49 protein-coding genes, 1 tRNA gene and 1 pseudogene (1 of these 51 only partly in view) are annotated in these 55,914 nt (G+C 67.7%); 16 read left to right on the top strand and 35 right to left on the bottom strand.

Annotated elements, in window-relative coordinates; genetic code table 11:
- Positions 1-497, top strand: the end of a protein-coding gene (ychF, locus tag POR01S_RS14015; RefSeq protein WP_007161550.1) for a redox-regulated ATPase YchF. Its footprint begins 604 nt before the window's first position; the window shows 497 of its 1,101 coding nt (coding positions 605-1,101); its start codon lies beyond the left edge, outside the window; it ends in the stop codon at positions 495-497.
- A 159-nt stretch (positions 498-656) separates the two neighbouring features.
- On the top strand, positions 657-1,568 hold the full coding sequence (locus POR01S_RS14010; protein ID WP_027602865.1) for a LysR family transcriptional regulator: 912 nt from the start codon (positions 657-659) through the stop codon (positions 1,566-1,568).
- Here POR01S_RS14010 and POR01S_RS14005 read toward each other — a convergent pair.
- Together POR01S_RS14005 and POR01S_RS14000 are read right to left on the bottom strand one after the other, a co-directional pair.
- On the bottom strand, positions 1,541-1,978 hold the full coding sequence (locus POR01S_RS14005; RefSeq protein WP_042136566.1) for a hypothetical protein: 438 nt from the start codon (positions 1,976-1,978) through the stop codon (positions 1,541-1,543). The genes POR01S_RS14010 and POR01S_RS14005 overlap by 28 nt on opposite strands.
- Before the next feature lie 106 nt (positions 1,979-2,084).
- Positions 2,085-3,272 (bottom strand): MFS transporter, encoded by a 1,188-nt coding sequence (locus tag POR01S_RS14000; protein WP_027602863.1) that lies wholly within the window; start codon positions 3,270-3,272, stop codon positions 2,085-2,087.
- Between the two features lie 102 nt (positions 3,273-3,374).
- Between POR01S_RS14000 and POR01S_RS13995 the strand changes: the two genes are divergently transcribed.
- Positions 3,375-4,250 (top strand): LysR family transcriptional regulator, encoded by an 876-nt coding sequence (locus POR01S_RS13995; protein ID WP_042136563.1) that lies wholly within the window; start codon positions 3,375-3,377, stop codon positions 4,248-4,250.
- Positions 4,251-4,345: 95 nt separating this feature from the next.
- Positions 4,346-4,696: a VOC family protein gene (locus tag POR01S_RS13990; protein WP_027602861.1), complete on the top strand. Its 351-nt coding sequence runs from the start codon at positions 4,346-4,348 to the stop codon at positions 4,694-4,696.
- Positions 4,697-5,149: 453 nt separating this feature from the next.
- Here the strand turns inward: POR01S_RS13990 and POR01S_RS13985 are convergent, their stop codons facing one another.
- From POR01S_RS13985 to POR01S_RS13950, 8 genes are all read right to left on the bottom strand, one after another.
- Complete coding sequence (locus POR01S_RS13985; protein ID WP_042136561.1) at positions 5,150-5,518, bottom strand: hypothetical protein; 369 nt, start codon at positions 5,516-5,518, stop codon at positions 5,150-5,152.
- 104 nt (positions 5,519-5,622) lie between these two features.
- The gene (locus tag POR01S_RS13980) at positions 5,623-6,531 is read right to left on the bottom strand and encodes a LysR family transcriptional regulator (RefSeq protein ID WP_027602859.1); all 909 of its coding nucleotides are present in this window, start codon (positions 6,529-6,531) and stop codon (positions 5,623-5,625) included.
- 53 nt (positions 6,532-6,584) lie between these two features.
- Entirely contained in the window at positions 6,585-7,208 is a 624-nt protein-coding gene (ycaC, locus tag POR01S_RS13975) for an isochorismate family cysteine hydrolase YcaC (protein ID WP_042136560.1), read from the bottom strand.
- A 42-nt stretch (positions 7,209-7,250) separates the two neighbouring features.
- A complete protein-coding gene (locus tag POR01S_RS13970; RefSeq protein WP_042136558.1) occupies positions 7,251-8,846 on the bottom strand; it encodes an MFS transporter in 1,596 nt (531 codons plus the stop codon).
- A gap of 11 nt (positions 8,847-8,857) precedes the next feature.
- Positions 8,858-10,699 (bottom strand): amidohydrolase, encoded by a 1,842-nt coding sequence (locus POR01S_RS13965; RefSeq protein ID WP_042136556.1) that lies wholly within the window; start codon positions 10,697-10,699, stop codon positions 8,858-8,860.
- A 52-nt stretch (positions 10,700-10,751) separates the two neighbouring features.
- Positions 10,752-11,570, bottom strand: coding sequence for an alpha/beta fold hydrolase (locus POR01S_RS13960; protein ID WP_042136554.1), 819 nt, complete (start codon positions 11,568-11,570; stop codon positions 10,752-10,754).
- The gene (locus POR01S_RS13955; RefSeq protein WP_042136552.1) at positions 11,567-12,196 is read right to left on the bottom strand and encodes an antibiotic biosynthesis monooxygenase; all 630 of its coding nucleotides are present in this window, start codon (positions 12,194-12,196) and stop codon (positions 11,567-11,569) included. The genes POR01S_RS13960 and POR01S_RS13955 overlap by 4 nt, the downstream gene beginning before the upstream one ends.
- Positions 12,193-12,618 carry a DoxX family protein gene (locus tag POR01S_RS13950; RefSeq protein WP_027599156.1) on the bottom strand — a complete coding sequence of 142 codons (426 nt, stop codon included), beginning with the start codon at positions 12,616-12,618 and terminating at the stop codon, positions 12,193-12,195. The genes POR01S_RS13955 and POR01S_RS13950 overlap by 4 nt, the downstream gene beginning before the upstream one ends.
- Before the next feature lie 295 nt (positions 12,619-12,913).
- Between POR01S_RS13950 and POR01S_RS13945 the strand changes: the two genes are divergently transcribed.
- Positions 12,914-13,324, top strand: a complete 411-nt coding sequence (locus tag POR01S_RS13945) for a DoxX family protein (protein WP_042136548.1) — start codon at positions 12,914-12,916, stop codon at positions 13,322-13,324.
- 37 nt (positions 13,325-13,361) lie between these two features.
- Here the strand turns inward: POR01S_RS13945 and POR01S_RS13940 are convergent, their stop codons facing one another.
- Positions 13,362-14,282, bottom strand: coding sequence for a LysR family transcriptional regulator (locus POR01S_RS13940; RefSeq protein WP_042136547.1), 921 nt, complete (start codon positions 14,280-14,282; stop codon positions 13,362-13,364).
- Between the two features lie 97 nt (positions 14,283-14,379).
- Here POR01S_RS13940 and POR01S_RS13935 point away from each other — a divergent pair, with 97 nt between their 5' ends.
- The 4 genes from POR01S_RS13935 to POR01S_RS23430 all read left to right on the top strand — a co-directional run bounded on the left by POR01S_RS13935 (position 14,380) and on the right by POR01S_RS23430 (position 17,709).
- A complete protein-coding gene (locus POR01S_RS13935; protein WP_042136545.1) occupies positions 14,380-15,606 on the top strand; it encodes an MFS transporter in 1,227 nt (408 codons plus the stop codon).
- Between the two features lie 159 nt (positions 15,607-15,765).
- A complete protein-coding gene (locus POR01S_RS13930; protein WP_027602851.1) occupies positions 15,766-16,488 on the top strand; it encodes a pirin family protein in 723 nt (240 codons plus the stop codon).
- Between the two features lie 77 nt (positions 16,489-16,565).
- Positions 16,566-17,153, top strand: a complete 588-nt coding sequence (locus POR01S_RS13925; RefSeq protein ID WP_007161531.1) for a DedA family protein — start codon at positions 16,566-16,568, stop codon at positions 17,151-17,153.
- A 115-nt stretch (positions 17,154-17,268) separates the two neighbouring features.
- Positions 17,269-17,709: a helix-turn-helix domain-containing protein gene (locus POR01S_RS23430; protein ID WP_044342902.1), complete on the top strand. Its 441-nt coding sequence runs from the start codon at positions 17,269-17,271 to the stop codon at positions 17,707-17,709.
- 621 nt (positions 17,710-18,330) lie between these two features.
- Here POR01S_RS23430 and POR01S_RS24140 read toward each other — a convergent pair.
- The 3 genes and pseudogenes from POR01S_RS24140 to POR01S_RS13905 all read right to left on the bottom strand — a co-directional run.
- Positions 18,331-19,020 (bottom strand): annotated as a pseudogene (locus POR01S_RS24140) (winged helix-turn-helix domain-containing protein); the annotation flags it as partial.
- A gap of 181 nt (positions 19,021-19,201) precedes the next feature.
- Complete coding sequence (locus POR01S_RS13910) at positions 19,202-20,155, bottom strand: GlxA family transcriptional regulator (RefSeq protein ID WP_169853366.1); 954 nt, start codon at positions 20,153-20,155, stop codon at positions 19,202-19,204.
- Positions 20,156-20,386: 231 nt separating this feature from the next.
- Positions 20,387-21,889 (bottom strand): MFS transporter, encoded by a 1,503-nt coding sequence (locus tag POR01S_RS13905; RefSeq protein WP_042136542.1) that lies wholly within the window; start codon positions 21,887-21,889, stop codon positions 20,387-20,389.
- 141 nt (positions 21,890-22,030) lie between these two features.
- Here POR01S_RS13905 and POR01S_RS13900 point away from each other — a divergent pair, with 141 nt between their 5' ends.
- Positions 22,031-22,954: a LysR family transcriptional regulator gene (locus POR01S_RS13900; protein WP_042136540.1), complete on the top strand. Its 924-nt coding sequence runs from the start codon at positions 22,031-22,033 to the stop codon at positions 22,952-22,954.
- Here the strand turns inward: POR01S_RS13900 and POR01S_RS13895 are convergent.
- The 17 genes from POR01S_RS13895 to POR01S_RS13820 all read right to left on the bottom strand — a co-directional run bounded on the left by POR01S_RS13895 (position 22,935) and on the right by POR01S_RS13820 (position 44,608).
- Positions 22,935-24,053: a metallophosphoesterase gene (locus POR01S_RS13895; RefSeq protein WP_042136538.1), complete on the bottom strand. Its 1,119-nt coding sequence runs from the start codon at positions 24,051-24,053 to the stop codon at positions 22,935-22,937. The two genes, POR01S_RS13900 and POR01S_RS13895, sit on opposite strands and share 20 nt — an antisense overlap.
- A 98-nt stretch (positions 24,054-24,151) precedes the next feature.
- Positions 24,152-25,444 carry an NTP/NDP exchange transporter gene (locus POR01S_RS13890; RefSeq protein WP_042136536.1) on the bottom strand — a complete coding sequence of 431 codons (1,293 nt, stop codon included), beginning with the start codon at positions 25,442-25,444 and terminating at the stop codon, positions 24,152-24,154.
- On the bottom strand, positions 25,445-26,362 hold the full coding sequence (locus POR01S_RS13885; protein ID WP_042136534.1) for an aldo/keto reductase: 918 nt from the start codon (positions 26,360-26,362) through the stop codon (positions 25,445-25,447).
- A 288-nt stretch (positions 26,363-26,650) separates the two neighbouring features.
- Positions 26,651-27,727 (bottom strand): UV DNA damage repair endonuclease UvsE, encoded by a 1,077-nt coding sequence (gene uvsE / locus POR01S_RS13880; RefSeq protein WP_042136532.1) that lies wholly within the window; start codon positions 27,725-27,727, stop codon positions 26,651-26,653.
- 421 nt (positions 27,728-28,148) lie between these two features.
- Positions 28,149-29,417 carry a DUF445 domain-containing protein gene (locus tag POR01S_RS13875; RefSeq protein ID WP_027599144.1) on the bottom strand — a complete coding sequence of 423 codons (1,269 nt, stop codon included), beginning with the start codon at positions 29,415-29,417 and terminating at the stop codon, positions 28,149-28,151.
- A gap of 49 nt (positions 29,418-29,466) precedes the next feature.
- On the bottom strand, positions 29,467-30,576 hold the full coding sequence (locus tag POR01S_RS13870) for a Gfo/Idh/MocA family protein (protein ID WP_042136530.1): 1,110 nt from the start codon (positions 30,574-30,576) through the stop codon (positions 29,467-29,469).
- 220 nt (positions 30,577-30,796) lie between these two features.
- Positions 30,797-31,822: an ABC transporter permease gene (locus POR01S_RS13865; RefSeq protein WP_007161522.1), complete on the bottom strand. Its 1,026-nt coding sequence runs from the start codon at positions 31,820-31,822 to the stop codon at positions 30,797-30,799.
- A gap of 61 nt (positions 31,823-31,883) precedes the next feature.
- Positions 31,884-33,437, bottom strand: a complete 1,554-nt coding sequence (locus POR01S_RS13860) for a sugar ABC transporter ATP-binding protein (protein WP_042136528.1) — start codon at positions 33,435-33,437, stop codon at positions 31,884-31,886.
- 442 nt (positions 33,438-33,879) lie between these two features.
- Positions 33,880-34,806, bottom strand: a complete 927-nt coding sequence (locus tag POR01S_RS13855; RefSeq protein WP_042136526.1) for a sugar ABC transporter substrate-binding protein — start codon at positions 34,804-34,806, stop codon at positions 33,880-33,882.
- A 128-nt stretch (positions 34,807-34,934) separates the two neighbouring features.
- Positions 34,935-35,105 (bottom strand): hypothetical protein, encoded by a 171-nt coding sequence (locus POR01S_RS23705; RefSeq protein ID WP_156045028.1) that lies wholly within the window; start codon positions 35,103-35,105, stop codon positions 34,935-34,937.
- 111 nt (positions 35,106-35,216) lie between these two features.
- A complete protein-coding gene (locus tag POR01S_RS13850; RefSeq protein ID WP_042136524.1) occupies positions 35,217-36,311 on the bottom strand; it encodes a Gfo/Idh/MocA family protein in 1,095 nt (364 codons plus the stop codon).
- Between the two features lie 42 nt (positions 36,312-36,353).
- Positions 36,354-37,364, bottom strand: coding sequence for a bifunctional inositol 2-dehydrogenase/D-chiro-inositol 1-dehydrogenase (iolG, locus tag POR01S_RS13845; protein WP_042136522.1), 1,011 nt, complete (start codon positions 37,362-37,364; stop codon positions 36,354-36,356).
- Positions 37,365-37,415: 51 nt separating this feature from the next.
- Entirely contained in the window at positions 37,416-39,353 is a 1,938-nt protein-coding gene (gene iolD, locus POR01S_RS13840) for a 3D-(3,5/4)-trihydroxycyclohexane-1,2-dione acylhydrolase (decyclizing) (RefSeq protein ID WP_042136520.1), read from the bottom strand.
- Between the two features lie 13 nt (positions 39,354-39,366).
- Positions 39,367-40,866: a CoA-acylating methylmalonate-semialdehyde dehydrogenase gene (locus POR01S_RS13835; protein WP_042136518.1), complete on the bottom strand. Its 1,500-nt coding sequence runs from the start codon at positions 40,864-40,866 to the stop codon at positions 39,367-39,369.
- Positions 40,867-40,918: 52 nt separating this feature from the next.
- On the bottom strand, positions 40,919-41,734 hold the full coding sequence (gene iolB, locus POR01S_RS13830) for a 5-deoxy-glucuronate isomerase (RefSeq protein WP_027599137.1): 816 nt from the start codon (positions 41,732-41,734) through the stop codon (positions 40,919-40,921).
- Between the two features lie 11 nt (positions 41,735-41,745).
- Positions 41,746-42,645 carry a myo-inosose-2 dehydratase gene (iolE, locus tag POR01S_RS13825; protein ID WP_042136516.1) on the bottom strand — a complete coding sequence of 300 codons (900 nt, stop codon included), beginning with the start codon at positions 42,643-42,645 and terminating at the stop codon, positions 41,746-41,748.
- 25 nt (positions 42,646-42,670) lie between these two features.
- Entirely contained in the window at positions 42,671-44,608 is a 1,938-nt protein-coding gene (locus POR01S_RS13820) for a bifunctional 5-dehydro-2-deoxygluconokinase/5-dehydro-2-deoxyphosphogluconate aldolase (RefSeq protein ID WP_042136514.1), read from the bottom strand.
- Positions 44,609-44,838: 230 nt separating this feature from the next.
- Between POR01S_RS13820 and POR01S_RS13815 the strand changes: the two genes are divergently transcribed.
- Together POR01S_RS13815 and POR01S_RS13810 are read left to right on the top strand one after the other, a co-directional pair.
- Positions 44,839-45,753 carry a MurR/RpiR family transcriptional regulator gene (locus POR01S_RS13815; RefSeq protein WP_027599134.1) on the top strand — a complete coding sequence of 305 codons (915 nt, stop codon included), beginning with the start codon at positions 44,839-44,841 and terminating at the stop codon, positions 45,751-45,753.
- 132 nt (positions 45,754-45,885) lie between these two features.
- Positions 45,886-45,962: transfer RNA gene (locus POR01S_RS13810), tRNA-Met, on the top strand.
- A 435-nt stretch (positions 45,963-46,397) separates the two neighbouring features.
- Here POR01S_RS13810 and otsA read toward each other — a convergent pair.
- Both otsA and otsB read right to left on the bottom strand, forming a co-directional pair.
- Positions 46,398-47,849: an alpha,alpha-trehalose-phosphate synthase (UDP-forming) gene (gene otsA / locus POR01S_RS13805; protein WP_042136511.1), complete on the bottom strand. Its 1,452-nt coding sequence runs from the start codon at positions 47,847-47,849 to the stop codon at positions 46,398-46,400.
- A gap of 1 nt (position 47,850) precedes the next feature.
- Positions 47,851-48,609: a trehalose-phosphatase gene (otsB, locus tag POR01S_RS13800; protein WP_027599132.1), complete on the bottom strand. Its 759-nt coding sequence runs from the start codon at positions 48,607-48,609 to the stop codon at positions 47,851-47,853.
- 127 nt (positions 48,610-48,736) lie between these two features.
- Between otsB and POR01S_RS13795 the strand changes: the two genes are divergently transcribed.
- Positions 48,737-49,270, top strand: a complete 534-nt coding sequence (locus POR01S_RS13795) for a hypothetical protein (RefSeq protein WP_027602836.1) — start codon at positions 48,737-48,739, stop codon at positions 49,268-49,270.
- Between the two features lie 13 nt (positions 49,271-49,283).
- On the opposite strand, the gene rimI is transcribed toward POR01S_RS13795, so the two are convergent.
- Complete coding sequence (rimI, locus tag POR01S_RS13790) at positions 49,284-49,736, bottom strand: ribosomal protein S18-alanine N-acetyltransferase (protein WP_007161501.1); 453 nt, start codon at positions 49,734-49,736, stop codon at positions 49,284-49,286.
- Positions 49,733-50,563, bottom strand: a complete 831-nt coding sequence (locus POR01S_RS13785) for a hypothetical protein (RefSeq protein WP_042136509.1) — start codon at positions 50,561-50,563, stop codon at positions 49,733-49,735. The genes rimI and POR01S_RS13785 overlap by 4 nt, the downstream gene beginning before the upstream one ends.
- Positions 50,564-50,724: 161 nt before the next feature.
- On the opposite strand from POR01S_RS13785, the gene mksB reads away from it, so the two are divergent.
- From mksB to mksF, 3 genes are read left to right on the top strand one after another with little or no spacing between them, the layout of a single operon-like run.
- Positions 50,725-51,987 carry an Mks condensin complex protein MksB gene (gene mksB / locus POR01S_RS13780; protein ID WP_042136507.1) on the top strand — a complete coding sequence of 421 codons (1,263 nt, stop codon included), beginning with the start codon at positions 50,725-50,727 and terminating at the stop codon, positions 51,985-51,987.
- Complete coding sequence (gene mksE, locus POR01S_RS13775; RefSeq protein WP_007161498.1) at positions 51,977-52,654, top strand: Mks condensin complex protein MksE; 678 nt, start codon at positions 51,977-51,979, stop codon at positions 52,652-52,654. The genes mksB and mksE overlap by 11 nt, the downstream gene beginning before the upstream one ends.
- Complete coding sequence (gene mksF / locus POR01S_RS13770; RefSeq protein ID WP_042136505.1) at positions 52,651-55,452, top strand: Mks condensin complex protein MksF; 2,802 nt, start codon at positions 52,651-52,653, stop codon at positions 55,450-55,452. Before mksE ends, mksF begins: the two co-directional genes overlap by 4 nt.
- The last annotated feature ends 462 nt before the right edge of the window (positions 55,453-55,914 follow it).

Below are 55,914 nucleotides of genomic sequence, written 5' to 3'. Positions count from 1 at the left end.
AGCCGGTGATGTACATCGCCAACGTCGCCGAAGACGGCTTCGAGAACAACCCGCACCTGGACGTGGTCCGTGCCATCGCCGAAGAAGAAGGCGCCGTGGTGGTGCCGGTGTGCAACAAGATCGAGGCGGAAATCGCCGAACTGGACGACGACGAGGAAAAGCAGATGTTCCTCGAATCCATGGGCATGGAAGAGCCGGGCCTGAACCGGGTGATCCGCGCCGGCTACGAACTGCTCAACCTGCAGACCTACTTCACCGCCGGGGTGAAGGAAGTCCGCGCCTGGACCGTCCGCGTCGGCGCCACCGCGCCCCAGTCGGCCGCCGCCATCCACACCGACTTCGAAAAGGGCTTCATCCGCGCCGAAGTGGTGGCCTATGACGACTTCATCGCCTTCAAGGGCGAGAACGGCGCCAAGGAAGCCGGCAAGTGGCGCCTGGAAGGCAAGGACTACATCGTCAAGGACGGTGATGTCATGCACTTCCGCTTCAACGTCTAAGCGACGGCCAAGGCCAGAGCCCCCTCCCCACCGCAAGGTGGCGAGGGGGTTTTCTTTGCGCGCTCGCCAGCGGCCTGGCTGACACTGGACGCCAGGCGATTTGGCACAATGACGGCGATTCAACCGTCGTCAAACGTCTCCCGCTGCCTGGATGCCGCCATGAATTTCGAAGACCTGCGCCTGTTCGTCACCACCCTGAACGAGGGCAGCTTCACCGCCGCCGCCGACAAGCTGGGGCTGTCCAAGCAATTCGTCAGCCGGCGGACCATGGCACTGGAGGAAAGCCTGGGGGTGCGGCTGCTCAATCGCACCACGCGACGCCTGCAGGCGACCGAACTGGGAATGCTGCTCTATGAGCGGGCGGTCAAGATCCTCGAAGACGTCAACGACACCGAGGAATTGCTCTCCAGCCGGCGGACGGTGCCCCAGGGGGTGCTGCGGGTCAGTGCGCCGATGACCTTTGGCACCCTGCACCTGAGTCCCCTGCTGCCGGATTTTCTTTCAGCCTATCCGCAGATCCGCCTGGAGCTGGATCTCAATGACCGGGCGGTGGATCTGCTGGCGGAGGGCTATGACATGTCGATCCGTATCGGCACTCTGGCCGACTCCAGTCTGATCGCCAAGCGGCTGACCGAGATGCAACTGGTGACCTGTGCCAGTCCGGATTATCTACAAAAGGCGCCGCCGCTGCTGCAGCCGGAGGATCTGGCCGAGCACAGCTGTCTGCTCTATGGCCATGGTCGCCAGGTGGAATGGCGCTTCCAGCGTGGGGGCAAACCGCTGGTGCTGCCCATGCAGGGTCAGCTCCGGGCCAACAACGGAGAGGTGGTGCGGGATGCGGCCATCGCCGGTCAGGGCATCGCGGTGCTGCCGACCTTCATCATCGGCGCGGCGCTGGCCTCAGGGGCGCTGGTACAGGTGCTGGAAGACTTCGCCCTGCCCAGCGCGGCGGTCTATGCGGTCTATCCCCAACATCGTCAGTCGGCGCGCATCGTCCAGCTGTTCTCGGACTATCTGCGCGACCGGCTGACGGTTCAGCCGACTCACGCCGCGGCGCCGCGGGTCGGTTGACGCTGGGGCCACTGCTGCAGGGTCCGCTCGGCGCCGTCGGCGGCCAGGCGTTGGCCGTCCAGGCGCTGCTGCTGGCGCTGGATCGAGGGCTGCAGACTGCGCTCGGCGCCGTTTTCAGCCAGGGCACGGCGCGGGTCGAGACGCTGTTGCTGGCGCTGGATCGAGGGTTGCAGGCTGCGATCGGCACCGTTTTCGGCCAGGGCACGGCGCGGGTCGAGACGCTGTTGCTGGCGCTGGATCGACGGCTGCAGACTGCGATCGGCGCCGTTTTCAGCCAGAGTACGATCCTGCTGCTGGTGCTTTTCAATCAGCGAACCCAGGGGGCGCAGGGCGCTTTCCTCGGCCTGGGCGGATTGGGCGATGGCGGTGGTGAGCAGGGTGGCGGCGAAGAGGGCGGTGAGGGCTTTCATGGCGAGTACCTGTGTCGGGTGGGTGTGGACTCATTGTCGCCAGCCCACCCCGCGCCTAGAAATCGTCCCTCGGGATAGCGATCATCGACCGCGCTGATGATGGCGTTCAGGCCCGCGCCTGACGCTGCCGCATGAGGAACAGGCCCCAGACCGCCAGCGCCGTGGCCGCCAGCAGGCACCCGGCCAGGCTCACGCCGGTCCAGCCGAAGTGTTCGTAGAGTCGCGCCGACAGCAACGAACCCAGGGAGCCGCCGAGGAAGTAGCCGGTCATGTAACCGGCGTTGAGGCGGCTGCGCGCTTCCGGGCGCAGCCGATAGACCACGTTCTGGTTGCTCACGTGGCTGAGCTGCACGGCGAGATCCAGCACCAGGATGCCGACCAGCAGCGCCGCCAGCGACTGCTGGGCGAAGGCCAGGGGTAGCCAGGCCAGGGTCAGGGAGGCCAGGCCGATGCTGGTGGCGAGACTGCCCTTGCCCTGGTCGGCCATGCGTCCGGCCAGGTTGGCGGCCAGGGCGCCCACGGCGCCGGCGAGACCGAACAGGCCGATGGTGCCGTCGCTGAAGCCATAGGGTTCGGCGGCGAGCAGAAAGGCCAGCGGCGTCCAGAACACCGCGAAGACGGCGAAGCCCAGGCACCCCAGCAGGGTGCGCAGCCGGTGCAGGGGCTCGTCGCGCAAGAGCTCGAACACCGACCCCAGCAGCCGCGGATAGCTCAGGCCCGCCGACTGCTGATAGCGCGGCAGCGCCAGGCGCAGGGCCAGGGCGGTGGCCAGCATCAGACCGGCCGCCACGGCATAGACAGTGCGCCAGTCGCCCAGGGACGAGAGCGCTCCGGCCACGGTGCGGGCCAGCAGGATGCCGAGGATGAGGCCGCTCATCACCGTGCCCACCGCCCTGCCCCGCTGCTCCGGCGCGGCCAGGGTCGCGGCGAAGGGCACCAGCACCTGGGCCACCACCGAGAAGAGCCCGGTCATGGCGGTGCCCAGCAGCAGCCAGGTCAGACTGGTGGCGGTGGCGCTCAGGGCCAGGCCGGCGGCGGCGATCACGCTCATGGTGACGATCAGTCGCCGGCGTTCCAGCAGGTCGCCCAGGGGCACCAGCAGCAGGAGTCCGGCGGCGTAGCTGAGCTGGGCGGTGGTGACGATGCTGCCGGCCTGGGTGTAGCTGAGGTCGAAGCGCTGGGCGATGGTGTGCAGCAGCGGTTGGTTGTAGTAATTGCTGGCCACGGCGATGCCGGTGGCGACGGCCATGAGCAGGGTCAGCCAGCGGCTGAGAGGAGGCGTGGGGTTCGACATCCGCGGGGTCCGGCAAGAGAGGGGCTGGCCAGTATCGGACAACGGCAGCTATCGGTTAAATGAATCGTTAAGATGGCTTTGATCTCATTTCAAGATAGCACCATGAATCTCAAGCAGCTGGAATTCGCCGTCGCCCTGGCCGAGGAGCGCCACTTCACCCGCGCCGCCGAGCGTTGCCATGTAGTGCAGTCGGCGCTCAGTCACCAAATCGCCCGCCTGGAAGCCGAGCTGGGCGCCACCCTGTTCGAGCGCCTGCCGCGCCAGGTGCGCATTACCCCCTCCGGCGAAGCCTTGCTGGTCCATGCGCGCCAGGCGCTGGCGGCGGTGGAGCGCTTGCAGCAGGACGTGGCCGCCGCGGTCGGCGCCATTCGCGGCACCCTGACGCTGGGCCTGATCTCCTCGGTGCCGCGCCTGGATATCGTCGACTTGCTGGCCACCTTCCATGCCCGTCATCCCCAGGTGGACATCCGCCTGCGCCAGGACAAGAGCGAGACGCTGCTGGCGGCGGTGCGCGAGCGGCAACTGGATTTCGCGCTGATCGGGCTGTCGCGCCAGGTGGCCCTGGAAGCGGTGGACAGCCGCCTGCTGCTCAGCGAGGAACTGGTGGCGGTGCTGCCCGCCGCGCACGGCCTGGCGGGGCGAGAAAGGCTGTCGCTGCACGAGCTGGTGGATCTGCCGCTGGTGGACCTGCCCGCGGGCAGCGGCGCGCGGCGGCAAACCGACGAGGCCTTCGCCGCTCTGGGCCTGCCCCATCGGGTGCGTTTCGAGACGGGCAACATGCAGTTGCTGGAGCGCTTCGTCCGCCGCGGCCTGGCGATCGGCCTGGTGCCCCAGAGTATCGCCAGCACCTTTGCCGGCCTGGCCCGGGTGCCGGTCAGCGATGCGCCCCAGCGTAACGTCCACGCCATCTGGTCGCCCCTGCCGACGCCGGCGACCCGGGAATTTCTCAAGGTACTGGAAGAGGCGCTGGCGGATTAGCTGTCGCGCATCGGTCGGCCGCCGCGAGACGCGAGTGACAGCCTGGCAGCGGCCCTTGCTAAGCTGTCAGGCCCGTACCGCCGGAGATTTCAGCCATGCAGATCACGCGCATCGTACCGAACATCGCCACCGCGCAATTGGCCGCCGCCAAGGTCTTCTACGGTGAGCTGCTGGGGCTGACGCTGGCTATGGACCATGGCTGGATCCTGACCTTCGTCGGCGCCGGCCAGACCACTCCCCAGGTCAGCTTCGCGATGGAAGGTGGCTCGGGCACGCCGGTGCCGGAGTTGTCGCTGGAGGTCGATGACCTGGACGAGGTCTTGCGTCGATTGGAGGGCGCGGGCTACGTGCCGGAGTACGGTCCGGTGATGGAGCCCTGGGGCGTGAGACGCTTCTTTGTCCGCGATCCTGGTGGGAGGCTGTTGAATTTCCTGGAGCATGTTTGAGGAATGACCGCCGGGTGGTCCGCCGGTACGGCCGCGCCTAAAAGCCCGCGCAGAAACGTAGCCTGGAAAACGGCGCGGCCTTTTCAAAGGGGTGACGTTGTTGCGCGGGGAGCGCCCTCACCCCAACCCTCTCCCAGAGGGAGAGGGGGCTAGCCGTGCAGGCGTTCAGCTCTATTTGAACCGTAGCCTGGAAAACGGCGCAGCCTTTTCCGGGGGTGGCGCCGTTGCGCGGGGAGCGCCCTCACCCCAACCCTCTCCCGGAGGGAGAGGGGGCTAGCCGTGCAGGCGCTCAGCTCTATTTGAACCGTAGCTTGGAAAACGGCGCAGCCTTTTCCAGGGGTGAGGTCGTTGTGCGGGGCGTACCCTCACCCCAGCCCTCTCCCGGAGGGAGAGGGAGTTATTCGAGCCGGTGTTCAGCCGTGGCAGGACGCTCGACGGCCTGCGGAGCTACCCTCAGCCCTCGCTGACCGGCTGCTGGCGCACGAAGTTGCCCACCCGCCAGGCCAGCTGTTCGCCCTGGCACTGCACCAGCAGGTTGCGCACCGGGTAGGACTGGCCGGCGACGCTGGCTTCGGCCTGGGCTTCGCTGGCGCCGTCCAGGTGGTTGCGGGCGAGAACCTGATAGCTGCCGGTGGGGCAGCGCGCCGCGGCTTCGCCCGCGCAGCCGGACCAGCTGCCGAAGACCCCGTTGCACTGCACCAGGTAGGCCGTGCTGCCATCCCTGAGGTAGGCGTTGTGGGAGCTGGCGCAGCCGGCCAGCAGGGCGAGGAAGCCGGCGCAGGCCAGCAGGCGGAGGGTATTACGAAGGGCGGCGAGATTCATGGGAGTGGCTCCAAACAATATGGAGCCATCCTAAGAAGCCAACCCCCTCCCCCATAAATCGTACCGGCGGATAGCGCTTATCGACGACGCTGATGGCCGCGGCGCTAGGGGTTCTCGCCCATGAATCTGATGATCTCGCCGCGCAGCCAGCGCTCGCCCGGGTCCTGGTCCTGGGCCGCGCGCCAGACCAACGACAGCTTGGCCGGGACGATGGGAAACGGCGGTTCCTCGAGGCGCAGACTGCCACCGGCGGCCAGCGCCCGGGCGGCGTAGTCGGGCACCGTGGCGAGCAATTCGCTACCGGCCAGCAGGGCGCCGAGGCCGTTGAAGTGGGGGACGCCCAGGGCCACCTTGCGACTGCGGCCGAGGCGCGCCAGGTCGTCGTCGATGTTGCCGCAGAGATCGCCGGACATGGACACCAGCACATGGGGCCGGGCGCAGTAGTCGTCCAGCGTCAGGGGCGCGGGATCGCGGTCGGCGCGGACCACCAGGGCGCGGATGTGCCTCAGGGTGCGGCACTTGGCGTTGGCCGGCAGCTGGGTGGTGTAGCTGATGCCCAGGGACACCTCGCCACTGGCCAGCAGCCCGGGCAGGAGCAGGAAGTTGGCGTTGCGCACCACCAGCACGCAGTGCGGCGCCACCTCGCGCAGATGGGCCAGCAGCGGCGGCAGCAGGCCGCACTCGACGTCGTCGGACATGCCCAGGCGAAACACCGCGCGACTTGCGCCGGGGTCGAAGTCGTCGACCTCGCTCAAGGCATTGGACAGGCCGTCCAGGGCCGGACGCAACCGTTCGAGAATGGCCAGGGCGCGCGGCGTGGGCTCCATGGCGCGACCGCTGCGCACCAGCAGGGGATCGTCGAAGAACTGTCGCAGGCGCACCAGGGCGGCGCTGATGGCCGGCTGGCCAAGAAAGAGCTTTTCCGCGGTGCGGGTGAGGTTGCGCTCGTGCATCAGGCTTTCGAACACCACCAGCAGGTGCAGGTCGATGCGGCGCAGGTCGTTGCGGTTCACGGCATCCCTCCGCGAAGGTCAGGCGCCGGGAGAGGCGCCTGACTTCGTTTACCTTACTTGGCGGCCAGCTTGGCGTAGCTGGTCATCAGGTTGCGGTAGTTGGGGATGTGGTTGGACAGCAGCGCGCCCAGGCCCTCGATGTCGTTGCGCCAGTCGCGGTGCAGTTCGCAGGCCACGCTGAACCAGTTCATCAGCTGCACGCCGGCGGCGCTCATGCGTGCCCAGGCGGCCTGCTGCACGGTCTTGTCGAAGGTGCCGGAGGCATCGGTCACCACGAAGACGTCGAAGCCTTCGGCGATGGCGGCCAGCGCCGGGAAGGCCACGCAGACGTCGGTCACCACGCCGGCGATGATCAGCTGCTTGCGGCCGGTGGCCTTGATGGCGGCGACGAAGTCTTCGTTGTCCCAGGCGTTGATCTGGCCGGGACGGGCGATGTACGGCGCCTCGGGGAACAGCTCGATCAGCTCGGGCACCAGCGGTCCGTTGGGGCCCTGCTCGAAGCTGGTGGTGAGGATGGTGGGCAGACCAAAGAACTTGGCGCTGTTGGCCAGAGCCAGGACGTTGTTCTTGAAGTCGCTGGGGGTGAAATCCTGCACCAGGGAGATCAGACCGGCCTGGTGGTCGATCAGCAGGACGACGGCATCGTTCTTGTCGAGACGGTTGTAGGGCTTGCTCATGGTGGAGTCCTCGGGGGGTGGTTGATGAGGTAACGGGCTGCGCTAGGCGCCGCCCAGGAGATGGCGGATGGCGATGGGTACGCCGGGGGTCTGGTACTGCCGCGCCGCCGCTTCCAGGCGCTGTTCGCCCTGGGTGACGCGGTGGTGGTGGCGCAGGTGTTCCAGCCAGGATTCGTCGCAGAAGAATTCCTGCCAGCGGCGCGGCTCGGCGCTGTCCTGCAGCAGCGCCCAGGAGAAGGCGCCGTTGCGCCGGCGCATGGCGCCCACCGCCTGCATGGCCTGGCGAAAGGCCGGGCCGTGCTCGGGGGCGATGTCGTATTCCAGGGTGACCATCACCGGGCCGCGCTCGCGGTCCAGGGAGTCGTCGAGGATGGGCGCCGGCCAGTGCAGCGAAGGCGCGATGTCCGCCGCCGGGGTGACCGGCAGGCGCAGGCGCCAGGTCAGCCCGATGCCGGCCAGCAGCACCCCGGCCGCCGCGCTCAGCGCCACGCTCAGGGAGAAATGACTGGCCAGGGCGCCCCAGAGGAAGCCGCCCAGGGCGCTGGTGCCGAAGAACACCAGGATATAGACGGCCAGGGCGCGGGCGCGCACCCAGGCGGGTACGGCGGTCTGGGCGGCCACCTGCAGGCTGGAGAGCACGGCGATCCAGGCCAGGCCGCTGGCCAGCATCACCGGCAACAGCCAGGCGAAGTCGCGGATCCAGGCCAGGCCGAGCAGGACCAGCGCATAGAGGGCACTGGCGCCGGCCACCAGCAGGTCGCTGGAGAGTCTTTCACGCAGGCGCGGCAGGAGCATGGCGCCGCCGATGGCGCCCAGGCCGACACAGCCGAGCAGGATGCCGAAATCCAGGGCGGTGCCCTGCAGGGCCTGGCGTACCAGCAGGGGCAGCAGGGCCATGCCGGCACTGGCGCCGAGGAAAAACGCGGCGGTCCGGGCCAGCACCACCTGCAGCTGGAGCGAGCTGCGGGCATAGCGGAAGCCGACCCGGACGGCGCCCAGCAGGCGCTCCGCGGGCAGCACGGCGGCTGCAGGTTGGCGTCGCCAGGTCAGGAGCGCGACGATCACGGCAAAAAAGGAGACGGCATTGAGGGCGAAGGTCAGCCAGGGACCGGCCAGGCTGACCAGCACCCCGGCCAGGGCCGGGCCGAGGGCGCGGGCCACGTTCATGCCCAGGCTGGACAGGGCGATGGCAGCGGGCAACTCGCTCTTGTCGACCAGCTCGGGGGTCAGCGCCGACCAGGCCGGCAGCATCAGCGCGGTGCCCACGCCCATGGCCAGGGTCAGGCCCAGCAGCAGCGGTACGGTCATCCAGCCGGCCAGGGTCAGGCCGGCCAGGGCCAGGGCCACCGCGGCCATCCACAGCTGCACGCCGAGCAGATAGCGGCGCCGGTCGACGATGTCGGCCAGGGCGCCGGCCGGCAGCGCCAGTAGGAACATCGGCAACGCCCCCGCCACCTGCACCAGGGCCACCGCCAGGGGGCTGGCGGACAGCGAGGTCATCAGCCAGCCGGCGCCCACCTCGTGCATCCAGGTACCGATGTTGGAGGCGATGCTGGCCAGCCACAACCAGCGAAAGGTGCGCTGGCGCAGCGGCTGCCAGGGCGAGGCGGCGTTGGGAGTCACGGCGGCGGCGGTCATGGCGGCGCTCCTCAGAAGCTGAAGCAGGAGCAGCCGAAGGCGCCCCAGAAGCCACTGAAGTCGCTCACCGGCACCCGGCTCTGGCGCGCCCGCTCATGGCCGTGGCCATGCACGGCACAGGCACCGGCGCACTGATGCACGGCGGCCTGCAGGGGCGCACCGGGTTTCCAGTGACCGGGCACCTTGACCACCGGCGACCAGTCCGGGGTGACCGGCAAGGGCGGCGGACCCAGACGATCGAATTCCTCGGCGCCATGGACGATGCGGCCACCAACCACGGTGAGCACCGACTCCAGGTGCTTGATGGCCTCTTCCTCGACCGTGAAGAAGTCCGCCGAGAGCACCGCCACGTCGGCCAGCTGGCCCACCCGCAGCTGGCCCTTCTTGCCCTGCTCCGAGGAGAACCAGGCGCTGCCTTGGGTGAACAGCTGCAGCGCGGTGGCCCGTGGCAGACCTTCCTGATAGAGCGCGAGACCGCCGACGGTACGACCACTGACCAGCCAGTACAGCGAGGTCCAGGGGTTGTAGCTGGAGACGCGGGTGGCGTCGGTCCCCGCACCCACCGGCACGCCTTCGGCCAGCATCCGCTGGATCGGCGGGGTCTGCTCGGCCGCCTGGGCGCCATAGCGGTCGACGAAGTATTCGCCCTGGAAGGCCATGCGGTCCTGGATGGCGATGCCGCCGCCGAGCGCCTTGACCCGCTCGATGTTGCGCGGGCTGATGGTCTCGGCGTGGTCGAAGAACCAGGGCAGGCCGTTGAAGGGCACGTCGCGGTTGACCCTCTCGAAGACGTCGAGCATCCGCGAGATGGATTCGTCGTAGGTGGCGTGCAGGCGGAACGGCCAGCGCTGCTCCACCAGGTGGCGCACCACGGGTTCCAGATCGGCTTCCATGGTGGGCGGCAGGTCCGGGCGCGGTTCGAGGAAGTCCTCGAAGTCGGCCGCCGAGAAGGCCAGCATCTCGCCGGCGCCGTTGTGGCGGAGGAAGTCGGTGCCCTGGTGCAGGGTGACGCTGCTGGTCCAGTTCTTGAAGTCGGTCAGCTCTTCCTTGGGCCGCTGGGTGAAGAGGTTGTAGGCGATGCGCACGGTGAGCTGGTCGGCGTCGGCCAGTTCCTGGATCACCTGATAGTCGTCCGGGTAGTTCTGGAAGCCGCCGCCGGCGTCGATGGCGCTGGTCAGCCCCAGGCGATTGAGTTCGCGCATGAACTGGCGGGTGGAATTGACCTGGTATTCCAGCGGCAGCTTGGGCCCCTTGGCCAGGGTGGCGTAGAGGATCATGGCGTTGGGCCGGGCGATGAGCATGCCGGTGGGCTCGCCGCGGGCATCGCGCTGGATCTCGCCGCCTGGCGGATTGGGCGTGTCCCTGGTGTAGCCCACGACCCGCAGGGCGGCGCGATTGAGCAGCGCCCGGTCGTAGAGGTGGAGAATGAACACCGGGGTGTCCGGCGCCGCCTGGTTGAGTTCGTCCAGGGTCGGCAGGCGGCGCTCGGCGAACTGGAATTCGTTCCAGCCGCCCACCACCCGCACCCACTGGGGCGCCGGGGTGCGCTCGGCCTGGTCCTTGAGCATGCGCAGGGCATCCGCCAGCGAGGGCACGCCCTCCCAGCGCAGCTCCAGGTTGTAGTTGAGACCGCCGCGGATCAGGTGCAGGTGGGAGTCGTTGAGGCCGGGAATGGCGCGGCGCCCGCGCAGGTCGACCACCTGGGTGGCAGGGCCGCGATAGGCCATGACGTCGCTGTCACTGCCCACGGCGATAAAGACGCCGTCCCTGATGGCGACCGCGGTCGCTTCGGGGCGCTCGGGATCGACGGTGTGGAGCTTGCCGTTGTGCAGGATCAGATCGGCGTGTTGCATGTGGCCTCCGGGACCAGGGTCAGAAGCCCGGGCGCAGGGCGCCCGGGAAGGTTCAGCGGGCGACGAAGGCCAGCAGGTCGCGGTTCAGTTGCTCGGCGTGGGTCACCGCGAAGCCGTGGGGTGCGCCGGCGTACACCTTGAGTTCGGCGCCGCGGATCAGCTCGGCGGCGAGCTTGCCGGTGGTTTCGAAGGGCACCACCTGGTCGGCGTCGCCGTGGATCACCAGGGTGGGTACGTCGACCTTGGCCATGTCCGGGCGGAAGTCGGTTTCCGAGAAGGCGGTGACGCAGTCCAGGGTGCCCTTCAGCGACGCCAGCAAGGCGATGTTGAGGGTCTGGGTGAAGACGCCTGCGGAGACCTCCTGGCCCTTGTTGGTGCCATAGAAGACCGGGGCGAAGTCGGCGAGGAACTGGGCGCGGTCCTTGAGCAGACCACCACGGATACCGTCGAAGACGCCCTGGTCGACGCCCTGGGGGAAATCCGGCTTCTGCCCGAACAGCGGGGTGACGGCGCCGAGCAGCGCCAGCTTGGCGACCCGCGCCGAACCGTGGCGCGCCAGGTAGCGGCTGACGTCGCCACCGCCCATGGAGAAGCCCACCAGGGTGACGTCGCGCAGATCCAGGTGCTCGATCAGCTCCTTGATGTCGTCGGCGAAGGTGTCGTAGTCGTAGCCGTTCCACGGCTGGCCGGAGCGCCCGAAACCGCGGCGGTCGAAGGCGATGGCGCGATAGCCGTTGGCGGCCAGATGGTGCATCTGGTAGTCCCACATATCGGCGTCAAGCGGCCAGCCGTGGCTGAACAGCACGGGCTTGCCGCTGCCCCAGTCCTTGAAATAGATCTCGACGCCGTCGCGGGTGGTAAAGGTGCTCATGGTTGTTCGCCTCTAGCGGTGGGGGGAGTGGAAAAGGCGCCCGAGCGGGCGTTGAGCCAGGGCGCGCACAGGCGGCTCACCCTCGGCATGATCAGGAACACCACCAGCGGCACGATGCACAGTGTGATCAGCAGGTTGCTGGGCACCGGTCCGGCCAGCAGCGGATAGCGCGCGAACAGCGGCTGCCACAGCGGCGGGATCAGCATCGTCAGGGGCGCGATGACCAGGTAGGTGAGCACCGCCTGCTTCCAGGCCGGTGGCGGACGCACGCCGGGGCGTGGCGGCTTGAACCAGAATTCGGCGTCGGCATGCACCTCGGGCGCATCGGCCTCGCGCAGCAGCGGCGCCACCTCGGCGATCAGCGCCTGGCGCTCCGGCGAGGCCAGCCAGGCCTGCAGTTGGTCGACGTCGGCGAAGCGCACCAGGGTGGTGAAGGCGGCGCCCTCCTCGGCCGGCGGGATGACGTCCACACCGAGGTGACCGCAGGCCGCGCGGGCGACGCTGACGGCGCGCTGCAACCAGCGCTGATAGGCCTGGTGCTGGCCGGCCAGGGGCTGGTGGCGGATCACCAGGGTGACGATGCGGCCGTGCGCCTGGTGCAGGTCCTGCCCGAGCGCGGTGCTCATGACAGGGCCCTGGCGAATCCGCCCTGGGCGGCGTGACGCCTGGCCAGCCGCGCCTCCAGCGAGTAGCGACCCGGTCCGGTGAGTGCCAGGGTGCCGAACAGCACCAGCAGCAGCCAGCCGAACTGACCCTCTTCCAGCGACCACTGCGGATGCACCACCAGCAGGGCGATCAGCAGCAGCCCCAGGATCGGCAGGCAGGCCAGGCGCGTCGCCCAGCCGAGGGCGATCAATAGCGGGCAGAGCACCTCGGCGAAGACGGCGAAACCCAGGGTCGGCCAGGCACCCAGGTGCAGCGGGTCCTCGATCAGGCCGAGCTGCTGGCGGAAATGCAGCGCCTTGGGCAGGCCGTGTACCGCCAGGAGCAGTCCGGCGCCACCCAGGCGCAGGAACAAGAGTCCCAGATCCAGTCGCGTCTCGCGCATGGCCATCCTCCTGGTGAAAGAGTCGGCTGCGAGAAAAGCCCCGCGCCGTCGATGGGGCGGACTTTCGCCCGGACGCTGGGGAGCGGCCTTGGACGTCTGTGCTGGTTTTTGTACGCCTGTGCTGTGGCGTGCAGGTGAAAGGATTCAGGTCACAACAGCGGCCTGAACGTGCCGAACAGTCAACTCATGCGTGACGGTAAAACGCCGACCAGCTACTTAATCGATTTCAAGGTGGACAGTAATCTGCGCCCATCGCATCCAAGCCGGATGCCAGACCTTTAAAGGACAGCTGACGATGAACACCACCCAAGCCCTCACCGCCACCACCGGCCGCCTGCTGCTCGCCAGCCTCTTCCTGTTCAGTGGCGTGGGCAAACTGCTCGCCCCGGCCGCCACCAAGGGCTACATCGCCGCCATGGGCCTGCCTTTCCCGGACCTCGCCTACCTGGGCGCCCTGGTGGTGGAGCTGGGCCTCGCCAGCCTGCTGCTGATCGGCTATCGCACCCGGCCGGTGGCCCTGGCCATGGCCGCCTTCACCCTGGTCACCGCCCTGGTGTTCCACAGCCACTTCGCCGACCAGAATCAGTTGATCCACTTCCTCAAGAACGTCGCCATCGCCGGGGGCCTGCTGCAGGTGGCGGCCTTCGGCGCCGGGGCCCTGAGCCTGGATGGCCGGCGACCGCTGCGGGCGGCCCGGCTGGCCTGATCGCCCTCGCTCGTTGCGCCCGCCTGGATCCTTGGGTTCAGGCGGGCGCCGTCACATCCAGCATCCTGGCGCAGGCCTCGCGCACCAGCTCGAGGAACAGACGCAACCGCGCCGGATAGACCCGGGCGTAGGGATAGATGAGATAGATCGGCAGGGGCGCGGCCTGCCATTCGGGGAGCAGATGCACCAGGCGCCCCGTGGCGACGTCCTCGCGTACCATCCAGTGCGACAGCGCCGCGCAGCCCAGCCCCCGCACCGCGGCATGCCGGGCGACGAAGAGACTCTCGGTGGCCAGCCGCGCCCGCAAGGGGATCAGCCGGCTTTCGCCAGAAGAACCCAGCTGCAGGCGCAATTCGGTCTGGTAGAACTGGGTCATGGCGATCCAGGGCAGCGCCGTCAGCTCCTCGGGTGCCCTCAGCGTGCCTGCCAGGTCCGGCGCCGCCACCAGGATGCGCTGGACATCGCCCAGGCGCACCGCCACGGTGTCCGGATCCTCCACCGCCCCCACCCGAATCGCGCAGTCGACGCCATCGGCGACGAAATTCGGTGCCCGGTCGCTGAGCACCCAGTCCACCTGCATGCCCGGATAGCGCCGCAGATAGGTCTCCAGCGGATCGAGCAACTGCTCCTGGCCGAAGGCATGGGGCATCACCACCCGCAGCCGTCCCTCGGGCTCGGCATGGGCGCCGTGCAGGGCGGCGGCGAAGGCCTGCCAGTCGCCGAGCAGTTGCTGGGCCTGGCGATAGCAGCGCTGACCATCCTCGGTCAGCCGCAGGGCGTGGGTCGAACGCTGCACCAGACGCACCTGCAGCGCCGCTTCCAGTGCCTGCAGCCGTCGGCTGACGGTGGGCTGGGTGGTGCCGAGCTGGCGCGCGGCCGCCGACAGACTGCCGGCCTCGACGATGCGGACGAAGGTCTCCAGCAGGTCGAGACGGTCGTGGGAAAAGGTACTGTTCATACGGCCTACGTATACCCCCTGTACCTGGCGTTCGGCTACAGGTAGCGACAGCTCTGGTCGAGAATGCGCTCATCGTCTTCCCACCGGATGAACCGCCATGACCGATATTCCACTCCCGCATAGCCCGACCTCAGCGCACCGTACCGGCCTGTCCCCTGCCCTGCTCGGCCTGCTGGCCACCGGCGCCGGCCTCAGCGTGGCCAACCTCTATTACAGCCAACCCCTGCTGGGCACCCTGGCCACTGCCCTGCCCGCGCCCGCTGCCGACGTCGGGCTGATACCCACCCTCACCCAGCTCGGCTATGCCCTGGGTCTGCTGCTGCTCGCACCTCTGGGTGATCGCTTCGACCGCCGTCGCATCATCCTGGCCAAATTGGCCGTACTGCTGCTGGCGCTGCTGGGCGCCAGCCTGGCGCCCGGGCTGCACGGGCTGCTGCTGGCCAGCCTGGTGACCGGGCTGGCCGCCACCGTGGCCCAGGACCTGGTGCCCGCCGCCGCGACCCTGGCGCCGCCGGCCGAGCGCGGACGCATCGTCGGCACGGTGATGACCGGCCTGCTGCTGGGCATCCTGCTGTCCCGGGTGGTCAGCGGCCTGGTGGGCGAGTGGCTTGGCTGGCGGGCGGTCTATCTGTTCGCCGCCCTGAGCATCGCCGCCATCGGCGTGGCGGTCTGGCGCGGCCTGCCCGCCTTCGCCGCCACCACCCAACTCAGCTATCCGGCCCTGCTCGGCTCCCTGGGCGCGCTCTGGCGCCGCCATGCCGCCCTGCGCCGGGCGACCCTGGCGCAAGCCCTGCTGTCGGTCGGCTTCAGCGCCTTCTGGTCGACCCTCGCCCTCTATCTGCACGCCGGGCCCTTCCAGCTGGGCAGCGCCGCCGCCGGCGCCTTCGGCCTGGCCGGTGCCGCCGGTGCCCTGGCCGCGCCCTGGGCCGGCCGCCTGGCGGATCGCCATGGCTCGGAGTGGGTAACGCGGCTGGGCATCGGCCTGGCGGCCCTGGCCTTCGCCAGCCTGCTCCTGCTGCCCTGGCTACCAGGCGTGACCGGTCTGGTGCTGCTGGCGCTGGCGACGGTGGTCTTCGACCTGGGCGTCCAGGCCACCCTGATCGCCCACCAGGCCCAGGTCTACGGCCTGGAACCCGAGGCGCGCAGCCGACTCAACGCGGTGCTCTTCACCGGCATGTTCATCGGCATGGCCAGCGGTGCGGCCCTGGGCAGTCTGCTGCTGGCCCGGCTGGGCTGGAATGGCGTCGCCGGCCTGGCGCTGGCCACCGCCCTGCTGGCCCTGGCGGTACGGCTCTGGCCTGGCCGTCCGCGCCCGGTTCGGTGATCGCGGACCAGGATCTGACGCCACCCAGCCCGAGACATCGTCAACCAGGATAGGACGACCATTCTCCTCCCAGCCCGTTAATCAAACCGCAGCGCCACAGTAGGATGACTTCCATGGCGTCGGTACAGACCGCGCCCCCTTCAGACAAGGAGCCTCATCATGCTGGCCATTCGTAAAGCTTCCGATCGCGGCGCCGCCAACCACGGCTGGCTCAAGTCCTTCCACACCTTTTCCTTCGCCAGCTACCGCAATCCGGCGGAACAGGGCTTTTCCGACCTGCTGGTGATCAACGACGACACCGTGACCGGGGGCCAGGGCTTCGGCGAGCACCCGCATCGCGACATGGAGATCTTCTCCTATGTGCTCGAAGGCGCCCTGGAGCACCAGGACAGCCTGGGCACCGGCTCGGTGATCCGCCCCGGTGACGTCCAGCTGATGAGCGCCGGCAGCGGCGTCAGCCACAGCGAGTACAACCACTCCGCAAGCGAGCGGGTGCACTTTCTGCAGATCTGGATCGTGCCCAACGTGCGCCGCGCCGAACCGCGCTACCAGCAGCAGCACTTCAGCGCCGAGGCCAAGCGTGGTCGCCTGGCCCTGATCATCTCGCCGGACGGCGCCGAGGGTTCGCTGGAAGTGCGCCAGGACGCCCGCGTCTACGCCGGGCTGTTCGACGGCAGCGAGAGCGCCCGCCTGCAACTGGCCCCCGAGCGCCATGCCTATGTGCACGTCGCCCGCGGCAGCCTGGAGCTGAACGGCGTCCTGCTGCAGGCCGGTGACGGCGCAAGGCTGCGCGGCGAGCGCGAGCTGCAACTGGCCCACGGCACCGACGCCGAGGTGCTGGTGTTCGATCTGCGGCCCAACGAACTGCCGCAAATGCCCTGACCCTGTCTGCGCCTAGGTAGTAGCAGGCGCCAAGCCCGGAGGCCGCTCAGTCGGCCTCCCCTTGCCGAGAACGCGCCATGAGCACCCAAGCCCTGACCTCCCTGGTGGCCGGTAACGCCACCCTCTGGCTGACGCTGAACGTCTTTGGCGAACAGCTGGGCCTGCCGGTACCGGCCTATCCCTCGCTGGTGGTGATGGGCGCGGCGGCCGATGAGGCCGAGTTGCTCCTGGCGTTGCTGGCTACCGTGGCGGTCACCGGGGTGGCCGATCTGCTCTGGTACTGGGCCGGTCGGCGGCATGGTGCCTGGCTGCTGCGCCATCTGCCGGGGCATGTCCCGGCCGCCACCCGCCTGCCCGGCCTGCTGCTGGTGGCCAAGTTCATTCCCGGCGCCGCGGCCCTCGCCACCCTCAGCGCCGGGGCCAGTGCCATGCCCCTGCGGCGCTTCCTGGCCTACGACCTGGGCGGCGCCACCCTGTGGATCGGCTCCGGTCTGGCCCTGGGTCGGCTGTTCGAGGCGCACATCCTGGCCCTGCTCGACGGACTCCAGGCCTATGGCCCGGCGCCCCTGCTGCTCGCCGGACTGCTCGGTCTCGCCCTGCTGGGCTGGCACCTGCTGGCCCGCCGGCACGCTCGGCCAAGTCCGTCGCGACAGTATTGCGCCTAGACGGTTGCCGTCTTAACGCTAATTAACGATAGCCAACTCGCACGTCAGACAACTGCACGGAATCATTCTCATCCAGGCGGTCGCGCCACGCGGCTGGTTTGATAGGGAGAGCGCCATGTCCATGACCGTCGATAGCACCCTGGCTCTATCCAGTACCCGACTGGTCGGTTTGGCAGCCTGGCAGGAACGGCTGGCCAAGGAAGTCCTGCTGCAGCATCTGGAGCGCGGCATCAGCGTCAGCCAGGTCGCCTCCGTCTGCGGCCTGTCGCGCAGTCACTTCACCCGCCAGTTCAAGCTCAGCGCCGGACTCGCCCCCCTGGAATGGTTGCGTCAGCAACGCATCGACCGTGCCCGGCACCTGCTCGCCGAGCACCGACTACCCCTGGCGGCGATCGCCCTGGAGTGCGGCTTCTTCGATCAGGCGCATCTGAGCCGGGTGTTCACCCGCGCCGTCGGGGTCCCGCCGCTGGCCTGGCAACAGCAGGCCCTGGAGCGGCGGTTGCTGACGGAACTGGCGCAGGTGCAGCCGCAGCATGGCCAGCAGGCGGTAGCCTAGGGCCGCCCCGCTGCCTTCGACCAGGATCAGCGACTTGTCCACCAGTTGCCCCAGCAGGGGGATGAACAAGGCCTCCTCCAGCCCGCGCTGCGCCGCCAGGCGCAGGGCCTGCTGACGACTGAAGCGCTCGCCGGCCTCGGCCAGGGTCGCCAGCACGGCGAATTCCGACTCGCTCAGGCTGTGCAGACTCCAGTCGAGCATGGCGCCAAGGCTGCGCTGGCGTTGCGCCGCCGTGCGCCGTCCGGCCACGCTCAGGTAATAGCCGCCGTCGAGTTGCGCCAGTACCCCCGCCAGGCCCAGCGCCGCCACCTGCTCGGCCAGGATCTCCAGCGCCAGGGGCACGCCTTCGCTGCGGCGGCAGATCTCGCCCACCAGCTGCACGTCGGCCGGCCGCAGCTGCAGCCCCGGCAGGCGCGCCCGGGCACGTCGGACGAACAGGCGAAAGGCCGGCTCGCGCATGGCGTCGCGCAGTTGCCGCGCGGGTGGTTGCGCGACCGGCAGCGGCGCCAGGCGCAACACGGCCTCGCCTTCCACCCGCAGGGCTTCGCGACTGGTGACCAGCACCCTGAGTTGCGGACAGCCCTGCAGCAGGTTTTCCACCAGCCAGGCCGCGGGTTCGACCAGGCGCTCGGCGTTGTCCAGCACCAGCAGCAGGCGCCGCGTGGCCAGCGCCTCCTGCAGCGCCGGCAGGCCACTACCGCTGGCCAGGCCCAGGTCACTGGCGAGACGGTCCACCAGCGCCATCATGTGGCCCAGCGCCGCAAGATCGAGACTCTGGATCCCGTCAGCGAAGTCTTCCAGCGTGGGCAGCAGGTGCTGGACCAGCAGCGACTTGCCGACACCGCCGGTGCCCACCACCGACACCAGGCGACGTTGCGCGAGCAGACGGCGCAATTCGACCAGGCTGGTGTCGCGCCCCTCCAGGGGCGTCAGGGGCAGCGGCGTCTCGGCCAGCGGCGTGAGGTCCGCTTCGTTCAGGCGCTCCACCGCCAGGGCGAAGCCGTAGCCGCGCTGCCGGGCGCTGAGAATGGGATCCCGATCGCTGTAGGGCCGCAGCACCCGGCGCAGGGCCGAGATGTGCACCCGCAGATTGATGTCCTCGACGACGGCGCCGGGCCAGACCCGGGCCATCAGGGTCTGCTTGCCGACCAGCTCGCCGGGGTGCTCCAGCAGCACCCGCAGGATATCCAGTGCGCGCCCACTCAGGGGCAGCGGCCACTCGCCATCCAGCAGCAGGCGCCGGCGCGCATCCAGGACCAGGCCGCAGAAGCGGAAGGCACTGGCGTCTTCCAGGGACTTGGGCTCTTGCATGACCATGTCGCGCCCCCTCGCTGCGGGTCCTGCGGGCACCTGGCTCCGCAGCCCCTCGCCGGTAGGCGCCTCTCCTTGCTGATAGGTATGACCATTCTGGCCGCTGCCCAGGCAAGGCGTATGACGATCTACGGCCAGAAGCTGCCATCGATGGGCGTGATACCGCCATCCGCAGCTGCGTTCAGCTGAACTGGTAGCGGTACTGCGCCGGGGTCAGCCCCAGATGGCTCTGGAAGGCGGCGCGCATGCAGCGATCGCTGGCGAAGCCGCTGCGAAAGGCCACGGTCTTCAGCGGCAGCTCGGAGGTCTCCAGCAATTCGCGCGCATGATCGATGCGCGCCCTGAGCACGAACTCCAGGGGCGTCATGCCGGTGTCGCGCTTGAACACCCGGGCGAAGTTGCGGGTGCCCATGGTGGCGAGTTCGGCGAGCCGGCTGATCGAATAGGCCTGGTCGATGTTCGCTACGACATGCTGCTGCACCCGGGTGATGGCGGTGGTCGCCTCCGGCTCGTCGAACAGCGGACTGAACTGGGCCTGCTTGCCCTGCCGCTGGGTCACCACCACCAGCACCTTGGCCACCTCCCGGGCGATGGCCTTGCCGTGGTCTTCGGCCACCAGCGCCAGCGCCAGGTCGATGCCGGCGGTGACTCCGGCCGAGGTGAGCAGCGGGCCGTCGCTCAGGTAGATCTCATCGGCGGTCACCTGGGCGCGGGGAAAACGGCGCGCCAGGCGTTCGCGATAATTCCAGTGGGTGGTCACCCGCCGGCCATCGAGCAGACCGGCGCTGCCGAGCAGAAAGGTGCCGGTGCAGACCGCCCCGTAGCGCGGGCACTGCGCGGGCACCTGCCGTAGCCAGGCCGCGACGTCGGGATGGGGCTCCAGATAGGCACCCGGCCCGCCGGGCACCAGCAGCAGGTCGTAGGCTCCCGGCGGCTGCTGGGTGGTGAGCTCCGTGCGTATCGTCATGCCATTCGAACAACGCAGGGTCCGCCGCCGCCCCGCGGCGATGGTCACGATGCGATAGTGGTCGGCCGCCGGCAGATAGCGATTGGCGATGGAGAACACCTCCACCGGCCCGGCGAAATCCAGCATCAGCACCTCGGGGACCAGCAAGAAAGCCACTGTCCTCGTCATGGCGATACATCCTTATCCGTGTTGCAGTTTGTCCTTGGACGCTGGCGCGTCCTGGTGAAGTTGAGGTGAGGATAAGAACTTACGCCATGAGGGCAAGGGACTTTTTCCGTGTAGATCACGGATTCACGCTAGAAACTTTGGGGTATTCGGCCCTGCTGAACAGTGGTGGCCAGGGGATCATCCAGGCACCGTCGGGTTGGATGATCCCTTGGCCAAACCTGCCGAATCGCTCTAGCTTGGGCGTGTGGGCCTGAGCATCAGCAGCGTGACCAGCCCGATCAGCGCGGTCACCAGACTCGCGCCTTGCAGCAGGGTAGCGAAGCTATGCAGGTAAGCACCTTGGAGCACGGCGGACGTGGCCAGAGGTAGATTCTCGAGATCGCCCAGCGCCACTTGCTGAGCCAACGCCAGCCTCGCCGGGGCGGACCAGTCGGCCAGCCCCTGGGCGAGCTGCCCTTCTATCAAGGTGCTCAAGATCGCCAAGGCCATCGCCAGGGCGACCCCCTCCCCCGCGACCCGAGTGGTATTGAAGATACCGGCGGCCATGCCGGCCCGCTCCTTGGGGACGACACTGAGCGCCAGGCCATCCATCAGCCCCCAGGGCAACCCTGTCCCCAGGCCGATCAAGGTCAGGCACAGCAGCAGCGCCGGCAGTTCGCCACCCACGGGGAGGCGGCTGAGCGCCAGCAGACCCATCGCCGCGAGTAGGAAGCCGAAGCCACAGAGGTAACCGGCAGGCAGCCAACGCGTCAGCCAGGCCGCCAGTAGCGGGACCACCAGCAACGGCAGGGTCAGGGCCAGCAGAATCAGACCCGCCTGGGTCGCCCCCAGGCCTTCTACCCCGATCAGACGCAGGGGCAACAGGACGATGAAGACGATGTAGCAGACGCAGGTCCCGATGGGCAGCAGCTGCACCCCGAGAAAGCGCGGCAGGCGGAACAGCCGCAACTCCAGCATCGGGCGTCGACTCCTCAGCTGCCCGCGCACGAACAGCAGCAAGCCAAGCGCGGTGAGCAAGAGCAGCGACGTCACCTCGAGCGACGTCCATCCCTGGTGCGGCCCCAGAATGATGGCTGAGGTGAAGGCGATCAGCGTACCGGAGAAGTACAGTACCCCCGGAACATCGAGCCGACTCGCCTGCGGATCGCGACTCTCCCGCAGCCACTTCCAGGCGACCAGCGCGGCACTGCCGGCCAGCAAGGCGATACCCAGGAAAATGGCCCGCCAGCCCCACTCGTCCAGCAAGATCCCGGAGAGCAACGGACCAAAGGCCAACCCCAGTCCGAAGGTCGTGCCGAGCAGGCTGAAGACCCGCGTGCGCGCCGCCCCCTCGAATTCCTGTGCCAGGGCCGCGCTGCCTCCCGCCAGGGCCGCGGCGGCTGCCACGCCCTGAGCGGCTCGCAAGCCATCGAACCAGAGGATCGAAGGGGCCACCGCAAGCAGCAGGGAGACCAGGGTGAAGCTCGCCACACCGGCGAGAAAGAGTCGCTTGCGGCCATAGCGATCGGCCAGGGTTCCCGCAGCCATGAGCAGGCTGCCGAAGCTGAGCATGAAGGCATTGGTGATCCAGGCCATAGCCACGGCATCGGCGTGCAACGCCGCGCCTATGGCAGGCGTTGCCACCGCACCGCCCGTGAAACTCAGCGGCAATACCAGGGCGGCCAGGCAGATGGCGAAGACGATCGGATAACGAGCGGGCGCCATGGGCATGGCCACAGCTGGAGACCTGTACATGAAGAGAGTCCTGCGAATTCGGCAGTGGGCCAGACTGCCGGGGTGAGCGCGCGACGGGCTTTGATCCACCATAACCAGGAAGCAATCGGGGATAAACAGGGCTAACATCCACTGATAACGGAGCAAAAGGACTCAATCGGAATGGACAGCCTGACCAGCTTGGTCGCCTTCGTGAAGACCGCGGATGCCTTGAGCTTCGTCAATGCCGGCCAGGCCATGGGCATCTCGGCGTCCGCCGTCGGCAAGAACGTGGCCAAGCTCGAAGCCTCGCTGCAGGTGCGACTGTTTCATCGCAGCACGCGCAAGGTCAGTCTCACCCCGGAAGGTGCCCTGTTCTACGAGCGCTGCAAGCGGGTTCTGGATGAGCTGGAGGAGGCCCGGGCGCTGCTCTCCCAGACGGCGCGAACGCCCCAAGGCCGACTCAAGGTCAGCCTGCCAACCATCGGCTATCGTTTTCTGCTTCCTCACCTCGCTCCCTTTCGAGAGCACTATCCGCAGATCGAACTGGAGCTGGACTTCAACGATGAGCTGGTGGATGTGATCGACGCAGGTTTCGATGTGGTCATCCGCAGCGGTGGCCTGGCGGATAACAAATTGATGGCCCGGCGCCTAGGCCCCTTCCGCTTCCTGCTGTGCGCCGCACCCGGCTATCTACAAAGGCGTGGTCATCCCACTTTCCCGGCAGACCTGGAGCGGCATGACTGTCTGCGCTACCGCTTCGTGACTACCGGCAAGATCATGGATTGGAGCCTGTCAGCCGACCCGTTGCTTACCCGTTTGCACCTGCCGGCCACCCTGGTCCTCAACAACATGGAAGCCATCCTCATGGCGGCGCAGAACGGCCATGGCATTGCCTTCATGCCGGACTTCCTGGTGCGAGAAGCCCTCGCGGCGGGCCGGCTGGAGACGCTGCTGGATGCCTATACCCAGGACGAAGGCCAGTTCTGGGCGCTCTGGCCTTCCAGCCGCCATCTTTCCCCCAAGGTCCGGGTGTTCGTCGACTTCATCGAACAGCGGCTGTTCAAGGCCGCTGTCAGAGCCAACCCTACCCCCGCCGCAACCTGATCAGGGTGATCTCGCTCGGCGCGCCGAAACGCAGCGGCGGGCCCCAGTAGCCAGTGCCGCGGCTGATGTAGACGGTCAGTCGACCCAGGCGGTGGATGCCGGCCACCCAGGGTTGCTGCAGGCGCACGAAGTGCATCCAGGGCCAGAACTGGCCGCCGTGGGTGTGGCCGGAGAGCTGCAGGTCGGCGCCGGCGGCTTCGGCCTTGGGCGCCGAGCGCGGCTGATGGGCCAGCAGCAGGCGGAACAGGCCTTCCGGGGTGCCGGCGAAGGCGGCGGCGGCGTCGCTGCGGTGGCTGGGCACATAGAGCGGCGCCGAGTAGTCGGTGATGCCGGCCAGCACGAAGGGCGTGCCCTGGTGCTGCAGCACCCGATGCTCGTCGAGCAGCACGGTCAGGCCCTGGTCGCGCCAGGTGCGCACCCAGGCTTCGGCGCCGGAATAGTATTCGTGGTTGCCGGTGATGGCGTAGGTGCCCAAGCGCGCCTTGAGCCCTTGCAGCGGCAGGAATTCGTGCTGCAGTTCAGCCACGCTGCCGTCCACCAGGTCACCGGTGATGGCCACCAGATCGGCGTCCAGGCCGTTGACCCGGTTGACGATGCGTTGCAGATAGCCGGCCTTGATGGTCGGGCCGATGTGCAGGTCGCTCAGTTGCACGATGCGCAGTCCGTCCAGGCCGGAGGGCAGGCTGGGCAAGGCCACTTCCACTTCCTTGACCCTGGCCGTGCGGCGGGCGTTGTAGACGCTGCGCAGGGCCACCAGCAGCACCAGTCCCAGCACCGCCCAGGCACTGCCGACGCGCCAGGCGGCGTCCAGCGGCTGACCGATGAGGCTGGCCAGGGCCACCACCAGACCGCGCAGCAGGCTGAACACCGCCAGGCTGGAGAACACGCCCATGGCGATCAGCGCCGCCCAGGCCAGCAGGCGCGAATTCATGTCCCGCGAACGAAAGCCCAGGGGGACCAGGACGAAGGACAGCAGCAGCAGGGCCCAGAAGGGTAGCTGGGCGGCCGGCGTCAGCCCGAGGTCACCGATGACGCTGAGGCCGATGAACAGGTGCAGGGCGAAGAGAACCAGATACATCATGGCGCGGGAGCGGAACATGGAGGGCCCTGAGGCGAGGAAGAGGCCTTACCTTAGCACCCCGCCGGTCGCCCCTCGGAGCCCCGGTGTGTTTCCGGCTACAACGATTCAGCCGGCATTCAGCGCTGCTCCGCCTCGCCGGCCTGGGCCGCCTGATCCGCGCGCCGGCCCAGGTAGAAGCCGAGCCAGGCCCAGAGCGCCGCGCAGCCGGCACCCACCAGCGCCGGCAGCCAGGCGCCGTGGCCGAGCAGATCCAGCAGACTCTTGGCCCAGCCGCTGGCGGCGTCACCGGCGCGATAGACCACGGTGTCGATGAAGTTCTTGGCCTTGTACTGGGTCTCGGCGTCCAGCGGCGCGAAGAGCATCTCGCGGCCCGGGCGGATGAAGGCGTATTCGCCGATCCGCCTGACGATCATCAGCCCCGCCAGCACGGCGAAGGTGGGCAGCAGCGCGAGGCCCAGGAAGCCGATGCACATCAGCAGCGGCACCCCGGCCAGCAGCACCCGCACCCCGAGGCGCTGGGCCAGGCGACCGGTGATCAGCACCTGGCTGGCCAGGGCACCGGCCTGGACCACGAAGTCCAGCAGGCCGAACACCTGCACCTGGCGAGCGCGATCGGGAAACAGCTCGGCCACCAGTCGCGCCTGCTCGAAGTAGAGAAAGGTGCTGACCGTGGCCAGCAGGATGACGAAGGCGCTCACCGCCAGCAGATAGGGCGAGGCCAGCACCCGGGTCAGGCCGCTGAAGGGATTGCCGGCCACCGGGCGACGTGGGCTTTCGGTCGGCGGCGCACCCGGGCGTCCGGCACCGCGGGTCTCGCGCCAGCCCATCAGATAGGCCTTGAGCCTGAGCGCCAGGAGCAGCAGCGCGGCGGCCAGCAGCGCGAGGCCCGCTTCACCGATCAGGGGCGCCAGGGCGGCGGCCAGCACCGGCCCGAGCAGCCCGCCGACACTGGCCCCGGCGGCGATGAAGGCGAATAGCCGCCGCGCCTGGGCGCCGTCGAAGACATCGGCCATCAGACTCCAGGCCACCGAGACCACGAAGAGGTTGTAGACCGAGATCCAGACATAGAAGGTGCGTGCCAGCCAGACGCTGTCGCCCAGGCTGGCGAAGCAGGCGGCGAAGGCTAGGAGGTTGAGGGCGAAGAAGCCGTAGACCCAGTCGACGAAGCAAATCCGCGCCACCCGCGAATTGAGCCAGGCGAACAGCGGCACGGCGAGCAGCATCACCACAAAGGTGGCGGTGAACAGCCACTGCAGATTCTCCACGCCGCCGGCGATGCCCATGGCCTCGCGGATCGGCCGCAGCATGAAGTAGCCGGCGAACAGGCAGAGAAACAGCGCAAAGCCCGCCAGGGCTGCGGACGATTCACCGGCGCGGGCGTCGAGGACGCGACCGAGCCAGTCCTTCATCTAGGCGAACAGCCCGGCGATGGCCTCGCGCTGGCGCGCATCGGGCAGCCGCCCGCGTCCGGCCTGGAGGTTGTCGACCATGTAGCGCGGATTGCTGGTGGCGGGGATCACCGCGGTCACCGCCGGGTCGGCGAGGATGAACTTGAGCAGCAGCTGCGCCCAGTTGGTCGCGCCCAGTTCGGCCGCCAGCGGCGGCAGTGGCTTGCCACGGGTGCCGGCGAGCAGGTTGCCGCGCTGAAAGGGTCTATTGATCAGCACGGCGATGCCCTGGTCGCGGCAATAGGGCAGCAGGCGTTTTTCGGCTTCGCGCTCGCCCACGGAATAGTTGAACTGCACGAAGTCGACCTTTTCCTTTTTCAAGGTAGCGAGCAGATCGTCCAGTGCCGCTTCGCGATAGTGGGTGACGCCGACATAGCGCACCTTGCCGGCCTGCTGCTGTTCGCGCAGCAGGGCCAGTTGGTTGGCGGTGTCCTGCAGGTTGTGCACCTGGACCAGATCCAGGCGCTCGGTCTGCAGGGCCCTGAAGCTGGCGGCCAGTTGCGCCGCGCCGCGTTCGCGGCCGGTAGAGGAAATCTTGGTGGCGAGAAAGACCTCGTCGCGGGCCTGGGCCCGCCTGACCAGCTCCCCGGCCACCAGTTCGGAATTGCCATAGCTGGGCGCGGTGTCGATCAGGGTGCCGCCGCCGTCGAGCAACGCCTTGAGCACCTCCTGCAGCGGCGCCAGGGTGGCGTCGTTCAGGTCGACGTCGAGATTGCCCGAGGTGCCGAGGCCGATGACGGGCAGCGCCTCGCCGGAGCGCGGAATCTTGCGGGTCAGCAACGGCTCGGCGGCCTGGGCGCTCTGCCACAACCAGGGCGCGGCGGTCACGGCCGCAGCCAGGGCGGTGGTGGTCTGCAGGAAATGGCGACGGGTCGGCATGGCGGGCCTCGCGACGATCGGATTCGGAAAGGTGACCCTTGAGTTAAGCGGTTCTTCCGGCCGATCGCCCGCCCGGCTCATTGCGGCATGTTGCGGCGCTCTTGCAGGTTGGGCTGAGCGCAGCGAAGCCCAACACCGCCCAAGGTTGGACATCCCTGTTGGACTTCGACGATGGAGCCGTCCCAGACCAACCTACGTGGCTAGCTCCCGTAGCGTGGACAACGGCGTAGCCTTGTCCACTAATGGCATTAGCGCACACCTGTGGAAAACGCTGCGCGGTTTTCCACGCTACGGGTTGGCGGCATCCTGGCCCGCAAGGATGTCGTGATCCGCTGGTGGCAGGCTGCCGTCGCCGCCCAGGTAGCGGTCGTAGAAATCCCGCACCGTGACGTTCTTGTGCTTGGCTTCGAACATGATGTCGAAGCGGTCAAGGAACTGGCAGGCGTAGCGATTGCACCAGTCGTTCCACATCATGTCGCTGTGGGCATAGAGCAGCCGCTTGCTGATCTGCTGCAGCAGGAACTTGATGTCGATGCGCTCGCTGGGCGAGACGCCCATTTCCATCAGCGCCTCCGGCGGCTGGGAGTAGTGCATGGCCGGACGCACCCCGCGCCAGCTGTCGATGATGCGCGCCACCCGCGGCTCCCAGGGATCGATGTAGGCCTCCTCGTGGATCCAGCAGTGGTGGATGTCCAGCACCACCGGGGCGAGGTCGGCCAGTTGCAGGCAGTCGTCGACGCCATAGGTCTTTTCATCGTTCTCGAAGGTGATGCAGTTGCGCGCCTCGCTGGAAAGACGCGGCCAGACCGCGCGGATGCCCGGCACGCCCAGGCGACCGGCGATGTGCACGTTGCACTTGAAGTCCTGGAATGTCTGGCCGTAGCCCATCAGGCGGATCATGTCGGCGTGGTATTCGAATTCCTTCAGGCTGTTTTCCACCACCTCCGGGCGATCCGAGCCCAGCACGCAGAATTGCCCGGGGTGCAGCGACAGCCGCACATCGCGGCGGCGCGCCAGCTCGCCCAGTCGGCCGAAGCGATCCTCCAGCAACGCCTGCAATTCCTGGGAGCGATAGAAGTAGGCGAATTCGGCGTGGCTGTAGAAGGGCAGCAGGTCGCTGCTCAGGCGCAGCATGCGCAGATTGTCCGGCAGGTCGGCGACGTGCTCGACGAATCTCAGCTGGGCATCGAGGTTGTGGGTGACCACGTCCAGCAACTTGGTCTCGGCGGCGGCGCGCTCGACGCTGCCCAGCCAGCGCAGGGTGGTGGTGCGGGTGTTGAAGGCCCGCTCGACCTGCTCCAGTTCCTTGAGCGACAGGCTGCGCTCGGGGTGACGGTACATGCAGGCAAAGCCGATTCGATACATGGGACGCTCGGGTCAGGGACTCTAGGGATTAGTCCGCGCGGCGCCGCTTGGGTGCGGGTGGGGTGATGGGTGGAGGGGGCCTTGGCGTTTGGCGCTCGGGCTTGCCCTCACCCCGACCCTCTCCCGGAGGGAGAGGGGGTGGTATGGCAAGGGGGGTGACGTTCTCGATGTATCAGCTTGAGCGGCGGCAGCCAGTGGAAAACGCTGCGCGGTTTTCCACGCTACGGGAATCGATACTATCGCGGCCATGGCGGTCCGCCGATGCGGCCGCTCTTAGAGGGGATGAGGCTCTTGTAGGAGCGGCCCATGGCCGCGATGAAGATGCGCCCAAGCCTCCTAGCCCGGACCCAACCACACCGTTAGAGCAGGCAGCGGTAGGGTGGAAAACGGCGCAGCCTTTTCCACGCGTGCTCGGGCTGCCCTACCCCGGCCCGAACCACTGCGTCAGCGCATGCAGCACCAGCCCCACCAGGCCGCCCACCAGGGTGCCGTTGATGCGGATGAATTGCAGGTCCTTGCCGACGCTCTGCTCCAGTTGCTGGACCAGTTCGTCGGTGTCCCAGGCGGCTACCCGCTCGGCGATGTAATCGCCGATGCGCTGGCGGTTGCGGTCGATGAAGGGCGGCGCCACCGCCATCAGCTGTTCGTTGATCCAGCGTCTCATGGCCTCGTCGCGACTCAGGGTCTCGCCCAGTTCGGCCAGCAGCCGGCCCAGGCGCCGGCGGATGCGCGAATCCGGCGCGGCGAGATCCGCCTGCAGCCAGTTCACCAATTCGTCCCACAGCTCCTGCAGATAACCCGCCAGCGCCGGGTGCTCCAGCAGCCGGTCGCGCAACTGCTCACCGCGCAGGCGAAAGGCCGGGTCCTCCTTGAGGCGCTCGATGAAGCCGACCAGATAGCCATCGAAATGCCGCCGCAACTCGTGCTCGCGGTCATGGCTGATCTCGCCGATCAGCCGCGACACCGCCTGCACCACCTTGATCGCCGACCAGCGCCCGACCCGCTCGTCCAGCCCCAGGTATTTGAGGGTGCGCAGTTCGCCGCCAATGGTGCGGGCGATCAGCGCCTGGGTGTCTTCGTCCTGCAGCAGGCGATCAATCTCCTGCAGCACCTCGTCGAGCACCGCCTGGTGGCGGCCGTCGGCGGTCAGCATGTCGAGCAGTTCGCCGGACAGCGCCGCCACGTCCAGGCGCTGCAGCCGCTCCACCGCCACCCGCCGGATGAAGGCCTGCACCCGCACCTCGCGCAGGGCCTCCAGGGAATAGCGGGCCACGCCGGTGGCCTGGCTGGCCACCGCGGCGGCGTTGTCCGGCTGACGCAACCAGCCGGCCAGGCGCCCGGCGGCGTCCAGTTCCTCCAGTTTGGCCAGCACCTGGGGCGTGGCGAGGAAGTGCAGGCAGATGAAGTCCGACAGCTTGCGCCCGACCCCGGCCTTGTTGCGCGGGATGATGGCGGTGTGGGGAATCGGCAGGCCCAGCGGATGGCGGAACAGCGCGGTCACCGCGAACCAGTCGGCGATGGCGCCGACCATGGCCGCCTCGGCGAAGGCGGCGGCGTAGCCCCAGGCCGGATGGCGGGCTTCGAGGGCGGTGGCCAAGCAGTACAGCGCCGCCGCCAGGAACAGCAGCAGCAGCGCGATGAGCTTCATGCGCCGGACCGGGGTGAGGCCGTCGCCGGAGAGTGTGGTCATGGAAAGGGGACAATCCTCGCGCGGGATGATCCCGGCATCCTACCCCAGACTAGAGTCTGACCCAGCGCTCCTCCTGCGCCGATTGCCGCGCGGCCTGGGCCAGGCGCTCCACCTCCCAGGCCTCCTGGAAGTCGACGCCGGTGTGATCGGGGTTGCCGCCCAGGGCCTCCAGCAGCGAGCGGACCTCCAGGGTCTTGAGTTCGTTGTAGCCAAGCTGGTGGCCGGGGGCTGGACAGAAGGCGGCGTAGTCCGGCAGGTGCGGACCGGCCAGCAGGGTACGGAAACCAGCCAGGCCCGGACGGTCGCCGACCTGGTAGAGGCGCAGTTCGTTGAGGCGCTCCTGGTCGAAGCTGAGGGTGCCGCGGGTGCCGCAGACCTCGAAGGCCAGGCGATTCTTGCGCCCGTGCTTGAGCCAGCTGGTGGTCAGGGTGCCGCGGGCGCCATTGGCGAAGCGCAGCAGCAGATGGGCCTGGTCGTCGATCTCCACCGTGCGGGTGCCGCCCTGGTGGGGCCGCTGGCCATGGGCGGTGTGCAGATCGGCGCACAGCGCCGCCACCGGGCCGAGCAGAAAGCGCGCCAGCGACAGGATATGGCTGCCCAGGTCGGCCAGGGCGCCGCCTGCCTGGCGGGTCTCGCAACGCCAGGTGAAGGGTCCCTGGGGATCGCCCATGAAGTCTTCGCTGAATTCGCCGCTGAAGCTGACGATCTCGCCCAGCTCGCCGCTCTGGATCAATTCGCGCGCCTGCTTGAGCATGGGATTCTGCAGGTAGTTGTAGCCGACCCGGTTGACCACCCCGGCCTGGCGCGCGGCGTCGCGCATCCGCGTGGCCTCCTCCAGGCTCACCGCCAGGGGCTTTTCGCAATAGACCGCCTTGCCGGCCGCCAGGGCCGCCAGGGCCATGGGCGCGTGCAGCAGGTTGGGGGTGGTGATGGCCACCAGCTCGACCTGGGGATCGGCGATCAGGCGCTCCCAGTCGCAGCTGCGGACGAAACCCCAGGCGTCGGCGCAGCGGGCGGCGCGTTCCGGATCGGCGTCGGCCAGGGCCACCAGCCGCGGACGGACCGGCAAACTGAAGCTGCTCGCCGCATGATGGAAGGCCTGGGCGTGGGCATGACCCATGAAGCCGGTGCCGATCAGACCGATGCCGATGTCGCGCATGTCGTTCTCCGTCAGAGGTATGGAAAGACCCGGCCGGCCAAGCCAGTAGCCGGCCGGGTAAAAGGAAGGGTGGGTGCAGGCTCGCCCTCACCCCGGCCCTCTCCCGGAGGGAGAGGGGGAAAAGCGGTCGGGTGCAGGCGCGGTCCTCTCCCAGGGAGAGGGGGAAGAGCGGTCGGGTGCAGGCGCGGTCCTCTCCCAGGGAAAGGGGAAAGCGCCAGCCCTAGCGCTTGGCCTTGCGCTTGTTGCGGTACTGGTCGATAACCACGGCGACCACGATGATCAGCCCCTTGATGATGTCCTGGACGTAGGCGTCCACCCCGAGAAAGGTGAAGCCGCTGGCCATGGTGCCGAGGATCAGGGCGCCGATCACGGTGCCGGTGATGCGCCCTACCCCACCCGCCAGGCTGGTGCCGCCGATCACCGCCGCGGCGATGGCGTCCAGTTCGTAGGACATGCCCATGCCGGCCTGGCCGGTGGCGGCGCGGGCCGAAGCCACGACCCCGGCCAGGCCCGCCAGCAGGCCGGCGATGCTGTAGACGATGATCAGGTGCTTCTTGACGTTGATGCCGGAGATGCGCGCGGCCTGCATGTTGCCGCCGATGGCATAGGTGTACTTGCCGTACTTGGTGTAGCGCAGGGCGATGTGGAAGATCACCGCCACCACCAGGAAGATGATCACCGGCATGGCCCCGGCGCCGATGGCGGTGTAGTTGTCGGACAGCATGCTGATCGGCTGGCCTTCGGTGTAGTAGCGCGCCAGGCCGCGGGCCGAGACCATCATGCCGAGGGTGGCGATGAAGGGCGGGATGCCGGTGACGGCGATGATGCTGCCGTTGATGGCACCGGCCAGCAGCCCGACCCCTAGGCCGGCCATGACCGGCACCCAGACCGGCAGGTCGGTCAGCGAGGGAAACACCGCGCGGCCGAAGTCCGAGGTTTGGGCCAGACTCGCCGCCACCATGGCCGACAGCGCTAGCACCGAGCCGGAGGAAAGGTCGATGCCGGTGGTGATGATCACCTGGGTCACGGCGATGGCCAGCAGGCCGATGATCGAGACCTGCAGGATCATCAGCACCAGGCGCTGGGAATTCATCAGGAAACTCTGGTCGCGCAGCACCCAGCCGAAGGCCTCGAAGGCCAGGCCGATGCCCAGTAGCACCAGCAGGATGCCCAGTTCGGTGGGGATGCGGCGCCGTGGGCGCGCGGTGGGTAGCTCGGCGGTTTTCTTGTCCAGGAGGGCACTCATCTTGTTCTACCTCGTTATAGGCCGGAGGCGGCGGGCAGGCACCCGCCGCGCGTGACGCGCGCTAGTGCAGTACGGGATTGCCCGAGGCCAGGTGCATGACCCGCTCCTGGGTGGCTTCGCCGCGATCGAGAAAGCCGGTGACGGTGCCTTCGTGCATCACCATCACCCGGTCGCTCATGCCCAGGACCTCGGGCAGTTCGGAAGAAATCATGATTACCGCCAGGCCCTCGGCGGCCAGCTTGGCGATCAACCGGTAGATCTCGGCCTTGGCACCGACGTCGATGCCGCGGGTGGGCTCGTCGAGGATGAGGATGCGCGGGCGGGTCATCAGCCAGCGGGCGATCAGCGCCTTCTGCTGGTTGCCGCCGGAGAGGTTGGCGATGCACTGGTCCAGCGAGGGGGTCTTCACCCGCAGCTGCTGGCGCATCTCCTCGCAGAGCTGATCGAGGCGCTGCTGCTGCACGAAGCCGCCGCTGGCGAAGCCGTTCAGCACTGCCACCTCCATGTTTTCCCCCACCGACAGGCAGGGAAAGATGCCGGTGTCCTTGCGGTCCTCGGTAAGCAGCGCCAGGCCTTTCTGGATGGCGAGGCAGGGATCGTTCATGCGCACCGGCTGGCCATCGATGCGGATCTCGCCGGCGGTGGCCGGGGTCACCCCGAACAGCGTCTCGGCGACGTTGGTGCGCCCCGAGCCCATCAGCCCGGCGATGCCCAGCACCTCGCCGGCGCGCAGGTCGAAGGAGACGCCGGAAAACACCCCGTCCAGCCCCAGGTCGCGCACCGACAGCAGCACCTCGTCACGCGGCGCGGTGCGTTCCGGGAACAGCTGGGTCAGTTCGCGCCCCACCATCATGGCGATCAGGCCGTCGCCGTTCATGCTGTCGGCGCGCTGCAGGCCGATGTACTGGCCATCGCGGAACACCGCGACCTCGTCGGCGATCTGGAACACCTCGTCCATCTTGTGGGTGATGTAGACGATGCCCTTACCCTGGGCCTTGAGGTCGGCAATGATGGAAAACAGGTGCGCCACCTCGGTCTCGGTGATGGCCGAGGTGGGTTCGTCCATGATCAGCACGTCGCTGTCGTAGGACACCGCCTTGGCGATTTCCACCATCTGCCGCCCGGCGATGGACAGGCTGCCCACGCTGTCTTCCGGATCCAGGGCGATGCGCAGCCGGTCCAGCAGAGCCTGGGTCTGGCGACGCATCTTGCCGTGGTCCACCAGGTGCAGGGCATTGAGCGGTTCGCGACCCAGCCAGATGTTCTCGGCGATGGTCATGAAGGGCATCAGGTTGAGTTCCTGGTGGATCATGGCGATCCCCGACTGCAGCGCCTGCAGCGGCGTCTCGAAGCGCACCGGCACGCCGCGCAGCCGCACCTCGCCGGCATCGGGCTGGTAGATGCCGGCGATGATCTTCATCAGCGTCGACTTGCCCGCACCGTTCTCGCCCATCAGCGCCAGCACGGTGCCGGGACGCACCCGCAGCTGCACGTGGGACAACGCCTTGACGCCGGGAAACTCCTTGGTGACGTCGACGATTTCCAGCAGGTATTCGCTGGGTGCGGCCGTGGGCGCAGGGGCGGGAGCTGTGGCAGGGGTGGCGGAACTGAGCATGATCACGATCTCCTCGCGGGCGCCGACCGGGCGGCGCGGGCCGCTGGTCAGTGAGGGGTGCGGGGCGCAGGGCTGGCCGTGACGGCATTCGTCAGGTGCTGACAGGTGCCCGGCGGACAGGAGATCGGAGACCCATGCAGGGACAGGAAGCGGGATGGCATGACGGCACCTTTTATTCTTGTTGAAGGGCGCGCTCGCCGAGGCAAGCGTGCCGCTGTACGTCTTGGCTTGCTCTCGACTCTATTGGAAAATAAATTCCAGTCAATATATTTTTGGAATTTTTAGGTGATAACGATCACCGGTTTCCTGCCCAACTGGCGCCGGGTGGAAAGGCCCCGAATAGACGAAACGGGCAGTCCGCTGCCGGACTGCCCGTTTGGTGTGGAAAACCGTGCTGTCGCGGCGCCCTGCCCTCATTCCAGGGCAGCCGCGGCGCCTCAGGTCATTTGGTCATGGCCTGGAATTCGGCGACGTTTTCTGGGGTGATCAGGCGGAAGGGAATCAACACATTCTGCTCGCCCGGGGTCTTGTTGATCATCTTGAGCGCCGCATCGAGGGCCCCTTCGGCCTGGCCCTTGGCGTCCTGGAACACCGAGACCGTCACCAGGCCCCGCTTGATGGCGGCCAAGCCATCCGGCGTACCGTCGACCCCGGTGACCAGCACGTCCTTCTTGCCGGCCTGACGCAGGGCCATGGCCGCGCCGATGGCCATCTCGTCGTTGTTGGCGAAGATGGCGTTGAGCTCCTTGCCGGCCAGCAGCCAGTTGCTGGTCAGGTCCATGGACTTGTCGCGCTGCCAGGCCGCGGTCTGCTCCTCGACGATCTTGATGTCCGGGTACTTGGCCAGGACTTCCTTCACCCCGGCGGTGCGGTTGTGGGTGGAGTTGTTGGCCAGGTCGCCCAGCAGGATGGCCACCTGGCCCTTGCCGCCGAGCTTGTCCGCCACGTACTGAGCCTGCAGGCGGCCGGCTTCCTTGTCGTCGGAGGTCACCGCCACCACGCCCGCCGGCAACTTGGGATCGTCGGGGCGGCGGTTGATGTAGACGATGGGCACGCCGGCCTTGGTGGCGGCCTCGGTCAGGGTCCGGGTGGCGGCGGTGTCCACCGGATTGACGATGACCGCATCGACCTTCTGGCTGATGAAGCTCTGCACCTGGCTGAGCTGCTTGACCACGTCGTTGCGGGCGTCCTCGAATTGCAGCTGCACGCCGTCGGTCTTGGCCTTCTTGGTCATGTATTCGCGCACATAGGTGAGGTAGTTGTCGTCGAACGACGACATGGTCATCCCGACCTTGAGGTCCGCCAGGGCCGCGCTGCTGCCCAGCAGCAGCGACAGCGCCAGGGTGGCAAAGCGAGTTTTTTTCTGCATGGTTCAGGCTCCATTCGTGGGGTGACGATCAGCAAGGGGATCAGGCAGACGCAACGGCCAGGCGCACCTCGGGCGCCACGCGGTCTTGAACCGGGCGGAGCCTGGGCGGACGCCGGACAGCGTGGGGATCAGTGGGGGCGGTAGAACACCGCGGCGCCGGGCGAGGCGCAGAGCACGGCGCCGCTGCGCTCGTGGCAGAACAGCCGGCCCAGCAAGGCGAGCAGCCGGGAGGGACGCTGCACCTTGAGGCGGTGCACGGTGGCGAGGACGAGACGGAAGGAATGCGTGGAGTGGTTCATGTGACGGCACCTATTATTGTTGTCGGGGCGCACGGCCCTGGTGACTCGTGTGTGCAACTGCTCTCGACTCTATTGGAAATTTAATTCCACAACAAGAGCAAAATAGAAATTTCATTCGACATTCGCGGACGACCGCCGTGCGCGTCCCTGGGCACCTGTCAGCGACCGCTCCGCCGTCTCTGCGCGGCCCTCTACCGCCAGGCTTTCGCCCGTTCGGGCACTCTGCCGCGCCGCCTCCAGGATCGCCAGGCAGGCCAGGGTTTCCCGCGGCGTGACCGGCAAGGGCGCGCCCTGGGTCAGGGCGGCCAGCCAGCCTTCGTAGAACAGGTCCCAGCGGCCCCGTTCGCTCGGCACCCGCGAGCGCTCCTCGCCCACGCTCAACCAGCCCCAGCGCTGATGTTCCTCGGCGCCCCAGCTGCCCTTTTCGCTGCGCGGGGTACGCCCCTGGCGCAGGGCCGCGGCCTGGCCGTCCAGGCCATCGACGCTATAGACGCCTCGCTCGCCGACCACCCGCAACCGCTGCGGACAGCGCTGCAGGCCGCTGCCCGAAAGGTGCGAGACCACCCCCGAGCGATGACGCAGGGACAGAAAGAATTCCCGCTCCCGCGCGGGATCGCCACGGGGGAACTGCGCCTCGGCATAGACCCGTTCGACCGGCCCGAACAGCAGCAGCGCCTGGTCCACCAGATGGCTGCCCAGTTCGAGGAGCAGGCCCGCCTCGGTGCCCAGGCCCGCCGCGGTCAGGTCCGTCAGTTGCAGGCGCGACTCGAAGAGGCGTACCCGTCCCAGGCGCTTCTCGCGCAGCAGGCGGGCCAGGGTAAGCAGATCCGAATCCCAGCGGCGCGGTTGATGGATGCAGAGCGGGACGCCACGCCGTTCGGCCAGCGCCAGCAGCTCCTCGGCTTCTGCCAGGGTCCTCGCCAGCGGCGACGCGCAGACCACCGGCAGGCCCCGCAGCAACGCCTCCCGCACCTGCGCCTCCCGTTCGCCGAGGGGCGTGGCGATCACCAGGCTGTCCACCCCGGCAGCGATCAGACCGGCCATGTCGGCATGGCAGGTGACGCCGGGATACGCCCTGCTCAGCTCGGCGCCTGGCGCCGGCGAGCCGGTCACCAGCCCCACCAGCTGGGCACCCGGGGTACTGGCGATCAGCGGCGCCTGCAGCAGGCGCCCGGGGCCGTCGTAGCCGACCAGTCCGATTCTCACGTGCGGAGCCTCCCCTGCAGGCAGCTCATCCCTGCGGGTGACCTAATCGTAGAAGGCCGGCCGGCTGGGCAGGGTCACCGGCTCGATGGCGCCGCTGTCCTGCGCCTTGATGCAGGCGTCGGCGGTGACCGCGGCGATATAGCCGTCCCAGGACGATGGCCCAGTCAGCTGGCCAGCGGCGAGGTCGTCGATGAAGGCCTGCAGCTCCACGTCGTAGGCGGCGATGAATCTGTCCTTCCAGTCCATCAGGATCTCGTTGGACAGCCGCGCCTCGCTGCGCAACTGCACCGAGGTCGGCTCCGGCAGGCGGGCGATGCCGCGCTCGCCGACGATCTCGCACTGGATGTCGTAGCCGTACTGGCAATTGACGAACACCTCGACGTCGATGCGCACGCCCTTGGCCGTTTCCAGCAGCACCACCTGGGGATCGCGCAGGTGCTCGCGCGCCGCCGGCGCCTTGCGCGGAAAGACCACCTGGGCGGAGACGTAGTGATCGTCCAGCAGCCAGGCCAGCACATTGATCTCGTGGATCAGGGTGTCGGTGATGGCCATGTCGGTGCTGTAGTGCTCGCTCACCGTGGGATTGCGGTGAGCGGCGTGGATCATCAGCGGCGCGCCGATGCGATCGGCGTCGACCACTGCCTTGAGCTGGCGATAACCGGCGTCGTAGGGCCGCATGAAACCCACCTGCACCAGCCGCTTGCCGTGGGCCTGCTCGGCCTCGACGATGCGCCGGCAGCCCTCGGCGGTGGTCGCCAGGGGCTTTTCGCAGAACACCGGCTTGCCGGCGGCGATGGCGGCCAGCACGTATTCCTCGTGGGTCGGGCCCCAGGAAGCTACCAGCACCGCCTGGACGTCCGCCGCGGCGATCAGCGCATGGCCGTCCGGGTAGACCTCGGCGGCGATGCCCAGCTCCTGGACCACCCGGGCGGCCTGTTCGGCGTTGATGTCGGTCACCGCCACCACGCGACTGCCCAGCAGGGTGTGGCTCAGGCGGCGGATGTGTTCGCGGCCGATGGCGCCGGTCCCGATGACACCGATGTTCAAGGTCATGACTTCATTCTCCGATTTGGACTTTTGGACTTGTTGTGGAGTGAGCGGCGCTCAGTACTGGCGGGCCTGGGCGGCTTTTTCCCTGAGCACACGGGCGACGGCGGCGATCTTTTCGCTGGTGGCGACCTCGGCGCCGCCTACTCGCCACCAGGACAGGTAGCCGTGCAGCATGGTCTTGGGCAGCACCTTGATGTCGATCAGGGTGGAAACCGTCTGCCGCCGGGCATCGGCCAGGGCCGCTTCCAGCTCCTCCAGGGTGCGCACGCTGTAGGTCTTGCAGCCGTAGGCGGCGGCGCTCATGGCGAAGTCCACCGGCACGAAGTCGCCGTCGAGCCGGCCGGTCTCCGGATTGCGGTAGCGGAATTCGGTGCCGAAGCTGCCCATGCCATGGCCGACCTGCAGGTTGTTGATGCAACCGAAGGTCATGTTGTCGAGCAGCACCACGTTGATCTTGCGCCGCTCCTGGATGGAGGTGGCCAGCTCCGAGTGCAGCATCTGGTAGGAACCATCACCCACCAGCGCATAGACCTCGCGCTCGGGCTCGGCCAGCTTCACCCCCAGGGCGGCGTTGATCTCGTAGCCCATGCAGGAATAGCCGTATTCCAGGTGATAGGTGTTGACGCCCTTGCTCTGCCAGGCGCGCTGCAGGTCACCGGGCAGACTGCCGGCGGCGGCGACGATGATGGCGTCGTCGTCCAGCCGCTCGTTGAGGCGGCCGAGCACCTGGCTCTGGGTCAGGGACGAACCGGTCAGGCGGACGAATTCCTCCAGCACCGCGCGCGGCAGGTCGTCGTCGATCTCCGGTACGAAGTCGGCGCCGGTGTAGCCAACCGCATAGACCCGTTCCACCTCCTGGCGATAGCGCTCGCGCGCCTCTCCGACCTGACCGCCCCAGCCGGCGCGGTAGTCGGTAGCCCCTAGCGCCTCGGTCAGGGCCAGGAGGGCTTCGCGGGCATCGGCCACCACGGCCAGGCCGTCGAGCTTGCCGGCGTCGAAGGCGGCCACGTTGAGATTGAGGAATTCCACCTCGGGATGCTGGTAGAGCCATTTCGAGGAGGTGGTGAAATCGGTGTAGCGGGTGCCCACGCCAATGATCAGATCCGCTTCCAGCGCCAGCAGGTTGGCGGCCAGGCAGCCGGTCTCGCCGATACCGCCGACATTGAGTTCGTGGCTGGAGACGACCGCGCTCTTGCCGGCCTGGGTCTCGGCGAAGGGAATCTCGAAGCGCTCGGCGAAGCGCTGCAGGGCCTCGGCGGCGCCGGAATACTTCACGCCACCGCCGCAGATCAGCAGCGGCTTGCGCTTGCGCCTGAGCAGCTGCACCGCCTCTTCGATGGCGGCGGCCACCGGCGGCCGGCGATCCAGGCGGTGCACCCGCTTGGCGAAGAAGTAGTCGGGATAGTCGTAGGCCTCGCCCTGGACATCCTGGGGCAGCGCCAGGGTCACGGCGCCGGTCTCGGCCGGATCGGTCAGCACGCGCATGGCGTTGATCGCCGCGCTCATCAGCTGCTCGGGGCGGTTTATGCGATCCCAGTACTTGCTCACCGCGCGGAAGGCATCGTTGGTGCTGATCGACAGGTCGTGAAATTGCTCGATCTGCTGCAGCACCGGATCGGGCTGGCGACTGGCATAAACGTCACCGGGCAACAGCAGCAGCGGAATGCGGTTGGCGGTGGCGGTGGCCGCGGCGGTCAGCATGTTGGCCGCGCCCGGCCCCACCGAGGAGGTGCAGGCATAGATCTGCCGGCGCAGCTTCTGCTTGGCGAAACCGGTGGCGGCATGGGCCATGCCCTGCTCGTTACGGCCCTGGTGCACCACCAGGTCACCGGCCTCCTGCTCCAGCGCCTGGCCCAGACCGAGCACGTTGCCGTGGCCGAAGATGGTGAAGACGCCGGCGACGAACTTAGTCTCGACGCCATCGACTCTGAGGTACTGGTTGTCGAGAAATTTCACCAGGGCCTGGGCCATGGTCAGACGTTGGGTGCTCATGGCTTCTCCCCGGTCACTTGGCGGTGGGCATGCTGAATTCGGCGCCCTTGGCGATGCTGTCGGGCCAGCGCTGCATCACGCTCTTGTAGCGGGTGTAGAAGCGCAAGCCTTCCTCGCCATAGGCGTGGTGATCGCCGAACAGCGACCTCTTCCAGCCGCCGAAGGAATGCCAGGCCATGGGCACCGGGATGGGCACGTTGATGCCGACCATGCCCACCTTGATGGTGCGGGCGAAGGCGCGGGCGATGCCGCCGTCGCTGGTGAAGCAGGAGACGCCGTTGCCGAATTCGTGGGCGTTGATCAGCGCCACCGCACTGGCGAAGTCCGGCACCCGCACGATGCCCAGCACCGGGCCGAAGATTTCCTCTTTGTAGATGGTCATCTCCGGGGTCACGCCGTCGAACAGGGTGGCGCCAACGAAGAAGCCATTCTCGGCGCCGGGCACCTTGAAGTTACGGCCATCGACCAGCAGCCTGGCGCCCTCCTCCACCCCCTTGGTGATGTAGCCCTCGACCTTGGCCTTGTGCTGACCGGTCACCAGTGGGCCCATGTCGGCGTCGCTTTCCACGCCGTTGCGTACCCGCAGGGCGTCGATGCGCGGCAGCAGTTTCTCGATCAGGGCATCACCCACCTCGCCCACAGCCACGGCGATGGAGATGGCCATGCAGCGCTCGCCGGCCGAACCGAAACCGGCACCGATCAGGGCGTCGGCGGCCTGGTCCAGGTCGGCGTCGGGCATCACGATCATGTGGTTCTTGGCGCCACCCAGGGCCTGGACGCGCTTGCCGCGGCGGGTGCCTTCCTGGTGGATGTACTCGGCGATGGGCGTGGAGCCGACGAAGGAGATGGCCTCCACGTCCGGGTGCTGCAGGAGCGCGTCCACCGCCACCTTGTCACCCTGGACCACGTTGAATACGCCATCCGGCAGCCCCGCCTGCTTGAGCAGGTCGGCGAGCAACAGGCTGGCGGAGGGATCGCGCTCGGAGGGCTTGAGGATGAAGGTGTTGCCGGTGGCCAGCGCCATGGGAATCATCCACAGCGGCACCATCACCGGAAAATTGAAGGGGGTGATGCCGGCGCACACGCCCAGCGGCTGGCGCAGATTCCAGTTGTCGATGCCGCCGCCGATGTTGTCGCTGTAGCTGGTCTTGGCCAGGTGCGGCGCGGCGCAGGCGAATTCCACCACCTCGATGCCGCGGGTCACCTCGCCCATGGCGTCGGACAGCACCTTGCCGTGCTCGCGGGTGATCAGTGCCGCCAGTTCCCTGTGGTGCTGGTCGAGCAGCTCCTTGAAGCGGAACAGGATGCGCGCCCGCCGCAGCGCCGATTGCTCGGACCACTCGGGAAAGGCCGCCTTGGCGGCGGCGACGGCCTGGTCCACGGTCTGCACCGTGGCCTGGGCGACCCGCGCCTTGACCACGCCCTCGGCCGGGTTGAAGACGTCGCTGAAACGCTCGGCCTGGGTCGAGACCGCGCCGTTGATGTAGTGCCCGATGACGGGGGTGTCGCTCATGTTCTGGCTCCTGGTGGCCTGGGGGTCGCCGCTGCGGCGCGTGCGAAAGGGATTAGCGCGTCAGCAGCCACTCGTGCTGCGGATCGTTGTGGAATTTCCAGACCCGCTTGGGGCCGGCCATCACGTTGAGGTAATAGGACTCGTAGCCATAGGGCACGCTGACCGGGTGATAGCCGCGCGGCACCAGCACCACGTCGTGGTCCTCCACCGCCATGGCCTGGTCCAGATCGCGCTCGTCGGTGTAGACGCGCTGGAAGACGAAGCCCTGTCCCGGATCGATGCGGTGGTAGTAGGACTCCTCCAGCAGACTCTCCGCCGGCAGGTTGTCGCGGTCATGGCGATGGGGCGGATAGCTGGAGGAATGCCCGGACGGGGTGCGCACCTCCACCACCAGCAGCGAATGGGCCGCCGCCGTGTCCGGCAGGATGTCGCAGACATAACGGGTATTGGCGCCCTTGCCGCGGGTGGATCGCTGCATGCTCGCCGGCTCGATCAGCCGCGGCGGCAGCCGGTCTGCCACCACCGGATTGCCCGGCGAGGTGCAGACGGCGATTTCGGCGATGCTGTCGGCGGTCACCCGCGCCTCGCTACCGGGCGGCAGGTAGGCGGCATAGGGCGAGACGTCCTCGAAGACGCTCTGGCGACCGGCCAGTCCGCGCCAGGCGAAGTCGCCCAGTTGCGGATGCCCGCCTTCGATACTGGCGCCGCCGCTGAGCAGCACGATGCAGACCTCCAGGTCACCCGCCAGCACCGGCAGGGACTCGCCCGCTTGCAGGCGATGGGCGGCGAAGCCGACATAGTCCAGGGCACCGGCCGGGACACTGACGATGTCGCGGGCGCTCCGGTCGGCTTTGACGAGCAGATTCATCACAGGTCTCCTCAGGCAGTGGCCTGCGCCACCAGCTGGCGCAGATGGTCGTAGCCCTTCTTGGCGTATTCGTAGGCCGGCGCCACGGCCGGGTCCTGCTCGGCTTCCACCACCAGCCAGCCCTGGTAGCCGGCGGCAACCAGCACCTTGAGCAGCGCCGAGAAGTCGATGTCGCCATCCCCCGGCACGGTGAAGGTGCCGTTGAGGATGCAATCCGGAAAGCTCCACTGGTTGTTGCGCGCCAGCTGCACCACGGCCTTGCGCACGTCCTTGAAGTGCACATGGCAGACCCGGTCGATATGTTGCTGCAGCACGCTCAGGGGATCGCCACCGCCCATGTAGCAGTGACCGGCATCGAACAGCAGGCCGACGTCCGGAGAGGTCAGCGCCATCAGCCGGGCGATGTCCTCGGGCGCTTCCACATAGGCGCCCATGTGGTGGTGATAGGCCAGGCGCAGGCCCTGGGTCAGGGTGAAGGCGGCCAGCCGATCGAGCTTCTCGGCATAGGTCTGCCAGGCGGCGTCGCTGTGGAAGCGCGGCCGCTCGATCAGGGGAATCCGCTGCCCCTGGATGGAGCCGGCCACCTCGCCATAGACCAGTACCCTGGCGCCGTTCTCGGCCAGCAGCCGGCAATGGGGACGGATCGCCTCGATTTCGGCCTCGACGTCACGGTGCGCCAGACCGCTGGAATACCAGCCGGACACCAGTTCCAGGTCATGCTCGCCGAGCACCTCGCCCAGCGCCTTCGGCTCGCTGGGAAACTTGCCGCCCAGCTCGAAGCCCTGGAAGCCGATTTCCTTGCCCTCGCGCAGGATGGTTTCCAGCGGGGTGTCGCCGCCCAGGGCCGGCAGGTCGTCGTTGGCCCAGGAGATGGGGTTGATGCCGATCTTGAGTTGTTGTTGTGCGGTCATGTCAGCCTTGCTCGTCAGGAGGCGATCAGGCGCGGGCGTCGCGCCAGGCCTGGATCAGGAATTCGAAGTTGCTGCGGATCTGCGCGATCAGCGCGCGGTCGTCGAGCTCGCCGGCCAGCCAGGCCCGACTCGGCTGGGCGAAGATGGTCCGGCCCACGGCGAAACCCCGGCAGCGCTGGCTGGCACTGGCCTGCCGAAAGCCTTCGGCCAGCTCCTCGGCCGGGGCGTTGAGGCCCAGCAGCACAACGCCCTGGCAATGGGGATCGCGCTCGGCAATCAACTGGTCGAGTTGCCTCCAGACGGCGGCCGGCTGCGCCTCGATCTTCCACCACTCGGGATAGATGCCCAGGTTGTACAGCCGCTTGATGGCGCGATAGAGCACGTCCGGCCGGCTGGACGCATGGTTCTTCGGCGGGATGACCTCCAGCAGGAGTTCATGACCGCTGGCCTGGGCCGCCTGGTACAGCCCCTTCAGCTGGGCTTCCTGCTCCAGGCGCAGCAGCGGCTCGTCGTCCGGGTGGAATTGCACCAGGCACTTGATGATCTGTTCGCCCGGCCAGCTCAGCAGATTACTGCCCACCGAGCGACCGTGTTCGAAGGCCAGCGGCCGCGAGTTCTGCAGCTCCACCGGCCGCGCCACCCACCAGCCACGGCCGGTGGCGGCGTTCAGCGCATCCTGGCCGAAACGCTCGTCGGCCAGCAGCCCGACATTGGCCGCCACGCCCTGCCGCGCCAGATCCTGTTCGACCTGCTCGATGGCCTGGACGAACAACTGCTTGAGCGCCGGAATCCGCGCCGGATCGGCGCCCACCTGCTGGGCGCTTTCCACCAGCTGGTAGCGGTGATCGAAGGCGAAGATGAACAGCTGTTGCCAGGCGCGGTGGCGGACGCTGACCCGGTGCAGCCGGGTGAGCACGGGATCGAGGTCGGGTCGGGTGATGGGCACCGGACTGTGGTGGAGGTAGTCCAGTTCGGCCAGGGTCGGCATGGCCGGGGCGCAGCCATGGCGCGACACCACCAGTCCGCCGCAGGCATTGGCCAGCCGGCAGCATTCGGCATCGTCGCCACCGGTCAGCCAGCCGCGCAGGAAGCCGGACATGAAGGCATCGCCGGCGCCCAGCACATTGAGCACTTCGACGCGGATACCACGATGGATCTCGCCGTCCTCGAGACGCGCCGGGATGGCGCCGTGGAGCACCGTGCAGCCCTGGGCGCCGAGCTTGACCACCAGGGTCGCCGCGGTCACCTCGCGCACCCGGCGCAGCGCGGTGAGCAGGTCTTCGCTGCCCCCGGCGATCTGGAATTCCTCCTCGGTGCCCACCACCAGGTCGAAGCGCGGCAGGATGCGCTGCACATGGGCGCTGACCTCGGCACTGGCGATGAAACGGGTCTCGCCATCGGCCTTGCCGGTCAGCCCCCAGAGCACCGGGCGGTAGTCGATGTCCAGCACCCGCTTCACGCCATTACGCTCGGCATAGTCCAGGGCCCGGCTGCTGGCCTGGAACACGCCCTCGGTGGAGAAGTGGGTACCGGTGATCAACAGCGCCTTGGCGCTGGCGATGAAGGCCTCGTCGATGTCGTCCGCGCCCAGCGCCATGTCGGCGCAATTCTCACGATAGAACACCAGGGGAAAGGTCTCGCGGTCCTTGATGCCCAGCAGCACCAGGGCAGTAAGGCGCTCGCGATCCACCTGGATGCCGCGGGTGTCGCAGCCTTCCTGCGCCAGCGTCCGGGTCAGGAAGCGCCCCATGTGGTCGTCGCCGACCCGGGTCAGCATCGCCGACTTCAATCCCAGGCGCGCGGTGCCGAAGGCGATGTTGGCGGAGGATCCCCCCAGGTACTTGGCGAAGCTGCTGACGTCTTCCAGCGGCGCCCCGATCTGCTGCGCATAGAGGTCGACGCCCAGTCGCCCCAGGCAGATGACATCCAACTGGCGCCCGCTGGCGAAGAAATGATCATCCATGGGTGGCTCCTGCTTATTGTTATCGGCCAACCGCGCGGACCCGAGGGGCCGAACGTGTGAGTGAGCTCAGGCTAGAACGACGCCGCGGACAAATCAACAAATTTTCCACATTAGATTTTATGGAATTTAATTTCCATAACTGGCGTACACTGCTCCTGCCGCCCCACTTCGACGCCGCCCGGCGAATGGGTTAAGTTGCCGGCACAAGAATCCCTACCGTGAGATAGCCCATGTCCTCCGACTCCCCGGCCGACGACCCCCTCAGCAGCGCGCCGCTGGCCGATCCGCCCGGCAACGTCGAGCAGTTGCTGGCCTGCATCGCCCGTGACTACGAGGCCCTGCCGCGCCAGCTGAAACGGGTGGCCGCCTATGTCAGCCAGCAGAGCGACAGGGTCATGGTGGATCGCATCAGCGATATCGCCGGGCAGTGCGAGGTGCACCCCTCGGCCATCGTGCGCTTCTCCCAGCGCTTCGGCTTCAAGGGCTTCAGCGAGATGCAGGCGCTGTTTCGCGAGGCCTACACCCACAAGACCACGCCGGTGCAGAACTACCAGCAGCGCATCCGCAGCATGATCGCCAACAAGAGCCAGCGCGCCAGCAGCGGCGATCTGGCCCGCGAATGCATCAACGCCACCCGCTCGGGTCTGGATCGACTGGCCGAGGAACTGGACGACGCCGCCTTCGACAAGGCCGTCGACCTGCTGGTGAACGCCGAGAACATCTATGTGGTGGGGGTGCGCCGCTCCTTCGCCGTGGCCGACTACCTGGTCTACAACCTGCAGCACACCAACAAGCGCATCCACCTCATCACCGGCCTGGGCGGCGGCTATCGCGAGCAGATGCGCAGCATCGCCCAGGGCGACCTGCTGATCGCCATCAGCTTCAGCCCCTATGGCAAGGAAAGTCAGCAGTGCGTGCGCATCGCCCAGCACCACAAGGCCAAGACGCTGATCATCACCGACAGCAACCTCTCGCCCCTGGCCAAGCGCGCCGATTCGCTGCTGCTGGTCAACGAGGGCAGCGCCTTCGCCTTCCGCTCCCTGAGCGCCACCCTCTGCCTGTGCCAGGCGCTGTTCCTGGCCCTGGGCTATCGCCTGGAGCTGAAGATGGACGAGATCCAGTTGCCGCTGGACGAGGACGACTAGCCGGGAGCGGCCGGACGCAGCAGCCGGCCAGGCCCCGGCAGGGCTGCGCAAACGCTTGATCGACAAACAGAAATTTCTTGAGCAGAAGGCTTGACAGCTACCGGCGCCTTGCCAATAATGCGCGCCTCGGATGGCTACGTAGCTCAGCTGGTTAGAGCATAGCATTCATAATGCTGGGGTCCGGGGTTCAAGTCCCTGCGTAGCCACCACCTATTTTCAAGGGTCAGCGTAAGCTGGCCCTTTTTTATTGCCCTCGAAAAAGTCCACCGTGGCACCGCTCTTAGTCCCCTCTCCCTCCGGGAGAGGGCCAGGGTGAGGGCACCGCCGCTCCCTCTCCTGAACAGCCTGCCCGCCCCACGGATAAGTCCTGCAGAAGCAGACCCAAGCCACAGGCAGCACCGCTCTTCGTCCCCTCTCCCCCCGGGAGAGGGCTAGGGTGAGGGCCCCGCCGCTCCCCCCCCTTTGGACAGCTTGCCCGCCCCACGGATAAGTCCCGCCCAAGCAGACCCAAGCCACAGGCAGCACCGCTCTTCGTCCCCTCTCCCCCCGGGAGAGGGCTAGGGTGAGGGCCCCCTTCACGCCAACCTCAGCCCCGCCCATGAAAAAGCCCGGCCTAGGCCGGGCTCGATCACCGCGCAAGCAGCTTACAGCGCGACCTTCTGCTTGCTCTCCACCTCTTCCACAGCCGCTGCGTCCTGGGTGTCGATGGACTGCACCAGCGCCTTGGAGCTGAAGGCCCGCAGGTCGCGCAGGAAGTTGTCGCGCCAGGAGGCCAGGTCGGCCTGGCGGATCACCCGCATCATGTCCTCATAGCGCGACTTGCGCTCTTCCAGCGGCATGCGCAGCGCCCGGTCCAGCGCCTCGGCCATGCCGACATGGTCATAGGGATTCACGATCAGCGCGGAGTTGAGTTCGCGCGCCGCTCCGGCGAAGCGCGACAGCACCAGCACGCCGGGATTCTCCGGGTCCTGGGCCGCCACGTACTCCTTGGCCACCAGGTTCATGCCATCGCGCAGCGGCGTCACCAGACCCACGTCGGAGGAGCGGAACAGCCCCATCACCGTGCGCCGGTCATAGCTCTTGTTCAGGTAGCGGATCGGCGTCCAGTCCAGCTCGGAGAAATGCCCGTTGATATGGCCGGCATGGCTCTCCAGCTGACGGCGGATGTTCTGGTAGGAGACCACGTCCGCCCGCGACGAGGGCGCGATCTGCACGAACTGCACCGCCCGGTGATGCTCGGGGAAATGCTCCAGCAGCTTCTCGAACGCCTGGAAGCGCTCCACCAGCCCCTTCGAGTAGTCGAGTCGGTCGACGCTGACGATGGTCTTGTAGGGCACGCCCTCAATGCTGCGCGAGATGAACTGGCGCCGCGTGCGATAGGACTCGGCCTGCTTCTGGATGACGTCCGGCATCACGCCGATGGGATAGACGCCCACCCGGAAGTTATGCCCGTAGGCGGTCAGGCTACCGTCCTTCTCCAGCACGCCGCGTACCTCGCGGGTGATGTAATCCTGGAAGGCCAGCTGGTCGGTATCGGTCTGGAAGCCGATCAGGTCGTAGAAGCACAGGGTCTTGAGCAATTCGTTGTGCGGCGGGATCGCGGTGAGGATTTCCGGCGCCGGAAAGGGAATGTGCAGGAAGAAGCCGATGCGGTTGCGGATACCCAGCATGCGGCAGGCTTCGGCGAAGGGAATCAGGTGATAGTCGTGCACCCAGATGATGTCATCGGGCTTGAGCAGGGACTTCAGGCGTTCGGCCATGGCCATGTTGACGCGCCGATAGCCGTCGTACTCTTCACGGTTGTAGCGCGCCAGATCGATCCGGTAGTGGAAGATCGGCCAGAGGGTGGCGTTGGAAAAACCGCGGTAGTAGTGGTCGTAGTCGCGCTTGGTCAGGCCAAAGGTCACGTAGTCGATGTTGTCCTTGGTCTGGGTCTTGGCCGGCCCGTTTTCCTTGACCGTCTCGCCGTTCCAGCCGAACCAGATGCCGCCCGACTTGCGCAGGGCATCCAGTACGCCCACTGCCAGACCACCCGCGGTCGCCTTGCCTTCTTCGATCGGGGCCACCCGATTCGATACCACCACTAAACGGCTCATCCTAATCTCCTTGCTTATAATGTGGCGCGAGGTCACGGCTCAGCTGCTGCAGCCAGAGGGCTACCGCTTCCACCGAAGGCAGGCGGGTCTTGGCGACCGTCTCCCCCTCTCCTACCTTGACGGTCAGACCGCCTCGCGCATTGACGACAGTGAACCCCTCTTCATCGGTACGATCGTCGCCGAGAAACACCGGCAGGCAGCCGGCAAAGGGTTCCAGTTCGAGAAAACGGGCGATGGCCTCGCCCTTGCTCGCCGCAGCGGGCTTGAGTTCGAAGACGCACTTGCCCGGTTGCAACTTGAATTCGGGATGGTCGGCGGCGATGCCTTCGGCCAGTTCGCGCACCAGGGCTTCCTTGTCCGGCGCCTGGCGATAATGCAGGGCGAAGGCCACGCTCTTGCGCTCCAGCAGCAGGTCCGGATGGTCGGCCAGGGCCGCTTCCAGGCGGGCGCCGACCTGCGCCAGCACCGCGGCGTCCAGGGTCACCCGATGGATCTCGCCTTGGGGATCGCGCCATTCGGCACCATGTACGCCAGCCGCCGGCAGTTGCAGCGGCCTGGTGAATCCGTCGATCTCCGCCAGCGGTCGCCCGGAGACCACGGCGACGCCATGGTGGCGCGCCAGCTGCTCGAGCGCAGCGAGGGTTTCGGCGGGAATGAAAACCTGTTCCGGACGTGGCTGCAGTTCTGCCAGGGTGCCATCCAGATCGAAGAAGAAGGCCAGCGGCTGGCCCGATGAGGTGAGGCTGTCGAGGTCGATCATGGAAGGTACGACTGCCGGGTCACCGTATGGTTCGTTCACACCTTCCGGCAGTGCCGAGGAATTCCCCTTGCCGGCTCGTAGTCGGATTCAGGGAGATGCTCTAGCAGCCCTGCCTTTGGAGACCACCATGAACAAGCCCGATATCACCAAGACCCCCGAAGAGATCGACGACATCCAGGACCGCATGGGCGACATGCGCGAACTCGACTTCAGCGATCGCAAGGACGAGCGTCAGGGCCGTGCCGGCGACGAGATGGATGAACGCGACTACGAAGGCCAGTTTCCCGAAGAGCGCGTGCGCCAGGCCGGCATGACCGGTGGCGAGACCCTGGATCATCAACCGACCATGGACGACGCCAGTCCGGAGACCCTGCTGGACGAGACGGGTGCCCGCTCGCCGACCGACTACGGCGATGCCTGGCCCAACGACAAGGAGCTGAGCGTGGTCGAGGACAGCGACATCGGCGGCGGCTCCGGCCAGGACGAAGCCGAACTCGGTCGCAGTCATCCCCTGGACGGCCAGGCCTGGGACGGCGAAGCCGACGAACCCAACGAAGCCGAGACCCAGAGGGACGCCCGCTACGCCGATCTGGATGCGAACGACGAAGACCTCGCCGGGGACACCGGTCTGGACCTGGACGAAAAGCGCGCCGATCACTGAGGCCGCTGAAGGCCTAGTCGAGCAGCGTACAGGCCATCACCAGCGCATCTTCCCGGCCGCCGACCGCGGGATAATAGTCCCGCCGGCGGCCGATCTCGTTGAAGCCATAGCGTTCATACAACCGGTAGGCCGCCTGGTTGCTGGCGCGCACCTCCAGAAAGCACTCATTGGCCTTGGCCTTGCGTGCTTCCTGCAGCAGGTGTTCCAGCAGCCGCAGGCCGAGACCACGCCCCTGGCTTTCCGGTTTGATGGTGATGTTGAGCAGATGGGCCTCGTCGAGGATGACGTTGATCACCCCGTGCCCCACCTGCTGCTCGCCGGCCGTCATCACCCAGCAGTCGTAGGACTTCAGCGCATCGCTGAAGATGCCGCGGGTCCAGGGATGGCTGAAGGCCTGATATTCGATCTTCAATACCGTGTTCAGATCGGCTTCGGTCATCCGCCGAAAGCTCACCGCATCGTTCATTGCTGTTCCATCCAGCGGCGCCGCAACGGGCGCATGGCTTGCCAGAACGCGGCCTTGGCGGCCGGCTCTTCCATCAAGATATCCAGTCCCGGCACCAGCCAGGCCGGTCCCAGGGCGGTGTCCTGCTCCACCCCCGTGAGCTGCGCATCCTCGACGCCACTGCAGCGCCGCGCGGCGCCGCCGATCAGCCAGAGGCCCAGGCCTTCACCCAGGCGCTCCTGGTGCCCGGAGACGAAGCTCTGCACGAATTCGGCCGCTGCCGCCGGGCCCTGGTCGAGTTGGCCGCTGTTGAGCAGTGGCCAGCGAATCGGCTCTTCGCTGACGATCCGCGGCGTATCCGGCAGGCCGGCAGCGCGCAGCAGATCCCGCAGCAGCAGATAGGCGGGATCGCGCGAACCCAGGGTGTCGCCGGTGGGCAACTCCAGCAGCAGCAGGCAACGCCCGGCCTGGAGCAGCTGCAGGGCGAAGCGCGGCGCCGGCTCCCGCGGTGGCGGCGGCGCCCGCTCCGGTTCCGGCTCGGCCACCGGAGTAGCAACGGGCTTCACCGCCGCGGGTCGCGGGATCTCGATACGCGGCCGATGCGCCGCCGGTGCCTCGGCTGCCGCAGCGACCGGCGCGGCCTTGGCCACCGGCTCCGGGCGGACCACCCGAGCGGCGACGGGCGCCTCTTCCGGCTCCTCGACCCACAGGGCTTCCGGCCGCGAAGGCGCGGCGAAGGGCAACCCCGTGCGCGGCACCCAGACATCCAGCTGCAACGCCTGCAGATAGGCGCGACGACGCGCCTCGGCGGCAAGCGCGGGGCTGGTGGCGGTGACGGGGTCGGACATGGGCGGATCCTTCGGACACGCGGCGGGATTATGCGGGGCGGCATTGTCGCGCGGATCGCCGCGGATCGAAAGGCCGCCCTGCCCATCGGTCCCACCGCGGTCACATCGAAGGCTCTGGCGTCTGGAGTACAATGGCGCTTTTGTCTGGTGCGGTCCCCGCCATGATCGACCCCAAACGCGTCCTGCGTACCCTCGCCGAACACTGGCACCTCATCGACCCGCTGTGCGCCCACTTCGACAGCGGCACCCTGGGCCTGGCCGAGTTGCGTACCCGCCTGGCCGAACAGCTGCCCGAGCGCACGCCGGCCGACCTCACCGCCCTCCTCGACACCTGGATCCGTCTGGACATCCTGGTGCCGGTGGCCAAGAGCCCCAATCGCTTCGAACTCAATGGCCAGATCCACGACTTCCTCGGCTATCTCAGGCGCGAACACCGCCTGGGCCTGTGCCTGGAAATCGAGGCCTACCTGCGCCATCTGGAGCGCCTCGCCGGCCACATCCGCGAAGCCTTCGACAACCGCGACGGCCCCGACCTCGTTCGCCAGCTGCGCCTGCTGGACATGCGCGTGCGCGATGTCCTCAAGAAGCTGGCCAACGACGGCCATGCCCTGGAGGGCGTCGCCGAGCGCGCCAAGACCAGCGATCGCCAGATCCCCCTGCGCCAGCGCTATGCCGAGGTGCTGGCCACCTGGGACGAATACGTCGAGCCGATGATCCAGCTGGTGGCCGCCGACGGCGCTTTCGAGCGCGGCGTCCACCGCGTCGAGCAGGTGCTCCTGCACCTGCTGGGCGAACAGCAGCGCCTCGGCCAGCTGGTCGACGATGACCTGCTGCTGCGCACCCAGGCGCGCATCCTGGAGATGCACAACGCCGCCCAGCTGGCGCTCAGACGTGCCCGCGAATTGCTGCTGCCGCTGCGCGAGGAAGCGCGTCGGCACAATGCCGTGACCCGCGGCGCCGCCCTGGCCCTGGCCACCATCCGCCGCAAGGGCCTCGACGCCGTGCCCCAGGCCGCCCTGCCCCTGTTCAGCCGGCCGCAGAGCGTCTTTCTCGGCACCACCGCCCAGGTGGAAAGCTATGTCTACGCCCTGGCGCGCTTCGAGCCCAAACCGGCGCGCTTTCCCAGCCAGAGCAGTCGCCCGCGGGAAAGCGAACGCCCGGCCGCGCCCCGTACCGCCCGCGAGATGCTCGATCTCTGCCAGGACGCCCTGCCGCTGCCGGATCTCATGGCCTGGCTGCTGGAACAGGAGCCGGCCGGCGACACCGACGAGTTGCTCTACTGGTTCTCGCGCCTGTCCCGCGATGCGCGCTTCCAGCGCCAGCGCCTGGACCGCCGCCACTACGACACCCTCGAACACCGCGTCAGCCTGTGCTCCTACGCCCTGACCGCCCGATCTCTCGCGAGCGACGCCCATGCAACTTGATCTCAACGAAATGACCCAGCTCGCGCCCATCTTTCGCGAGCTGTTCAAGGGCTATCACCTGTCCCGCAGCGAGCCCGAGAGCTACGCCCAGCTCAGCCAGCAGCAGGACCAGTACCGCGCCCTGTTCCGCGCCCTCGGCTTCGAACTGGTCTGCGATCCGCGCGGCTTCTACTACTTCGTGCCCGAGCAGATGGGCGCCCAGGTCAACAAGACCGCCCAGCGCCTGGCGCTGTTCACCTTCATCCTGGTCGAGCACCTGGCCGACCAGGGCCGCGACCCCCTGGCCGTGCTCGACGGCGGCACCCTGGGCCGGCACGAGTTGCCGGCGCTGCTGGACAAGTACCGCGACCTCTTCCTGCAGGCCGAGGTCACCACCCAGGAAGAGCTGGAGGAAAAGATCCTGCGCCGCCTGACCCAGCTCGGCTTCGCCCTGGACAGCAACGGCACCTACCGCTTCCTGCCGCCCATGCACCGCTTTCTCGATGTCTGCCTGACCGTGCAGCAGGATCGCGACCTGGCCGCTGGTCTGCATGCCAGCGACCTGCCGCTGCCGGCCCCGACCCTCGCCAGCGACGAAGACGGCAGCGAACAGGAAGGTGCCGACGAGGATGACGAAGAGGCTGCCCTGGCCCGCGCCATCGCCGCAGAACGGGAGTTCGACCTATGATCCGCTACGGCATCAGCCGCTTCGCCCTGCTCAACACCGCCGGCTACAGCCTCGGCCTCTTCCCACTGGAACAGCCGCTGTCGGTCTACGGCGCCAACAACCTGGGCAAGAGCGCCTCGATCAACGCCCTGCAATTCCCCATCCTGGCGCGGCTCTCCGACATGAGCTTCGGCAAGTACAGCAACGAGCAGTCGCGCAAGTTCTACTTCGCCACCGACACCAGCTACATCCTCATCGAATTGCGCCTGGCCCACGGCCCCCACGTCATCGGTGTGGCCGGTCGTGGCCCGGGCGGTGGCTTCGGCCACCAGTTCTTCGCCTATGCCGGCGAACTGGACCTGGCCCATTACCAGCGCGACGGCGCCTGCCTGCGCCAGCGCGAACTCTTCGCCAGTCTGGAGCGCGCCGGCCTCAAGGCCTATGAGGTCAAACCCGAGGAATTGCGTCGCCTGCTGGTTGGCGGCCATACCAGCATCCCGCTGGACCTGACCCTGATCCCGCTGCGATCCACCAGCGAACAGAGTCTCAAGACCTTCCGCGCCCTGTTCATCAACCTGCTGCACATGCGTGAGATCACCGCGGCCAAGCTCAAGCAGCTGTTTCTCGATGCCTTCGAGCACAGCCTGAGATCCGGCAGCGTCGACTATATCGCCGCCTGCGAGGAAGCCTTCCGCGACGTGCGCCGCATGGAGCAGGACTACCAGTCGCTGGTCGCCGCCGGCCCCTTGGTGGAAGCCCTGGCCAATGGCGTCGAGCAACGCGACCGCCTGAGGGGCAAGCTGCATCGCCTCTCGCCGCTGCTCGACAGTCTGCTCGGCACCTGGCAGCACTACGCCCTGGACCGCCGTGACGAACTCCTGGCCCAGACCGAACACTACCGTCAGGAACAGGACGGTCTGCAGCAGAGCCAGCGCGACGGCACCAGCGAACTGATGCGCCGCGAGCGCGAGATCAGCAGCCTGCAGCGCTGGCTCGCCGAGCTGGCGCAGCTCAAGCACCGCTTCGCCCTGGTGGACTCCACCGCGCCCCTGGAAGCCCAGCTGCTGGCCGCCAAGGACGCCCACGACGAACTGGCCGGCGCCCTGTCCCAGGCCCGCCAGTTCAGCAGCGAAGACCTAGACCAGCGCGTCCGCGAGCTGGAGCAGCGCCTCAAGGCTATTCGCCAGCAACTCGACCACGCGGACAACAACAGCTACGCCCGCCTGCGCGAGGAATTCAGCCAGGCCGACGTCGACCGCCTGATGCGGCTGTTCAATGGCCAGCTGTTCAGCCTGCCACTCGGCCCCAAGGGCGTCGAACTGAGCGAAGACGGCAACTGGGTAAAGACCTTCGAAAGCATCCTGGTGCGCTTCCAGGGCGATCGCCTCGAATTGCCGGGCCTGTCCCTCGACCTGTCGGGCATCGAGCCACCCACCCTGCAGGCCCTCGCCGATCGCGCCGCCCTGCGTGACCAGAAGGACCGCCTGGAGCGCGAACTCAAGCAGCTCAAGGCGCAGCAGGGTGTCAGTCTCGACCGCCAGGCCAGCAAGGCCCAGGCCGAAGCCCTCTACCAGCAGGTCCTGGATGCCCAGAAGGCCCTGGAAGACTTCCGTCGCTGCCAAACTCTGGGTGCCGAGGAAAACGAGAAGCTCGAACAGCTGGCCCAGCTGGAAGCCGCCCAGGACGAACTGAGACGCGCCGGCGACGCCTTCACCGAGCGCGTCCAGCAACTCTCCGCCAAGCTGCAGCTGATCGGTCGCCAGCTGGCCGACCTGGAAGCCAAGGACCGCACCCTGGCCGACGCCCTGCGCCGCCGCCAGCTGCTGCCCACCGATCTGCCCCAGGGCACGCCCTTCATGGAGGCGGTCGACGATTCCCTGGAAAACCTGCTGCCGCTGCTCAACGACTACCAGGACACCTGGCAGGCCCTGCAGCGCGCCGACACCCAGATCGAGGCGCTCTATGCCCAGGTCCGCCTCAAGGGCGTCGCCAAGTTCGACAACGAGGAAGATCCCGAGCGCCGCCTGCAGCTGCTGGTCAACGCCTATGCCCATCGCCAGGACGAAGCCCTGACCCTGGCCAAGGCCCGCCGCGCCGCCGTCACCGACATCGCCCGGACCCTGAGAAACATCCGCAGCGACTACGACAACCTCGAACACCAGCTGCAGCTGTTCAACCGCGAGATCAATCGCAAGCAGGTCTCCAATCTGGAGAGCTTCCGCATCGTCCTGGCGCCGAACAAGGAGGCGCTCAAGCACATCGACCAGATCATCCACAGCGCCGGTCAGTACGAGGAAGGCGAAACCCTGTCGGTCTTCGATCTCACCCAGGACAGCAGCCAGGACCAGAAGAACGAGGACGCCAAGGAATACCTGGCGCGTTTGGTGGCCGCCAACGGCAACCAGCTCGGCCTCAAGGACCTCTTCGAGCTGGCCTTCGAGATCACCAAGCAGGGCGGCCAGCCGATCCTGCACACCGACATCGACGGCGCCGCCTCCAACGGCACCACCATGACCATCAAGGCGCTCACCAACATGTACCTGTTGCTGCACCTGATGGACCGGGAGCAGGCTGCCAAGATCCGCCTGCCCTACTACCTGGACGAAGCCGCCGACATCGACGAACGCAACCAGCAGGCGCTGATCGAGACCAGCCAGCAACTGGGCTTCGTGCCCATCCTGGCCAGCGTCAAACCCCAGGTCAGCGCCCAGGTCGCCATCGACCTCGAAGGCGGCAGCGGCCCCGGCGGCATCTACATCGACGAAGCCGACTGGAAGTACATCGCCAAACGCGACCTGGCCCTGCCCGAACCTGCGTGAGCCCCTGCCAGAACGCAAAAAGCCCGGCATCTGCCGGGCTTTTTCTTGCTCGCGTAACGCTGCGGTAGGTTGGGTTGAGCGCAGCGACGCCCAACATCCAGCTGATCGCGGCCATGGGCCGCTCCTACGGCATGCCTTCTAGCAGGAGCGGCGGCATCGGCGGACCACCATGGCCACAACAGCCCGGCGCAGCCGGGCTGTTGTAGCTCCTTTGCTCTTTGCGGAATGCCAGCAGCACACATCTGGCAGCCCTGCGCCAACCTCTCCGCCACTCCGCTCCTGGTCCCCTCTCCCCCCCGGGAGAGGGCTAGGGTGAGGGCAACCTCAGCTACGTAGCGTCAGGTGTCCGCTGGCCGATCATCTGCCCCCAGCGCCTAGGCATGCTGACGTCCGGCCAAACTTTTCCCGCCCCAAAGACAACACCCCCGCCAGAGTGAACTGAGCGGGGGTGCTGGGTGTTAG

It is taken from the genome of Pseudomonas oryzihabitans NBRC 102199, assembly GCF_000730625.1.
Classification (GTDB): Bacteria; Pseudomonadota; Gammaproteobacteria; order Pseudomonadales; family Pseudomonadaceae; genus Chryseomonas; species Chryseomonas oryzihabitans.
Note: the sequence above shows the minus strand (reverse complement) of the source record. Positions and strands in the feature narration are given on the sequence as shown.

Bases quoted from the DNA above. Each gene is read 5' to 3' on its own strand.
- iolD (WP_042136520.1), bottom strand. From the start codon at position 39,353: ATGAGCACCCAACGTCTGACCATGGCCCAGGCCCTGGTGAAATTTCTC.
- POR01S_RS13995 (WP_042136563.1), top strand. From the start codon at position 3,375: ATGAATCTCAAGCAGCTGGAATTCGCCGTCGCCCTGGCCGAGGAGCGC.
- POR01S_RS23705 (WP_156045028.1), bottom strand. From the start codon at position 35,105: ATGAACCACTCCACGCATTCCTTCCGTCTCGTCCTCGCCACCGTGCAC.
- POR01S_RS13905 (WP_042136542.1), bottom strand. From the start codon at position 21,889: ATGTACAGGTCTCCAGCTGTGGCCATGCCCATGGCGCCCGCTCGTTAT.
- POR01S_RS13875 (WP_027599144.1), bottom strand. From the start codon at position 29,417: ATGACCACACTCTCCGGCGACGGCCTCACCCCGGTCCGGCGCATGAAG.
- POR01S_RS23430 (WP_044342902.1), top strand. From the start codon at position 17,269: ATGTCCATGACCGTCGATAGCACCCTGGCTCTATCCAGTACCCGACTG.
- POR01S_RS13820 (WP_042136514.1), bottom strand. From the start codon at position 44,608: ATGGATGATCATTTCTTCGCCAGCGGGCGCCAGTTGGATGTCATCTGC.
- POR01S_RS13990 (WP_027602861.1), top strand. From the start codon at position 4,346: ATGCAGATCACGCGCATCGTACCGAACATCGCCACCGCGCAATTGGCC.
- POR01S_RS13950 (WP_027599156.1), bottom strand. From the start codon at position 12,618: ATGCGCGAGACGCGACTGGATCTGGGACTCTTGTTCCTGCGCCTGGGT.
- POR01S_RS14005 (WP_042136566.1), bottom strand. From the start codon at position 1,978: ATGAAAGCCCTCACCGCCCTCTTCGCCGCCACCCTGCTCACCACCGCC.
- ycaC (WP_042136560.1), bottom strand. From the start codon at position 7,208: ATGAGCAAGCCCTACAACCGTCTCGACAAGAACGATGCCGTCGTCCTG.
- POR01S_RS13965 (WP_042136556.1), bottom strand. From the start codon at position 10,699: ATGCAACACGCCGATCTGATCCTGCACAACGGCAAGCTCCACACCGTC.
- POR01S_RS13955 (WP_042136552.1), bottom strand. From the start codon at position 12,196: ATGAGCACCGCGCTCGGGCAGGACCTGCACCAGGCGCACGGCCGCATC.
- POR01S_RS14010 (WP_027602865.1), top strand. From the start codon at position 657: ATGAATTTCGAAGACCTGCGCCTGTTCGTCACCACCCTGAACGAGGGC.
- POR01S_RS13945 (WP_042136548.1), top strand. From the start codon at position 12,914: ATGAACACCACCCAAGCCCTCACCGCCACCACCGGCCGCCTGCTGCTC.
- mksB (WP_042136507.1), top strand. From the start codon at position 50,725: ATGATCGACCCCAAACGCGTCCTGCGTACCCTCGCCGAACACTGGCAC.
- mksE (WP_007161498.1), top strand. From the start codon at position 51,977: ATGCAACTTGATCTCAACGAAATGACCCAGCTCGCGCCCATCTTTCGC.
- POR01S_RS13860 (WP_042136528.1), bottom strand. From the start codon at position 33,437: ATGCTCAGTTCCGCCACCCCTGCCACAGCTCCCGCCCCTGCGCCCACG.
- rimI (WP_007161501.1), bottom strand. From the start codon at position 49,736: ATGAACGATGCGGTGAGCTTTCGGCGGATGACCGAAGCCGATCTGAAC.
- POR01S_RS13900 (WP_042136540.1), top strand. From the start codon at position 22,031: ATGGACAGCCTGACCAGCTTGGTCGCCTTCGTGAAGACCGCGGATGCC.
- otsA (WP_042136511.1), bottom strand. From the start codon at position 47,849: ATGAGCCGTTTAGTGGTGGTATCGAATCGGGTGGCCCCGATCGAAGAA.
- POR01S_RS13795 (WP_027602836.1), top strand. From the start codon at position 48,737: ATGAACAAGCCCGATATCACCAAGACCCCCGAAGAGATCGACGACATC.
- POR01S_RS13930 (WP_027602851.1), top strand. From the start codon at position 15,766: ATGCTGGCCATTCGTAAAGCTTCCGATCGCGGCGCCGCCAACCACGGC.
- POR01S_RS13985 (WP_042136561.1), bottom strand. From the start codon at position 5,518: ATGAATCTCGCCGCCCTTCGTAATACCCTCCGCCTGCTGGCCTGCGCC.
- mksF (WP_042136505.1), top strand. From the start codon at position 52,651: ATGATCCGCTACGGCATCAGCCGCTTCGCCCTGCTCAACACCGCCGGC.
- POR01S_RS13895 (WP_042136538.1), bottom strand. From the start codon at position 24,053: ATGTTCCGCTCCCGCGCCATGATGTATCTGGTTCTCTTCGCCCTGCAC.
- iolB (WP_027599137.1), bottom strand. From the start codon at position 41,734: ATGAATCTGCTCGTCAAAGCCGACCGGAGCGCCCGCGACATCGTCAGT.
- POR01S_RS14000 (WP_027602863.1), bottom strand. From the start codon at position 3,272: ATGTCGAACCCCACGCCTCCTCTCAGCCGCTGGCTGACCCTGCTCATG.
- POR01S_RS13785 (WP_042136509.1), bottom strand. From the start codon at position 50,563: ATGTCCGACCCCGTCACCGCCACCAGCCCCGCGCTTGCCGCCGAGGCG.
- iolE (WP_042136516.1), bottom strand. From the start codon at position 42,645: ATGACCGCACAACAACAACTCAAGATCGGCATCAACCCCATCTCCTGG.
- POR01S_RS13855 (WP_042136526.1), bottom strand. From the start codon at position 34,806: ATGCAGAAAAAAACTCGCTTTGCCACCCTGGCGCTGTCGCTGCTGCTG.
- POR01S_RS13815 (WP_027599134.1), top strand. From the start codon at position 44,839: ATGTCCTCCGACTCCCCGGCCGACGACCCCCTCAGCAGCGCGCCGCTG.
- POR01S_RS13885 (WP_042136534.1), bottom strand. From the start codon at position 26,362: ATGCCGACCCGTCGCCATTTCCTGCAGACCACCACCGCCCTGGCTGCG.
- iolG (WP_042136522.1), bottom strand. From the start codon at position 37,364: ATGACCTTGAACATCGGTGTCATCGGGACCGGCGCCATCGGCCGCGAA.
- POR01S_RS13910 (WP_169853366.1), bottom strand. From the start codon at position 20,155: ATGACGAGGACAGTGGCTTTCTTGCTGGTCCCCGAGGTGCTGATGCTG.
- POR01S_RS13890 (WP_042136536.1), bottom strand. From the start codon at position 25,444: ATGAAGGACTGGCTCGGTCGCGTCCTCGACGCCCGCGCCGGTGAATCG.
- POR01S_RS13970 (WP_042136558.1), bottom strand. From the start codon at position 8,846: ATGACCGCCGCCGCCGTGACTCCCAACGCCGCCTCGCCCTGGCAGCCG.
- POR01S_RS13835 (WP_042136518.1), bottom strand. From the start codon at position 40,866: ATGAGCGACACCCCCGTCATCGGGCACTACATCAACGGCGCGGTCTCG.
- POR01S_RS13960 (WP_042136554.1), bottom strand. From the start codon at position 11,570: ATGAGCACCTTTACCACCCGCGACGGCGTCGAGATCTATTTCAAGGAC.
- POR01S_RS13940 (WP_042136547.1), bottom strand. From the start codon at position 14,282: ATGAACAGTACCTTTTCCCACGACCGTCTCGACCTGCTGGAGACCTTC.
- uvsE (WP_042136532.1), bottom strand. From the start codon at position 27,727: ATGTATCGAATCGGCTTTGCCTGCATGTACCGTCACCCCGAGCGCAGC.
- otsB (WP_027599132.1), bottom strand. From the start codon at position 48,609: ATGATCGACCTCGACAGCCTCACCTCATCGGGCCAGCCGCTGGCCTTC.
- POR01S_RS13925 (WP_007161531.1), top strand. From the start codon at position 16,566: ATGAGCACCCAAGCCCTGACCTCCCTGGTGGCCGGTAACGCCACCCTC.
- POR01S_RS13870 (WP_042136530.1), bottom strand. From the start codon at position 30,576: ATGCGCGACATCGGCATCGGTCTGATCGGCACCGGCTTCATGGGTCAT.
- POR01S_RS13865 (WP_007161522.1), bottom strand. From the start codon at position 31,822: ATGAGTGCCCTCCTGGACAAGAAAACCGCCGAGCTACCCACCGCGCGC.
- POR01S_RS13935 (WP_042136545.1), top strand. From the start codon at position 14,380: ATGACCGATATTCCACTCCCGCATAGCCCGACCTCAGCGCACCGTACC.